The sequence below is a fragment of the Novipirellula herctigrandis genome (genome assembly GCA_007859835.1).
Classification (GTDB): domain Bacteria; phylum Planctomycetota; class Planctomycetia; order Pirellulales; family Pirellulaceae; genus Novipirellula_A; species Novipirellula_A herctigrandis.
This window is the reverse complement of the sequence record SJPJ01000001.1, coordinates 7,042,175-7,099,845: the sequence shown is the minus strand read 5'-3', so window position 1 is coordinate 7,099,845 and position 57,671 is coordinate 7,042,175. Positions and strand designations below refer to the sequence as shown.

General features: G+C 53.6%; 44 protein-coding genes and 2 pseudogenes (2 of these 46 running past the window's edge). 41 read left to right on the top strand and 5 right to left on the bottom strand.

Going from position 1 to position 57,671, the window contains the following annotated elements:
• Positions 1-641: the 5' end (the start) of an IS1380 family transposase gene (locus CA13_RS25910; RefSeq protein ID WP_146393721.1), read on the bottom strand. The gene continues 811 nt to the left of window position 1, outside the view; 641 of the gene's 1,452 nt are visible here — the first part of the coding sequence; it begins with the start codon at positions 639-641; the stop codon falls past the left edge of the window.
• Positions 642-878: 237 nt separating this feature from the next.
• Here CA13_RS25910 and CA13_RS35680 point away from each other — a divergent pair.
• The 28 genes and pseudogenes from CA13_RS35680 to CA13_RS25760 form a co-directional block, all read left to right on the top strand.
• Positions 879-1,892: pseudogene (locus CA13_RS35680) on the top strand (alpha-L-fucosidase); the annotation flags it as partial.
• A gap of 6 nt (positions 1,893-1,898) precedes the next feature.
• Positions 1,899-2,288 (top strand): alpha-L-fucosidase C-terminal domain-containing protein, encoded by a 390-nt coding sequence (locus CA13_RS25895; protein WP_146401630.1) that lies wholly within the window; start codon positions 1,899-1,901, stop codon positions 2,286-2,288.
• A 6-nt stretch (positions 2,289-2,294) separates the two neighbouring features.
• Positions 2,295-3,902, top strand: coding sequence for a sulfatase family protein (locus CA13_RS25890; protein WP_146401628.1), 1,608 nt, complete (start codon positions 2,295-2,297; stop codon positions 3,900-3,902).
• A gap of 413 nt (positions 3,903-4,315) precedes the next feature.
• Positions 4,316-7,039: an HzsA-related protein gene (locus tag CA13_RS25885; RefSeq protein WP_146401626.1), complete on the top strand. Its 2,724-nt coding sequence runs from the start codon at positions 4,316-4,318 to the stop codon at positions 7,037-7,039.
• Positions 7,040-7,287: 248 nt separating this feature from the next.
• Positions 7,288-7,824: a sulfatase-like hydrolase/transferase gene (locus CA13_RS25880; RefSeq protein ID WP_146401624.1), complete on the top strand. Its 537-nt coding sequence runs from the start codon at positions 7,288-7,290 to the stop codon at positions 7,822-7,824.
• Positions 7,825-8,027: 203 nt separating this feature from the next.
• Positions 8,028-9,284, top strand: a complete 1,257-nt coding sequence (locus CA13_RS25875; protein WP_146401622.1) for a hypothetical protein — start codon at positions 8,028-8,030, stop codon at positions 9,282-9,284.
• Entirely contained in the window at positions 9,281-10,558 is a 1,278-nt protein-coding gene (locus CA13_RS25870) for an ABC transporter permease (protein ID WP_146401620.1), read from the top strand. The genes CA13_RS25875 and CA13_RS25870 overlap by 4 nt, the downstream gene beginning before the upstream one ends.
• Complete coding sequence (locus CA13_RS25865; RefSeq protein ID WP_419194827.1) at positions 10,551-11,228, top strand: ABC transporter ATP-binding protein; 678 nt, start codon at positions 10,551-10,553, stop codon at positions 11,226-11,228. Before CA13_RS25870 ends, CA13_RS25865 begins: the two co-directional genes overlap by 8 nt.
• A 61-nt stretch (positions 11,229-11,289) precedes the next feature.
• The gene (gene modA, locus CA13_RS25860) at positions 11,290-12,834 is read left to right on the top strand and encodes a molybdate ABC transporter substrate-binding protein (protein WP_146401618.1); all 1,545 of its coding nucleotides are present in this window, start codon (positions 11,290-11,292) and stop codon (positions 12,832-12,834) included.
• Positions 12,831-13,691, top strand: coding sequence for an ABC transporter permease (locus CA13_RS25855; RefSeq protein WP_419194826.1), 861 nt, complete (start codon positions 12,831-12,833; stop codon positions 13,689-13,691). The genes modA and CA13_RS25855 overlap by 4 nt, the downstream gene beginning before the upstream one ends.
• Positions 13,688-14,332: an ABC transporter ATP-binding protein gene (locus CA13_RS25850; RefSeq protein ID WP_146401616.1), complete on the top strand. Its 645-nt coding sequence runs from the start codon at positions 13,688-13,690 to the stop codon at positions 14,330-14,332. The genes CA13_RS25855 and CA13_RS25850 overlap by 4 nt, the downstream gene beginning before the upstream one ends.
• Positions 14,332-14,748: a sulfite exporter TauE/SafE family protein gene (locus tag CA13_RS25845; RefSeq protein ID WP_419195158.1), complete on the top strand. Its 417-nt coding sequence runs from the start codon at positions 14,332-14,334 to the stop codon at positions 14,746-14,748. Before CA13_RS25850 ends, CA13_RS25845 begins: the two co-directional genes overlap by 1 nt.
• Positions 14,726-15,532, top strand: coding sequence for a sulfur carrier protein ThiS adenylyltransferase ThiF (thiF, locus tag CA13_RS25840; protein ID WP_419194825.1), 807 nt, complete (start codon positions 14,726-14,728; stop codon positions 15,530-15,532). The genes CA13_RS25845 and thiF overlap by 23 nt, the downstream gene beginning before the upstream one ends.
• Entirely contained in the window at positions 15,529-15,798 is a 270-nt protein-coding gene (locus CA13_RS25835) for a MoaD/ThiS family protein (protein WP_146401612.1), read from the top strand. Before thiF ends, CA13_RS25835 begins: the two co-directional genes overlap by 4 nt.
• 1 nt (position 15,799) lies before the next feature.
• Complete coding sequence (locus CA13_RS25830; protein ID WP_419194824.1) at positions 15,800-16,549, top strand: HesA/MoeB/ThiF family protein; 750 nt, start codon at positions 15,800-15,802, stop codon at positions 16,547-16,549.
• A gap of 296 nt (positions 16,550-16,845) precedes the next feature.
• Complete coding sequence (locus tag CA13_RS25825; RefSeq protein WP_146401608.1) at positions 16,846-17,217, top strand: hypothetical protein; 372 nt, start codon at positions 16,846-16,848, stop codon at positions 17,215-17,217.
• A 79-nt stretch (positions 17,218-17,296) separates the two neighbouring features.
• Positions 17,297-18,424 carry a LysR family transcriptional regulator gene (locus tag CA13_RS25820; protein ID WP_146401606.1) on the top strand — a complete coding sequence of 376 codons (1,128 nt, stop codon included), beginning with the start codon at positions 17,297-17,299 and terminating at the stop codon, positions 18,422-18,424.
• A gap of 89 nt (positions 18,425-18,513) precedes the next feature.
• Positions 18,514-20,280 (top strand): hypothetical protein, encoded by a 1,767-nt coding sequence (locus tag CA13_RS25815; RefSeq protein WP_146401604.1) that lies wholly within the window; start codon positions 18,514-18,516, stop codon positions 20,278-20,280.
• 608 nt (positions 20,281-20,888) lie between these two features.
• On the top strand, positions 20,889-21,077 hold the full coding sequence (locus CA13_RS25810) for a hypothetical protein (protein ID WP_146401602.1): 189 nt from the start codon (positions 20,889-20,891) through the stop codon (positions 21,075-21,077).
• Between the two features lie 208 nt (positions 21,078-21,285).
• Positions 21,286-22,857, top strand: a complete 1,572-nt coding sequence (locus tag CA13_RS25805; RefSeq protein WP_146401600.1) for an IS110 family transposase — start codon at positions 21,286-21,288, stop codon at positions 22,855-22,857.
• 783 nt (positions 22,858-23,640) lie between these two features.
• Positions 23,641-24,192, top strand: a complete 552-nt coding sequence (locus tag CA13_RS25800; RefSeq protein WP_146401598.1) for a hypothetical protein — start codon at positions 23,641-23,643, stop codon at positions 24,190-24,192.
• Between the two features lie 466 nt (positions 24,193-24,658).
• On the top strand, positions 24,659-24,820 hold the full coding sequence (locus CA13_RS25795) for a hypothetical protein (RefSeq protein WP_419194823.1): 162 nt from the start codon (positions 24,659-24,661) through the stop codon (positions 24,818-24,820).
• A complete protein-coding gene (locus CA13_RS25790; RefSeq protein ID WP_146401594.1) occupies positions 24,817-25,368 on the top strand; it encodes a nucleotidyltransferase in 552 nt (183 codons plus the stop codon). Before CA13_RS25795 ends, CA13_RS25790 begins: the two co-directional genes overlap by 4 nt.
• A 300-nt stretch (positions 25,369-25,668) precedes the next feature.
• Positions 25,669-25,797: pseudogene (locus CA13_RS25780) on the top strand (helix-turn-helix domain-containing protein); the annotation flags it as partial.
• Positions 25,798-26,177: 380 nt separating this feature from the next.
• On the top strand, positions 26,178-29,162 hold the full coding sequence (locus CA13_RS25775; RefSeq protein ID WP_146401590.1) for a glycoside hydrolase family 2 protein: 2,985 nt from the start codon (positions 26,178-26,180) through the stop codon (positions 29,160-29,162).
• Between the two features lie 424 nt (positions 29,163-29,586).
• Positions 29,587-29,892, top strand: coding sequence for a Dabb family protein (locus CA13_RS25770; RefSeq protein ID WP_146401588.1), 306 nt, complete (start codon positions 29,587-29,589; stop codon positions 29,890-29,892).
• Positions 29,893-30,167: 275 nt separating this feature from the next.
• Positions 30,168-33,092, top strand: coding sequence for a glycoside hydrolase family 2 protein (locus tag CA13_RS25765; protein ID WP_419194822.1), 2,925 nt, complete (start codon positions 30,168-30,170; stop codon positions 33,090-33,092).
• A gap of 80 nt (positions 33,093-33,172) precedes the next feature.
• Complete coding sequence (locus CA13_RS25760) at positions 33,173-36,022, top strand: glycoside hydrolase family 2 protein (RefSeq protein WP_146401584.1); 2,850 nt, start codon at positions 33,173-33,175, stop codon at positions 36,020-36,022.
• 550 nt (positions 36,023-36,572) lie between these two features.
• On the opposite strand, the gene CA13_RS25755 is transcribed toward CA13_RS25760, so the two are convergent.
• Positions 36,573-37,361, bottom strand: coding sequence for a transposase (locus CA13_RS25755; RefSeq protein WP_146401583.1), 789 nt, complete (start codon positions 37,359-37,361; stop codon positions 36,573-36,575).
• 542 nt (positions 37,362-37,903) lie between these two features.
• Here CA13_RS25755 and CA13_RS25750 point away from each other — a divergent pair.
• From CA13_RS25750 to CA13_RS25695, 13 genes are all read left to right on the top strand, one after another.
• Complete coding sequence (locus CA13_RS25750) at positions 37,904-39,724, top strand: LamG domain-containing protein (RefSeq protein WP_146401581.1); 1,821 nt, start codon at positions 37,904-37,906, stop codon at positions 39,722-39,724.
• A 1-nt stretch (position 39,725) separates the two neighbouring features.
• Positions 39,726-41,561: a hypothetical protein gene (locus tag CA13_RS25745; RefSeq protein WP_146401579.1), complete on the top strand. Its 1,836-nt coding sequence runs from the start codon at positions 39,726-39,728 to the stop codon at positions 41,559-41,561.
• 97 nt (positions 41,562-41,658) lie between these two features.
• Positions 41,659-44,121 (top strand): beta-galactosidase GalB, encoded by a 2,463-nt coding sequence (galB, locus tag CA13_RS25740; protein ID WP_146401577.1) that lies wholly within the window; start codon positions 41,659-41,661, stop codon positions 44,119-44,121.
• 6 nt (positions 44,122-44,127) lie between these two features.
• Positions 44,128-45,525: a sulfatase-like hydrolase/transferase gene (locus CA13_RS25735; RefSeq protein ID WP_146401575.1), complete on the top strand. Its 1,398-nt coding sequence runs from the start codon at positions 44,128-44,130 to the stop codon at positions 45,523-45,525.
• A gap of 96 nt (positions 45,526-45,621) precedes the next feature.
• Complete coding sequence (locus CA13_RS25730; RefSeq protein ID WP_146401573.1) at positions 45,622-47,250, top strand: sulfatase-like hydrolase/transferase; 1,629 nt, start codon at positions 45,622-45,624, stop codon at positions 47,248-47,250.
• A gap of 10 nt (positions 47,251-47,260) precedes the next feature.
• Complete coding sequence (locus CA13_RS25725; RefSeq protein WP_146401571.1) at positions 47,261-49,075, top strand: sulfatase-like hydrolase/transferase; 1,815 nt, start codon at positions 47,261-47,263, stop codon at positions 49,073-49,075.
• On the top strand, positions 49,075-49,578 hold the full coding sequence (locus tag CA13_RS25720; protein ID WP_146401569.1) for a hypothetical protein: 504 nt from the start codon (positions 49,075-49,077) through the stop codon (positions 49,576-49,578). The genes CA13_RS25725 and CA13_RS25720 overlap by 1 nt, the downstream gene beginning before the upstream one ends.
• 60 nt (positions 49,579-49,638) lie before the next feature.
• Complete coding sequence (locus tag CA13_RS25715) at positions 49,639-49,956, top strand: hypothetical protein (protein WP_146401567.1); 318 nt, start codon at positions 49,639-49,641, stop codon at positions 49,954-49,956.
• Positions 49,953-50,318: a hypothetical protein gene (locus CA13_RS25710; RefSeq protein ID WP_146401565.1), complete on the top strand. Its 366-nt coding sequence runs from the start codon at positions 49,953-49,955 to the stop codon at positions 50,316-50,318. The genes CA13_RS25715 and CA13_RS25710 overlap by 4 nt, the downstream gene beginning before the upstream one ends.
• 1,334 nt (positions 50,319-51,652) lie before the next feature.
• Positions 51,653-51,997, top strand: coding sequence for a hypothetical protein (locus CA13_RS25705; protein ID WP_146401563.1), 345 nt, complete (start codon positions 51,653-51,655; stop codon positions 51,995-51,997).
• Between the two features lie 277 nt (positions 51,998-52,274).
• Positions 52,275-52,799 carry a hypothetical protein gene (locus CA13_RS25700; protein ID WP_146401561.1) on the top strand — a complete coding sequence of 175 codons (525 nt, stop codon included), beginning with the start codon at positions 52,275-52,277 and terminating at the stop codon, positions 52,797-52,799.
• On the top strand, positions 52,705-52,935 hold the full coding sequence (locus tag CA13_RS35675; protein WP_419195157.1) for a DUF6884 domain-containing protein: 231 nt from the start codon (positions 52,705-52,707) through the stop codon (positions 52,933-52,935). Before CA13_RS25700 ends, CA13_RS35675 begins: the two co-directional genes overlap by 95 nt.
• 277 nt (positions 52,936-53,212) lie before the next feature.
• Positions 53,213-53,485, top strand: coding sequence for a hypothetical protein (locus CA13_RS25695; RefSeq protein WP_146401559.1), 273 nt, complete (start codon positions 53,213-53,215; stop codon positions 53,483-53,485).
• A 656-nt stretch (positions 53,486-54,141) separates the two neighbouring features.
• On the opposite strand, the gene CA13_RS25690 is transcribed toward CA13_RS25695, so the two are convergent.
• The 3 genes from CA13_RS25690 to CA13_RS25680 all read right to left on the bottom strand — a co-directional run.
• Entirely contained in the window at positions 54,142-55,014 is an 873-nt protein-coding gene (locus CA13_RS25690; RefSeq protein WP_419194821.1) for an RHS repeat-associated core domain-containing protein, read from the bottom strand.
• A 500-nt stretch (positions 55,015-55,514) separates the two neighbouring features.
• Positions 55,515-57,206: a hypothetical protein gene (locus CA13_RS25685; RefSeq protein ID WP_419194820.1), complete on the bottom strand. Its 1,692-nt coding sequence runs from the start codon at positions 57,204-57,206 to the stop codon at positions 55,515-55,517.
• A 436-nt stretch (positions 57,207-57,642) separates the two neighbouring features.
• On the bottom strand, positions 57,643-57,671 hold the 3' portion of the coding sequence (locus CA13_RS25680) for a CHAT domain-containing protein (protein WP_419194819.1). It continues 3,679 nt past the right edge of the window; the window shows 29 of its 3,708 coding nt (coding positions 3,680-3,708); its start codon lies off the right edge, out of view; its stop codon occupies positions 57,643-57,645.

Sequence of the window (57,671 nt, the reverse complement as noted above, 5' to 3'; positions counted from 1 at the left end):
ATCTTTCGAAAGCCCGCCTGTGTGCATTGTTGGATCGCCAAGTCATAGAAAAATGCGGAGTCTTCCTCGCTGGTACGATTGCCGCTACGATTGTGCAGGTAAAGCAGCTCCTGAGTTTCCGCGAGCGTGACGACCAGCGGATGGTAGCCCCATTGGCCTTTGTAGTTGATGCCGATGCCGGATTTCTTTTCACCGCTTGTTTCCACCATCGTTCCGTCTGCTTCGATCGTGGCGCAATCGAGAAAGCTGTCCTCTTGCTGCTTCCAAACGGTTTGCCGAACGCGATTGACTGCCTGCATGACCATGAGCAGCTTGAGGTGACTGAATCTCCGGCAGAAATCTCCAGCAGTAGTCGGGTCGGGTATGCGCTCCGCACCGAGTGCATCGAGATAGGCTTCGTCGTTGCGTCGTTGTTCGATGTGATCCAAGCACGTTCCACCGGCGAGCAGGTTCAGGGCAATGTTGAGAATGTGGTCAGTTTCGTCGTAGGGCAGGTGGAGCTTGAATACCTTTGCCGAACGATTGAGTTCCTTCCGCAGACCAAGCTTCTTGATCAGTTCGAGGATCACTGCGATACCGCCGCAGGAGACCGCCTGCTGTTTCTCGGCGAGTTCGAGTTTCGTGGTGGAAGGACGAATCATGGGCGATTTCCACGCTCCATGCTGGACTGAAATTCTGCGTAATAATCTCCGTTTGCGTTTTCGCAGTTGTTGACGTACCCTGATGTTCACTCGAAACCCCTTGTAGCGTGCGTGGATTGAAGTCTTAGTAACCTCCAATAGACGCGTAAAACGCCAAGGGTTTTCGAGTTTTATAAAATATTCGCGACTTAGCAGTCGCTTGATTGAGGACTAGCGGAAGGTTTTCGCTACCAAGCAGACGGGGACTCGATTCGTAGCCACTATCAGTGTCCCGAGTGGTTCCGCGATGCCAAGTTCGGCATCTTTCTGCACTGGGGGCCGTATACCGTTCCAGCCGACGCAACAACGAAGTACGGCAAATACAAGTACTACATGGGGTGGGAACGAAACGGGAAGTCGGCGTATATACATCACCTCGCGACCTACGGAGAGCATTCGGAATTCGGCTACAAAGATTTTATACCGATGTTCAAAGCCGAGAAATTTGACGCCGAGGCATGGGGGGAACTGTTCAAGGAGGCAGGAGCGAGATATGTGGTCCCTGTTGCCGAACATCACGATGCCTTTGCCATGTACAATTCCAACCATACGTGATGGAATGTTGTGAACATGGGACCCAAGAAAGACACGATGCGGATGCTGGCCGATGCAACTCGGGCGGCGGGCCTAAAGTTTGCAGCCTCATCACACTTTGCCACCGCCCGCGGTTTCTACAGCAAGAAGGACCGTGCCTTTGATACGAACAATCCTGAGTTTCAGGATCTCTATATGAAGCCCAAGAAAAGCAAGGACGAGTTGCCAAGTCAGGATTTTCTCGACCTTTGGTGGACTCGCACAACGGACATCATTGATCAATCTGCACCCGACCTTCTGTGGTTTGATTTCGGCATCGACAAACCAGGTTACGAAGAGATGCATCCCAAAATTCTCGCCTATTTCTACAACAAGGGACTTGAATGGAAAAAAGAGGTGGTTTTCCAAGACAAGAACATGAACCGCGAGTCGGTCCCGGAAGGTCTGATGGTGCTCGACATCGAACGTGGGCGTATGGACAAGATCAATAAGTATCCCTGGCAAACGGATACTGCCACTGGAAAGAATGCGTGGAGCTATATTGAGAGAGTGGAATTCAAGACGTCCGGAAGCCTGCTGGATGAACTGATCGATACAGTCAGCAAAAATGGCTGCTTGCTGCTGAATGTCGGTCCAAAATCAGACGGTACGATCCGCGAAGAGGAAACCGCGATTTAAAAAGAAATGGGTGAGAGGTTGAAACTCAATGGTGAGGCGGTTCATGAGACTCGGCCATGGGGAATTTACGGTGAAGGTCCGACAAAAGTTGTCGCCGGGCATTACGCTGAAAGTGAGAACGCGGAAAATATCGCGGCGGATATTCGCTTTACCACCAAAGGCGACACACTTTACGCCACGTCGCTCGGTTGGCCCCAAGACGGTGTCTTTACCATCAAGTCGCTGGCGAAGGGAAACCCGCAAGAATCTCGTGCAATCCGATCAGTGGGCTTCGTTAGTGGCAATACAAAGGTGAGATGGAGACAGACAAACGAAGGCTTGGTGATCCAAACCAATGGCAATAAGCCCAACGAAGCGGCTTATGCCTTTCGAATTTTTTTTCAAAAACAGTGGTGAGTAAATATGCAACCGATTCGATTATTTCACACACCTGCACGTTTGCAGGTCACATTGATAATGGCCCTGGTCATCTCAAGCACTGCGTTTGCTGCTGGTGAGAAGGTTGCCGCAGGAATTTCAGACCCCAGCGGTAATCGGCCGAACGTCATCGTGATTCTTGCCGATGATCTTGGTTACGCTGATGTTGGTTTTCATGATGTGGTTGCTGATGGAGTCAACACGCCTCACCTCGACCGATTGGCCGCATCAGGTGTTGTCTTCCGAAATGCTTACGCATCGGCGCCGGTTTGCAGCAATTCACGTCTAGCGCTTTCCACCGGGCGATATCAGCATCGTTGGGGAGCCTACTACTACGGCCAGGGGGGATTGCCGTCCAACGAGCACACCATTGCCGAGATGATGCGTGATGGGGGTTATCGAACCATGAAAATTGGGAAGACCCATCTGAATAACGGCCCCAAGAGCGACCCGATGAAACACGGGTTCGACCATTACTTGGGTTTCAAACACCATTCTTGGGATTTCAATCTGATCAGTGAAAAGGACGTTGCCGCTTATGAAAAAAAACAGAAAGGCAGCATCGCGAAGGCACGGATGGCACCGATCGGTCCACTGACACGCGACAATGGGGAACTTGAATCGTATGAGAACACGACCACCACGGAGGTGTTTGGTCGAGAGTCACTCCATTTCATTTCGGCCGAGGGTGACAAGCCGTTTTACTTGCAGTTGGAATTCAATGCGGTGCATACTCCGTTGACGCGAGGGCCGGAACAATTGAGAAAGAAGTTTGGAATTCCCGCCAGACCGTTTGATCGCGATGCCGCCGTTTGGGAATACCCTTACTGGGACCCTGTTGCTCAGCCCGACTATGGTCAGTGGTACGACCAAACGTGTCATCTCGGTATCCCCGATCCTTATGGCAGAAAAATCTATTTGGCGCATCTTGAGTTAATGGACACGATGATTGGTGACCTATTGGACGCACTTGAAGCACAAGGCGTGCGTGAGAACACCTTCATCTTTTTCTCGTCCGACAATGGTGGTTCGGACCAGTCTTATGCGAACAATGGACCGATCAATGCCTACAAATATTGCCTGATGGACGGCGGAATCAAAGTGCCGATGATCGTTTCGTGGCCATCCGCTTTTGCGAACAAACATATCGATGCCACCGTCACACATCGTGACCTATTTCCAACTTTGTCAGAAATTACCGGCATGACGCCGCAAAAACAGCTTGACGGTAAGAGTTTGCTTCCGTTGATTCATGGCGATGTGGACCAACTGCATGCGTCGGAGCCTATGTTTTGGGACTCGGGACCGAGACAGAACAATTGGGTCGCTCGGTTGGGCGACTGGAAGCTTGTCTACAGAGAAGTCGGGAAAACGTATCAATCTTACGACCTAGACGAAAACGGATTGGTCAAACCCACACTTTCCGATGTCAATATACGAAGCGGATTGCAGCTCTATGATTTGGCGAATGATTCTGGTGAAACGAAGAATCTCAGTTTAGAATTCCCTGAACGTGTCGCCAAAATGAAACAACTCTACACTGATTGGCGAGCGCAGATGGCCGATCCAATCAGCGGAAAGAAAGCCAAGTAATCGGAGAGACGCCATTGCGATCCAATAGAATGAAATACGTTTGGATGGTGGCTGCGATGGCAATCCGCGCGGGAAATTCGTGGTGTGAGGGCATGCCGAGCTGAGAAGTGGGGATTTGAAGGCGGCCTGACGCGTGCCAGCGCGTCCGCAACGAGACGGAATTCGATCGTTGGGAATCTTATGGTTATATTCGTAAGTGAACTAACCGATGGGATTGTTCCAAGTTGCCATGGCGGGGGGCGTCAGACTTACAGGCGAATTACGAGTAGACTGGTGATTCCGAAATGTTGCAACGGCGGCAAAAGGGGGCAATCGCCGTTCGCTTCAATGTTCGTTTGGCCGCAAATGATGTTGGGGGGCCGCCCAGTTCAGTTGCTTAGCTTAGTATTCGACGAAGACGTATTGCGATGGATATGAACAGTTACAGAAAATGGTTACCAGCGATTTGCGTCGTGTTGCTTGGATTGGCCTTCGGAATCGCGAAGCAATCCAGAGAGACAAAGGCGTCGGAGTCGACGCGGGTGGATGCGTCCCAGACGCGGGTGGATACGTCCCAGACGCGGGGGGTGAACACAATTGAATCGCTGCGGGACGCGATTGTTTTCTTGAAAGATACGTTTGGGACGCAATATCCTAGCGGGACGGACTACCTGAAGCGGCTTGAAAGCATCTCGGACGCGACATCAGAGAGTTACGATCAGTTGCAGCGAGAGGCTTTGCTGAGCCATCCGCATATCAAAGGGCACGACTGGCTGATTGAAGTACGTGACCAATATTGGGGTAATCACGGTCCGATCAACACCATGTTCCAGAACGGTGACATTCATCGGGCCGCCGGCAGTGGAGGAATCCAAAGCTGGCACAGTCTGGGGGGGCGATTGGATGTCATCTCAATCGAAGATTCGGGGGTTGTGACGCGAAAGCAGGTGCTGGCGGAAGAGCCGGACGGGATTTTCAGGGACGCGGATGTCAGTTTTGACGGGCAGAAAATTCTGTTCAGCATGCGCAGGAACAAAGCGGATGATTATCACCTTTATGAAGTCGATGTGGACGGTCGCAATTTGAAACAGCTAACTTTCGGAAGCATGATTTCGGATGTGGATCCCATCTATCTTCCGGATGGAAAAATTTTGTTCAGTTCCACGCGTGATCCAAAGTATTGCCAATGTAACCGTCACATTTCATTGAACTTGTTTACGATGGAATCGGACGGGGCAAATATTGTACAGGTCAGCAAAAATGATCTAGCCGATTTCCATGCAAGCTTAAGACCCGATGGAACGGTTCTCTATAGCCGCTGGGAATATGTGGACCGCCAATTTGGACCGTCGCTTGGGCTTTGGACCAGCAATCCAGACGGCACACGGCATCAGCTCTTTATGGGTAACAATGCTTGGAGTCCTGGCGCGATGCTCGATGCTCGGACCATTCCGGGAACGGATAGTGTGGTGTGTGTGTATGGTGCCACGCATGATCTGCCGTGGGGCGCAATGGCCGTGGTGGATCGATCCAAGGGCATGGATGGACTCGAGCCGATTATCGAGATGTGGCCAGAATCGGGACGCAAGTTGGTGACTCCCAGCGATGATGCAATCAATCGATCAATGAAATTTAGAGGTTCTATCGACAATTTTAAGAAGCTGCCGACCCGCTATGAAGATCCTTATCCTGTGCATGACTTGGAAGCAGGTACCGGTGGCGGTCAGTTCTTTTTAGTGTCCAAACGGGTTGGGAAACGCGAGAACCGCAGCTCGAAAATGAACGGGAAGATGGCAATCATGCTCGCTGATATCTTCGGGAACGAAATTGTCGTTTATGAAACCGGCGACGAGGTGTTAGGCGCTTACGGTGCCGTCCCATTGGCGGCACGCAAGCGTGCTCCTGCGATTCCTGATGCGGTCGACTATACGATGGATCACGGTTTTTTGTATGTAAACGACGTTTATATCGGTGATCGAGATGAAATGACAAACGTCTCGCGGGGCTCGATCAAGTATTTACGCATCATCGAGGCGCCACCGCGTCAGACCTATGATGAACGTGGCTATTGGAATACGGATGCTCAGCAGGTCGGTGCCATGAATTGGAACCTGACCAATAACAAACGTATCTTGGGCGATGTGCCTGTCGAGGAAGATGGATCGGCCTATTTTGAATTGCCAGCTGATACCTTCGTTCAAATTCACGCGTTGGATGAAAACAAGCAGATGATTCAAGCGATGCGATCAGCAACCATCGTACGACCCGGCGAAACACAGGGTTGCATTGGTTGCCACGAGAATCGTGTTTCCACGCCGATGCCCAATAACGCATTGCCAATGGCCATGCGCCGGCCAACGAGTCGGCTAGAGCCTTGGCTGGACACGCCGAGCGTCGAAGAAGCCAAACCGTTCAACTATCTCACCGACGTGCAGCCGGTTTTCGATCGGCACTGTGTCGCCTGTCACGATTACGACCAAGAAGCCGGAAAAGAGCTGAACCTGTGTGGCGACCTGAGCTATCCGTTCAATGTTTCCTATACCGAACTGATGTCGAAATCCGGTCAACGCTACGAAGGCTCCGAAGAGAAAATGGTCAACTTTGTCGGCGACGGTCCTCCCGGTGTTCTGCCTGCGTATGCTTGGGGGTCGCATCGCAGCAAACTGGTTCGCGTTCTAAAGGAGGGGCATTATGATGTGAAGCTCTCCGACAAAGAGATGCAGCGGATTACCAGTTGGATCGATATCAATGCAGTTTATTACGGACGCTATGAGTCGTATTATCCAGGGCGTAGTCCATTGTTGGCTTTGGAAGACGGCGCACGAAAACGCGAGCTTGTCTACGGCAAGTATACGAAGCGGGGGAGCCTCTTACCGTATCTGCTTGAGAACGGGCATCTCGTGAATTTCACTCGTCCGGAAAAAAGTCCAGCGTTGGCGTTGATGGAAGATGACCAGCATCGCGCATTGGCATTGTCATACCTAAAGGACGCCGGTGCGTTGTTAAAGAAGCGTCCACGCGAGGATCAAAGCAATGAGGGCATTGCGGAGTCGGAGATGGACCTTCACAACTCAGAACGTTTGAAAACAACTCAAAGAGAGAATGCAAAGGCGGTCAAAGCACTGATCAAAAACAAGAAATACTATCAGTTCAAATAGCGGCAATTTTTCAATCAGCACGAACTGTTCATTCTATTTTTCCAAACAGCGGGCGGAATCTCTTCGGATTTATGCGCAGCGCAGAAGATTGCTATCGAATGTCGTTTCATCGATCCAATACGCTGCGGATGGCCTCTCTCCTAGTGGCAACATCCCCGTGATCGCAACATCCCCGTGATCGCAACATCCCCGTGATCGCAACATCCCCGTATTAGCAACAACCCCGTAACCGCGAAGAAGTCGAGTCAATGAAAGCCAGGCGAATCGGAATGATCTTTGGGCTAATGCTATTGTCCTTTGCATTATCTCGGGCAGATGAACCCGCGCCGCGTCCTAACATTGTCTGCTATTTTGCGGACGTTATGGGCTGGGGCACGATCAGGGCCAACCAGACACTGGCGGCCGCCAACGGGGTGGATACCACCGAGATTAAAAAGCTGATTACGCCCAACATTGACGCATTGGCAGAACGAGGAACCAATTTCTCGCATGCATATGGCAAACCGGTTTGTTCGCCTTCCCGTTCCTGCCAACAGACCGGATTTCAACTCTGGCATACTTGGGCGGACCGGAATGGTCGCAGCCATGATCAGTCGACGAGCGGCACCCTCGAGTTGGAACTTGGGAAACATCTCCCACTAACGGTCAAAGGAGCGGTCACGCTCAATGGAACCTTGAAGTGCAGTTCGTCGGATGGAGCCGCCATCCCGATGGGCAAGCGGACTACGATCCTTGCGGGGGCTTCCGTCACGGGAACTTTCAAAAATCCTGGCGGGCTTGTTTGATGTAGCGGACAGACGTTCCGAATTCACTATGGAACTGACCGAGTGCAACTGGAAAAAATCGAGCGTTGAAGGGTCCGGGATTTGTGGAGAGGAATTCCACAATCCAGGCACCTGCTGGAAACGCCCAAAACCAGTAAACTGTGCATAATTGAATTGCCGACCGAGATCCTCAAGAAGCAATCACATTGCAATCTTGGAGAACCATGAATAGATATCGAAATCGAAAGTTATTTGTTGCGTTTGCGGGCCTTTTGGCTTGGGGTTTAACAACGAACCTCTATGCTTGCAGTGTGCCAGTGTTCCGCTATGCATTGGAACGCTGGGAACGCGATGAATATCGGCTGATTGTAGCAGTCAGCGGCGAATTGTCCGAAGAACATCAAAAATGGGTGGAAGATCTTCGCCAACAATGCGTTCGGGAAGAAGGGTTTTGTAACCTGATGGTGCATGTGCTAGACATCACCGATGAAGAAAATAGCGATGTGTTGGAGGCTTATCCGGCGGTGGCGGAAATTACCGAGCCAACCGCTTTTCTGCTCTATCCGCTTGGTTCTTATCTACCGACCGTCATTCTCCACGAACCGTTTACCGATCAGACGGTTCAGAAATTGACTTCAAGTGCCTTTGTAAAAGAGCTGACGCTGGAAATCCTGAAGGGGACGTCCGCCGTATGGGTGCTGGTGGATTCCGGCAACCCCGAACGAGATGACAAGGCCTACGATGTGTTGCTCGAAAAATTGGAGTGGTTGTCCGATGAAGTTCCACTCCCGGCCGGTGTGATCGAAACTTCAGGCGAGATTACCGGAGGGATGACCCAATCCGAAGTGATGGCGAATTATGATCCCGCCAATTTTCTGCGTTCGGTCATACCACTGAAGATTGGTTTCGCTGTCAAGCGTTTGACGAAAGCGCAGGCTGAACCGGTGTTTCGCGCGATTTTGATGAGCAGTGAAGAGGATTTGGTGGAATACAAAGATGAGCCTATGGCGTTTCCCGTTTTCGGACGCGGTCGCTTTCTATTGCCATTGGTGGGCGAGGGGATCAGTGCTGACAATGTCGAGATGGCGACCATGTATGTCTGCGGCATCTGTTCATGCCAGATCAAGTCGGGGAATCCAGGCGTTGACCTGCTGAGTCACGTGGATTGGTACAGCTATCTTGAAGGAAGTGAAATAGTGCATGACCGGGAACTTCCACCGTTAACGGGAACAGCTGACTTGGTCGACGTGGAGGCAGATGCACCGGAGATGTATGTTTCGGCGGATGATGCGCCGGCGGACGACGCGCTAATGGCTAATGCAACCGAGGCGGATGCGCCACAGTCGAGTCTCACAGAGCAGGTGGTGCCAAAACCGTCCTCCCTACTCCGGCGAAACATGATCATCCTACTTGGTACAGTCCTCTGTTTAATTGTCGGTGCAAGTCTCATCATTGCTAAAAAGAAAAAGGGGCCACTGTGAATGTTTTCACTCTGATCCGAAAGGAGATCGGACATCGAAAGCTTAACTTTGCGCTTTCGATTTTGGCGGCAGCGGTCGCCGCGGCAACCTTTCTCGTATCAATATCGCTACTGCGCAGTACGGATTTGGAAACCAGCCGGTTGATTAATGAGAAAGTGGCAGAGACCGAAGCAGAGATGGCCAAGCTAGAGGACGAGCTTCGCGTATCGATGAAAGGGCTTGGCTTCAATATCCATATTTTCCCGGAGGGACAGGATTTGAGCGAAGTCTACGAACAAGGCTACGCATCAAAGACAATGCCAGAAGAATATGTTACTCGTTTGGCTCAATCGGAAATTGTGACAGTGAACCATCTGTTGCCGACATTGACGCAAGTCACGGATTGGCCGGAATACAAACGAAAAATTGTCTTGATTGGGATTCGTGGTGAAGTTCCGAAACTGCATGGAAGCAACAAAAAGCCACTGTTGGATCCGGTCCCCGAAGGCGAGTTAATCGTCGGATATGAGTTGCAAAACAGTTTGGAACTCGAGGTCGGCGATCAGGTGACGCTGAAAGGGCGAGAGTTCAAGATTCGTGAGTGTTATGGCGAACGCGGTTCGAAAGATGACATTACAGTTTGGATGAGTCTGAAGCAGACGCAGGAAATTTTTGACAAAGAGGGGCAGATCAATTCCATCTTGGCACTGGAATGCAACTGTGCAACGATCGATCGTCTGAGTGAGATTCGTGCAGAGCTCGGCGAGATTTTGCCAGGGACGAAAATCATTGAGCAAGAGAGTAAGGCGTTGGCGAGAGCCGAGGCACGAAAGTCGGGCCAGACCACAGCGCGGCAACAGATCGAATCCATGAAAGAGAGTCGGAGTCGATTGAAAGAAAAGCGGGAGGCTTTGGCATCGATATTGATTCCACTGATCGGCATCTTCTGTATGGCGGGCATTGGTTTGTTGGTGTTTCTAAATGCAAAAGAACGCGTCTACGAGGTAGGCTTGCTGCTGGCCCTGGGAGTGAATTCGTTTAAGATTCTGACAGCGTTTCTGCTTAAGGCTGCCGTTGGCGGATGGGTTGGAGGCATGATCGGCATCGGGGCATCATTGCTATTCATCGAAAAAGGAGGCTCGCTGTTTGCGGGCTATCCAGCCAACGAACTAACATCTGCTGTAGAGCTTGGCCTGGTTTTGGTCTGCATGCCATTGTTCGCAGCCATCGCATCTTGGATCCCTGCTTTTGCCGCCGCGCAATGTGATCCTGCGGAGGTGTTGAGAAATGAGTGAGTCCGTGTTGGAAATGAATGGCGTTAAAAAACGCTATCCCGGCAAAGGGAGTCGCGGTGAAGTTCATGCTCTTCGTGGTGTGTCGTTGTCGGTTGGCAAAGGCGAGTTTGTGGCGCTGCACGGACCGAGCGGATGCGGAAAGTCCACGTTGTTGTTGGCCGCTGGTGGATTGCTCCGGCCTGATGTTGGAACGATTGCGATTAATGGCCAGGATCTCTATTCGCTGAACAATTCAAACCGAGCGAGGTTTCGTGCCGCCAACCTTGGCTTTGTATTCCAACAATTCCATTTGATACCCTATCTCGATGTGTTGGGTAATTTGATGGTCACTGAGGTAGCGACGGGGCAATCGGCAAATGCGAAAAAGCGTGCCGAAGCCATTCTCGAACAGTTTGGCATGGCCGCTCGTGCCGGGCACCATCCTTCGGAACTGAGTGTCGGTGAGCAACAGCGGTTGGCCTTGGCGCGAGCTGTCTTTGCCAATGCATCCATCCTTTTCGCGGATGAGCCGACGGGCAACTTGGATCGGGATAACGCGACCATCGTGCTTGACTATATGAAAGAGTTTGCCGGCAATGGCGGTGTCGTGGTCATGGTGACCCACGATGACCGGGCTCTCGAACATGCCTCGCAAAAAGTGTCACTCGTCGATGGACGAATTAAAGAATGATCGAGATAAAGATGATGAATTACTGGATTTACAGCGTGCTGTTGGGATTTGATATAAGAAAATGAATAAGGGAATAATTGCTTTCGTTGGTATTGCATTGCTTCTTGTCGCTTCGTTGTATTTGCTGTCCACGAAGGACCAGTCGACGGGAGCGGCCCAAGCCGATCTGGTGCTGTACTGCGCGGCTGGTGTTAAGCCCGCAGTTGTTCCGCTTGCACAGCAGTTCGAACGCGAATACGGTCAGAAAGTGCAGTTGATGTATGGTGGCTCAGGCACACTGCTTAGCAACATCCAGGTAGCCCCCCAAGGTGACCTCTACATTGCGGCGGACCAGAGTTATATTGAAATGGCCGCACAGAAGGAACTGATTGCGGAAACACTACCGCTGGCTTGGCTGCGTCCCGTGATCGTTGTGGCGAAGGGGAATCCAAAAAACATTCGAAGCCTGGAAGATCTAAAACGATCGGATGTTCGAATTGCATTAGGAAACCCAGGGACTGCTTCCATTGGGCGGCAGACTCAAAAGCTGCTTGAGAGTGCGGGAGTTTGGGGCCAGGTGAAAAAGCAGGTCGAACAAAACGGCGTCTTTAAACCGACGGTGTCGGAGGTGGCTAATGATGTCAAGCTTGGTGCCGTGGCCGCCGGAATCGTTTGGGACGCCACCGTGGCGCAGTATCCAGAGCTTGAAGCGGTGAAAGTGGAGTTGTTCGAGGAAGCACGCCAGCAAATTAGTGTGGCAGTACTCGCTTCAAGCAAACAGCCGACCGCCGCACTGCGTTTTGCCCGCTATCTCAACAGTCGAGTTGGCAATGCCGTATTCGCAGAGCGTGGGTTTGAAGCCGTTGAAGGTGACCAGTGGGCATGGCATCCGGAGCTCACGTTCTTTTGCGGATCCGTGAATCGTCGTGCGGTGGACGATGTGATCAAAGCGTTTGAATGTCGCGAGGGAGCCACGGTCAACACGATCTATAACGGGTGCGGAATTTTGACCGGCCAAATGCGCACGATCAACCAGGAAACCGGCTCAGGGTTTCCGGATGTTTACATGGCCTGCGATCGATATTATTTGGAGAACGTTCGCGACTGGTTCCAGGAAGACGTCGACATTTCCGAGGCTGATATCGTGATTGCGGTTCCAAAAGGCAACCCGAAAAATATTCAGGGTATCGCGGATCTAGCGAAAGACGGAATGCGAATTTCCGTCGGTCAGCCTGAACAATGCACCATCGGAGCGCTGACCCGCATCATGCTGGAAAAGATGGGCGTTTATGACCAAGTTATGAAAAATGTTGTGATGCAAACAGCCTCATCATCCATGCTCGTGCCGACCGTATCGACTAACTCCGTTGATGCAACCATTTCGTACATCACCGACACGAAGGCGGAAAGTGACAAGGTCGATTCTGTTCGCATCGACTCGCTATACGCCAAAGCGATCCAACCGTTTAGCATTGCATGTTCAAGCGACTATAAGTTTCTCGGTCGTCGATTATTCAAAGATATTTCGGCAGCCGAAGAACGCTTTGTCAAAGCTGGCTTTCGCTTTCGATTGGGAAGCCAAGGCACAATAGTTCCAAGTGAAAGCGTCATTGAAAATACGGAATGAAAGATATATCCACGAAACGCGTGGGACTAACGGATTCCGTGTTTTTTCTGAGCATGGGAATCATCGGCGGATCCTATGTCTTGCTGATTCTGCTTCTTCTTGTTGCCGATATCGCCTATATGGTTCAGGGCGCTAGCTGGGGCGAGGTTGTTTTTGAAAACCCGATGGTGTTGGCCCTTGCTAAGCCAGAAATCCGCTACTCCATCATGCTCAGCCTCATTTCGTGTACGCTCTCGGCAATTCTTTCTCTGTTGGTCGCTGTTCCCATTGGTTGGTTGCTTTCTCGATTCCGATTTCGCGGTCGCAACTTGTTGGATGCGATCCTCGACATTCCGATTGTTCTGCCGCCGTTGGTTGTCGGTTTGAGTCTGTTGATTCTATTTCAATTCTGGCCGCTCACTGCGAGATTACCGTTTGTTGGAATGTCGTTGAACGAGTTTGTCGTGTATCAGATACCGGCTGTTATTCTTGCACAGTTCGCCGTTGCGGCTGCGTTCGCGGTGCGAACCATGAAAGCGACTTTTGACGAGATCAATCCACGCTGCGAACAGGTTGCACTTACCCTCGGGTGTTCTCGCATGCAATCGTTTATGCGAGTAACTCTCCCTGAAGCGGGACGCGGTATGCTTACGGCCTTCACGTTGGCGTGGGCTCGAGCCCTTGGCGAGTTTGGGCCGTTGTTGATCTTCGCAGGAGCGACACGCAATAAGACCGAAGTGCTTTCGACGACCGTTTATCTTGAACTTAGCATTGGCGACCTTGAAGCAGCAGTCGCCGTTTCGCTGATTATGGTTTTCGCTGCTGTATCGGTATTGCTCATCACTCGCGTCTGGGGCGCAAGGGATGTGATGGTATGATCGTGGTCGATAACATAACGGTTCATGCCGGCGACTTTGTGCTACGCGATGTTTCATTCAAGCTGAATGCTGGCGAGTATGGTGCGCTGATGGGACGCACGGGGTGCGGCAAGACGACACTGCTCGAAGCAATCATTGGGCTGAAGCAAGTTCAAGGTGGGGCCATCCAGATCGGAGAGAGAGATGTGACGCATGAACGCCCGGCGGCACGAGGAATCGGTTACGTTCCGCAGGATGGAGCACTCTTTTCGACCATGACGGTTCGCGATCATCTAGCCTTCGCCCTTGAGATTCGCCGGCTTCCTAAAGATCAGATTCAAAATCGTGTAGATGAGTTGGCCCAGTGGCTTGGGATTGAACATTTGCTAACGCGTCGCCCCTTCGGGCTGAGCGGTGGGGAACGCCAACGTGTTGCTATGGGGCGTGCCTTGTCGTTCTATCCAGCAATCTTACTACTCGATGAACCACTCAGTGCAGTGGATGAGGAGACACGCGGCGAAATGTATGAACTACTCCGCCGAGTGCAGAAACAATCGGGAGTCACGGTGCTGCATGTTACGCATAATGCAGAGGAAGCCCGAGAGATGGCCGATGTCGTTTTCGTTTTGCGAGACGGGAAAATACAAAAGGAAGGAGCGTGATGGATATGTGGGTTTGGTATGTATTGGGCGGCATCGCGGCCGGACTTCTAAGTTCCATGTTCGGTGTCGGGGCAGGAATCCTGCTAGTGCCATTATTGAGCATCGCGTTCGGGTTTGGCCAAAAAGACTCGCAGGGGATGGCGCTTGCGGTCATGGTGCCAATGGCATTTGCTGGGGCGATGCGCTATCACTTTAATCCCGACATTCACCTCGATTTGTCCGTAGCGGCGATTGTCGCCGTCGGCGGGGTGTTGGGTGCGATTGTCGGTTCCCAAATTGTCTTCGGCATTCCCGATATAGTGCTTAAGCGAATGTTTGCCTGCTTTATAATCGTGGTGGGAATCAACATCCTTGTGAATTCATGTCGGAATCGTCCGGAAGGGGAGACGCCGAGTGCTGAACATCAAGCTGAATGAACGAACCTTTGAAGCAGAGGACGGCGCAACCCTGTTTGGCCTGCGCGATGCGGTTAGACCAGAGGCTGACATTGTGATCCTCAATGGTGCAGCAATGAGTCAGGATGTGCGGTTGTCCAACGGCGATGAGGTCTGCCTTATTCAACGTGGTGTGGTGCCGTCCGAAGATGAACTCGAATCGCTTATCGCCGCGCGTCACACGCCTGGTGTTCATGAAAAAGTCAAATCCGCTACGGTCGGCATTGCGGGGCTTGGTGGACTTGGTTCGGTCATCGCGGTCGCTCTTGCTCGTGTCGGAATTGGCAAATTGGTTCTCGCCGATTTCGATGTGGTGGAACCAAGTAACCTAAACCGCCAACAATACTTTGTGGATCAAATTGGGTTGCTCAAAACCGATGCCCTTGTTACCAATGTGCGTCGAATTAACCCGTATGTTCAGCTCGAAGCTCATCCCGTCCGACTGACGCCCGAGAATCTCTTTCCAATCTTTGGAGAAATCGATGTGATGGTCGAGGCATTTGATCGCGCCGATCAGAAGGTGATGCTAATGCAAAACTTCTCCGCAGGCCGTCCCAATATTCCGCTGATCGCCGCTTCCGGACTTGCTGGTTTGGGGCCGGAAGAAACCATTGGCGTTCAGAAAATGGGCAAGAACATTTTTGTGGTGGGTGATCTCGAAACCGGTGCGAGACCGGGGTGTGGACTGATGGCGCCGCGAGTTGGAATTGCCGCCTCCATGCAAGCCAATTTGGCTTTGCGCTTAATTGTAGAAGGAACCGTATGACAAAAATAACACTTCGCTATTACGCTCAAATCCGACAGAAGGCAGGCACCGAGTCCGAAACGGTTGAGGTTCCAAACGGCGCGACCGCACTGCAATCCCTTCAAGCTGTTGACCATGGAGAAGATTTCAATGCGATGCTGTTTGATGATTCGGGGGCACTGCGTCCGGTTATCATGTTTGTGATCAATGATGTGCCCGCACCGCAGGATGCTGTTCTAAGTGATGGTGACCAGGTGCAAGTCTTCAGCCCCGTGGCAGGAGGTTGATGTGAATCCGCTTGCTTTGAATGAAGAAGAAAAAGCTGTCTACGAATGGCAGATGTGGATTGATGGCTTTGGGGAAACGGGGCAGCAGAAATTGAAGGGTGCGACTGCGCTTGTGAGTCGCTGCGGCGGGCTCGGCAGTCCGCTTAGCTACCATCTTGCTTCGGCAGGAATTGGCCGACTAATTATCGCCCACGCCGGGAACGTCAAACCCAGCGACCTCAATCGTCAGATTCTTATGACGCACGATTGGCTCGGCAAGCCGCGGGTCGAAAGTGCTCGGCGCCGTCTGCTGGAACTGAATCCTCGGATGGATGTTGTCGCGATCCCAGAAAATATCTCCGATGAGAATGCCTGTTCGCTGGTTTCTCAGGCGGACATCGTCTTTGACTGTGCGCCACTTTTTCCCGAACGGTTTGCGATGAACCGGGCCTGCGTTGAGCTGAGAAAGCCGATGATCGAAGCTGCGATGTTTGATATGGAGGGTCAGGTAACCACAATTGTTCCAGGAGAAACGCCTTGTTTGGCGTGTCTCTATCCCAAAAATCCTCCACAATGGAAACGGCAATTCCCGGTGCTTGGTGCGGTGTCAGCCATGGCCGCCTCGATTGCGGCGGTGGAAGGCGTGAAGGTGATCACCGGATTGGGAAAAACACTGGCGGGAACGCTCCTGTATTACGACTCACGTAACATGACTTTTCAACGCATCCCGGCAGTTCGCCGCCCCGATTGTCCTGTTTGCGGAACACTCTGAATAGAACGAAACACTCGCAGCGAGTGAGGCCGGTTGCGACCGGCATTGGTCATCCCCGACGTGGCCAATTCCTATGTATAGACCTGGGACATAGGTAACAGGGGTGCCGGGACATGGGGAACACTTTTCAGGTCCATCTCCTTTTAAGCCGACACGATCATGTATTGGCTTGAGGGGTGCGTGTCAGCTTTTGCAGTGCCCCGGGATCGTGCAAAATTTGCAATAGGAGTTTTCCAGGTTCTTCGGTTAAACTGCGTGAGTTGACAGGGACCAGGTAACCATTGGGAGACAATCGCATGGACGCGAACGAAGCACGGCTGAAGGAAAAACTCGACCACCACCTCAAAGAAGCCACCCGGGTTGCGGCGGAAATCCAAGCCCTTGAGCAAGGCGACGAAGTCCCACACTTTGATCAGATCGAGCTGCCCGCTCACGCACTCGGGCAACGTTTCAGCCGCGCCATTCAAGAAGAACGTGCCCGTGAAGTCGCCTTGCAGGAACTCGGCCGGGTGTACTGCCCCGACTGCAAGAAACAGTGCAAGGTCGAGATCGAACCTCGCCCGGTCAGTTCGATGGACGGCCCCATCGAACTGACCGAACCGGTTGCCCACTGCCGTCGCTGTCGACGGTCTATTTTTCCCTCAGCGGACAAAAATGGGCTTCGATAGCCGCCACTCCACCCCGGGATTCAAGCGCCAACTCATCTTCACCAACGGCGAAACCCGATCGTTCAAACGGGCCTCGCTCTTGCTCGAGCGTGTCAATGGATTGAAAGTTTCGGCCAACACCATCGAGCGGATCTGCATGGAAGTCGGCGATGAATTGGCCTCCGCCGCCGAGCACGACTGGCAAGGCATTCTCGATGGCGAAGCGGTGCTGCCGCAAGTCGCGGTCGTCAGCTGTGATGGGGGACGCATCCGGACTCGCAAAGCCAATTGTGGTCCCGGCATTCATCTCGAATGCACCGGCTGGAACGAAACCAAGAACGCGATCTTCGTCAGCGCATCGAGCGACACGTCCAGTAGCGATCCTCAGCCACGTCCGCCCTCATGCTTTCTCAATCGCAATCACGTCGCGGGACTGACTGAGACTGCAAAAACCAAGGAAAACGCCGGTCGAGACAGCCCGTTGCTTGGAAGTCAGAAATCACCGCCGAAGCAACCCGGCAAACGCAGGCAGCCCAAACACAAACCCAAGAAGATTCACAGGACGTTGATCTCAAGCATGCGAAACTCGAGAGTGTTCGGCGTGCAAATGGACCGGGAAGCGAGGCGTCGCAAGTTCGACCAAGCGTCACGCCGTGTGTTCGTCGCGGACGGTTTGAGTTGTAACTGGACGATCCACGCCGAGCACTTCCGTGGCGACGTTGCGATTCTCGATTTCACTCACGCGGTGAGTTACCTCCACCGTGGTTCGATCGCCTGTTTTGGACAAGGCGTCGAGGCTTGGGAGAACTATAAGCGTTGGATGATTCTAACTTGGCAGGGTAAGGTCGCCGAGGTGATCGAGGAACGGTTGGTTCATCAATCTCGACTGGGAGAGGCTCCGGCCGATGCGGGCGAGGATGATCCGCGCGCGCAGCTTCGGCAGATCATCGGCTACTTGAAAAACAACCTCGATCGGATGCACTACGCTCGATATCGCTGCGAGGGTCTACCGACGACGAGTGCGTGGATGGAGTCGGCGGTAAAGGAAATCAACTACCGAACGAAGGGGACGGAGATGTTTTGGAACCATCCGGCCGGTGCCGAAGCGATCCTGCAAATCCGAGCGGCTTCGCTGAGCGACGACGATCGCCTGGCCCGCTTCCTGGCCCGCCGCCCCGGCTCCGCAAGAATCCGCAAGGCAAATCAAATTGCCACTATCGCCGCCTGAAATTTCAATCCCTGACTTGCACCCTCCGTTCGGTTACACTTGTGGTGCGATCCGAAGCAGATCTGGGCCCAAGTTCGAGGAATGATTCGATGTTACGTTTTGTCTTACCCCTGACCGGATGCTTGTTTGCGGTTTTTGCCTTGGCAGACGATGCGTTTGACGGTATTCGGGCACAGCTCAGCGGAGGTCAACTTTTCAAAAACTTTGAGGTCTTGATCCATGACAGTGATGAACAGCCGATCAAAAACGTGACGGTTACACCGTGGGCGCTTCGATCTTCTCAAGGCCACGGACGTTGGAACGACGGTGACGAGTTCGCTGAAATGTCACCGGTGGCGGTGACGACTGACGCGAAAGGCGTTGCGACAATTCGCTATCCTTTTTATCGCAACGTGAAAGAGGAGACGCGAACGTTTAGTGTTTCAGTGAATTTGAGTCACCCCGATTTCACGATCGCCGATTCGATTCACATTGACGTGCCGCTTCTGGACGACGAGCCGAAAAAGATTGAAATGGTACGGGCGGCTCAGCTAGAGTTCATTCCCGAATCCAGTGCACAGGATTTTGAAACAGCTCAAATTCATGTTGTTTCTTCCGATCGATCGACTGCTTTGAGCAAATCAATCAAGCGGACTACGGATCGGGTACGACTCGAAACGCTCAGCCCCGGTCCTTTTCGCGCAATGCTAGTCCGTCTCGTTGATGGGCAGGCCACCGCGTTTAGTGAACCAATTGAATTGAAATTGAAGTCCGGTCAAAACAAAGCGATCAAGGCAGTCATGCACCCGGCAATCGATATCCGCGGACGACTCGGCGACGAGGTGCCGCGTCCGGTGATCGCCGGTCGTGTCTGTGCGATTGCATCGCCAAGGAAGCATCCTCTGCCGAACTTTGATTGGGCTCAATGGGCACCGGTTGACGAAGATGGCGAGTTCGTGATCAAGGGTTATCCAAGATCGGAACCATTGCAAGTCATTGCTCTGTGTGACCATTTCATCGCTCGAAACGGTCGCGACCCGAATGCAAAACCAAAACCGGATGATCCGTCGAAGCCGGATTTTTTCGGCGGGCTGAAGGCAGTGGCCGAAATAGCAGAGGAGTTGACGCGACCTTCGCATCGGCCATGCAGCCGTCCTCAAACGTTTGCGTCGAATCCGCAGCAACCCATTTTGATCCGCATGTCACCATTGGTTCGGTGCCAAATTACCGTGGTCAATCCCGATAATGATCCGTTGTCGAATGTTTTGGTCGGTGCCAGCCCAAATGTATTTTGGTGGGATTGGGGGTCACAGGTTTATGGCGATTCGCTGATGCGATCCACCGAATGGCTGACGGGAACAACCGTGGAGGAACCATGGTATTCTGATTCGGTTCGCGGCTACGACATGCCGTTCTTTGAGTATAGCGATGCAAAAGGCGAATCGATTATCTATTTGCCGCCGGGTAAGCAATCCCTTTTCGTTTACGACAAAGCCGACGGGTATCAACTGCCGATCTTCATGGGGAGGAGAGACTGCGACGTGACCGTGGTGGCCGGCGAAAAGCTTTCGATTACTTTGCAGTTGGAACCGCCTGGTGTCGAATCACTCGGCGAGTATGACAAACTTGCGGGTGTCGTCTTCGGTTGTTCCACTCGCGAGGGCAAGCAAATCTGTGCACTACCCGAGGTTCGCGAAAGAATGAACGATTTCGCAAGGCGGCTTCGTGAGGCTGACGATCCTCGGGATCCTGTGGTACTTGCCGAGGCTTATACCGTCGTTGCCGAGGCTTTCGACCGAGCTGGCGATAAAGCCGAGGCCGACAGATGGCGGTCAAAAGCAGAAGCACAAAAAGCGAAGCTCGAAAAACTTCCTTGATGGCGATGATGTAGCGGTTCGGATGTCCTGCGAGATAGGACCGCAACAGCTCAATGGAAGCCGAGGTCCGCCATGATGACGAGCTCTTGCATGTTGTAGCGATTGACGGTTTTGGTCCATGTGAAACGGCACTTGAATACGCCGGCGTCAGTCACCGCACGTCGGCCGCGTCTCGCGAGTTGTCGCCCGCGCGCGTCAAAGACAACTCTGGCGTTTGTGTACGGCTGGCTACGAACTCGCGGCCAAGGTTAACCGTTCTCGCGATCGCGGTCTCTACGACGCCGCGATCGAACACTTCGGCACATGGCGATCCGCTCTGACCGAAGCTGGCATCAACTTGCAAAACGTCTCACGCCGCCGCCCCAAATACCTCGTCCGCGAACCATGATCCTCTGGCTCAAACAACACCAAGCCGCCGGCCAGTCGTTGGTTTGGACCGAGGTATGTTTGGAGAACCGAGACTATGCCTTTGCCATCCGTCGCACGTTTGGCAGTTGGTAAGTGGCGAAGTACAGAGCGTTGAGCTCTGGTTTCGTCAGATAGTGCCGGCCAGCGACATCCCGTTGCGGTTTCGGACTCGGGAATCGGGGTAGCTTTGCAACGTAATCTTGCTCCCAGGCCCACGACATGATGGCTCGGAGATTATCTCGAGCCTTGTTCGCAGTGCGTCCTGGATTGGAACCGCCATCCGCGGCAGCTTTGTCATGTACCAAATCCAAGAAGTCGCGAATGTGCGCTCGATTGATCTTGTCGACATCGACGCCATTGCCCCAGGCAATCCATTTGGTGACGGTTGATTTGTATTCCTTGCGTGTCCCGCCGGAGAATTTCTTCGCAGTGAGGTACTGGGCTGAGATCGTTTCAACGTTGTTGGATATGGTGACGACTCCAAGGCCGGCGACATACCACCTGGTATGTCCCCAGGATTGAGCAAATCAATGAAAAGGGCCATCCGAGCACTTCGACTGAAGGAATTTGCGACACCTTCAAACAGGAGACACTTGGATGGTCACAAAAGCAAAACAACGGAAATCTGCTGGCACCAAGAAACGCTTTATTGGCAAGCCCAACGGACAGATTCAGGAGCGTGTCAAACAGTGCGGTCCAGAACACTTTGGCATTGTATCAGTCGATTGTGCCAAGCGTCGAAGCAAGTGGATGCTGTGCGACTTTTTCGGGCGCGTCATCATCGAACCCACCACGGTGGAACATCGCCGTGGCGACTTCGCGGCCATGATCGCGTACATCAATGATGCTTGTCAAGCTGAAGGGCTGACCGACACGATCGCGGCCGTCGAGATGACAGGCATTTATCATCGACCGGTCCAACGTGCTTTCCGCAAAGCCGGATTCGATACGCGAATCGTTCATCCCTTCGCGTCGAGCCACTACCGAACGCCATTGCACCCTGATGCCAAAACGGACGACAACGATCTCGAAGCGATTTTTCATGCTGCAGTCAACGGGTATGACTTGGCATCACTTCCCGTCAGCGAAGTGTACCAATCGCTTCAGTCGCTTTCGAGACACCGACACAACCTTGTCAAACAACAGGCTCGCGTCAAAGTTCAGATCCGCAGAATCATGCATGAAGCCATGCCCGGCTATGCTGACCCTTGGGAAGATGACAAGCTCTATCATCAATCGGTGGCACTCCCGATTGTGATCCGGTTCAGCTCTTCCGAAGCCATCATCAAAGCCGGTGTCGATGGGATCTCTAAACATCTGAATAAAAGCAAGATCCGTTTTCAAATGCGAACGCTTGAGCGAATCGTGGGTTGGGCACGCACCGCAGCGGAGCCAAGCGAATTGGCAGCGATGCACACGCGGCAATGGCAAGACCTAAACCGATTGCGAGAATCGTTCTACACGCAAGTGCGTGCATCGGAGCAGGAAATGGCGGGTTTTCTGGTTAAAACACCGTACGCTCTGCTTTTGTCAGTGACCGGCATCAATGTCGTTTCGGCATCTCGATTGGTCGGTGAATCCGGGCCGATCGAGCACTATGCTTCGGCTCGTGCAATCAACGGACGCGCAGGCCCGTACCCATCGCGTTACCAGAGTGATGAAGTTGATCATGCCGACGGGTCTTTGATTCGGCAGTGCAATCGCAAACTGCGTGGCGCTGCAATGCGGGTCGCCGAAAACCTGATCAAGTGCCATCCGTACTATCGCGGTTTATCGGGATCGTGGGCGCAGCAAAAAGTGGACCCGCGTGATCGTCGCTGTCGGATTGCCAACCGCGCGATGCGGATGTTGTTTCAGATCGTCAGCGGTCGCCAGCTTTGGCGAGGCAAGGGAGTTGACCGAGAGTACTTGCTATGGAAGCTGCAAGAGTTCCATCGGACTCATGGTACGCCCATCGAACAGTCGATCGTTAACATGCAAGAAGCGTTCGTATGGCTTCCCAAGTCGGCCTACGCTGAGGAAGCCAAACCGCTGTCCGAATTGGCTCGCAAGAAACATCGTGGTGCCAAACCGATCGCCGACTTGCTCACACCGCTATTAATTCAACTTGGAGTTGAAGCCCCCGATGAGTTAAACCTAAAGACGTCCGAAGCTCGAAGTTCCCGCTGACTTGATGGACGTCGAGAGCACAAGAACAACGTCGTCTTGACCCCGAGGGTATCGGCTGATGCGGAAGCATCTTGGCTGAGCATGCCCGTGGCAAAAGCGTGATGCTCTGTTCGCGGTTCAAACGCCGGATGAGACAGTGTGGAGCCTTCGAGCTTCGGATATCTACCAGGGTGGCGAGACTGAACCACTGACGCGACAGAAACGTGCTCTGACGCCGCAAGCCATTGGAAAACCGAGTTCGCAAAAACTACCCTTATGGGTAGAGCTGCTAAACGTCTGCGCTCACCACAAAAAGCAAATTCGGCAATGACAGTGCTTTTCTTCTTCCAAACCGATTCGCATCGTTTGGTCGCTTCCCTGCCGGCTCACGATTCCCTCGGTGATGGGCCGGCGGCTCCCTACGGTCGGCTTCCGCTCCGGGCATCGGTCATTGGTTGGTGATTCAAAACGTGATCGCTTCGGCCCGCATACGTTGGCGGTTCGACGTCCACGTGTATTGGTCCGCTTCCATGCCCTGCGCTACGGCTGCATCCATGCCCCGGCGGCCCATTCCACGGCGATCATCCGTGCTCGCCGTGCCTTCGGCGAATCCCGAGTGGTTCCGACGGCGTGGAGACCTATTTCGCTTCGGTTGAGCTGAATGCGCCGTCGGCTTTAGTGCTCAATCAAGATATCGTAAGATGACGATAAGCGTAGGGAAGTCTTATGCTGCCCTCTTGTAAGACCACATGCGAGTTTTTTCTGTGTTTACAAATTTTGAACCCGCTAACGAGCTTCGACTCGATGTCTCAAAAAGTCTCGCTTCCCGCTGACACAAATCAAGAGCACATGGCGTTGGTGCTAAATCTTGCTGCAGTCTTTTCAATCGGACTTGCGGCCTGTTCTGGAACGGTGTTTCAGCGGCAGCTTCATCCTCAGTCGGAGCTTGAGCTCTCAGATGGTCTAAAGGTGATTATTTGGGGCGGAAAAGAACAATACCGATTCTGCTCTGATCTACGCGCCCAACTATTGGAAGCTAAAGGACACCCAACCAAAGATTCTGACAACCTTTCGTTGCCACAATGGTCTAGGTTCGTCCAGTTGACCAGGAAGTCCCTTGAGAACCCCAAGGCAGCCTTTCAGGTTCCGCATTTACTGCAACTCGCTTCGATTGATGTGTGCTGTGATAGAGAGGTTCTTCCACACGTCAACCGGCAAGCAGAACAGCCGCTAATGCTCGCAATGGCAGTTGTTGATTACGTGATTCGCGCGACAGGCATGCCGGAAGAAGTCCGAAAGACGGCAGAGAATCGCTTTGTGAAGCGAATCTCTAAGGCGGTTCACGCGTCCGAATGACTGTTACAAAAGATAGTTATCATCTTCCCGCAGATTGGCAGTCTCTTGCCGGGCGAGTTCCTACCGTTTGCGGATTGGCGCCGTCGGCTCGAAGAGTATGCCATTGATTTTGTCTCTTAGCGTGTCAACTCGCCTCTCAGGCGGAAAAGCTCAGCGAAATCGCTCCAGCTCAATTTTCTCGACAGTGTCGAGAAAATCTGTTCCCCGTAGTCCGCCCTCTTGTTGTCAATGTTTCGGTGCGAATTCTTGTCCCGAGCCACCAATACTGTTTGACAATCGCGACATTGACCGCCTTAGCGACTCTCGTCCATTGATCTTTCGGATACAATTGACTTCAGCCTCCTTAAGCGGCGATCTAGCTCATTTAATTCGTTTCAGCTACGCCAGTAAAATGATTTCCCCGCAACCACTCGATCCAATTCGCTCTCGGGTTGCTCAGGCCTCAAACACGTCGCCGGAGCAGCGAATGCTTGCTGGACTGGAGCATTCGGAGCTTGCCATTCGCGTGGTCGAGGATGGAATTCGCGATCAGAATCCGCTTGCTGATGATGCGACGATCACACGGTTGCTGGCCGAGCGGATTGAGCTGATGCGTCGCATCCAAGATCGTACGTTGGCGAAAAAGTGAAGCTGCAAGAAGCGGTATCGCGAATCATCGCCGCACTGAATGACGCGGGGCTCGAATTCATGCTCGTGGGATCGTTCTCCAGCATGTACTACTCGTTCCCCCGTTCAACGACGGATGCCGACTTTGTCATCGGGAAGTCCGACTGGGATGCACAAGCACTCGCGAAATCGCTCGGCAACGAATTTAAGTTCGATCCGCAACTCTCGTTCGAGACGTTTGGCGGTTCAGTGAAGAACGAGATTCAGATCGAGGGTACTCCGTTTCGGATCGAGTTGTTTCGGTTGACCGACCAGCCCTTCGATCGAGCACGCTTCGATCGTCGTCGAAAGGTCGCACTGGGCGGTGACGAGGTTTGGATCCCAACACCGGAAGACGTGATCTTGCAAAAGCTGACTTTGTCCCGCCCCAAAGACCAGGAAGACATCTTGGGCGTGATCGCCGTCAATCACGGAACTCTCGATCGAGAGTATCTCGATCAGTGGGCTGAGCAACTTGGTCTCACCGAGGAGCTTGCAGCAGCCTGGCAATTGGCGACGGAACGCTCTTAACGCAGAGCGTAACAAGCGATGTCAACTCGTCCTGCTCTGTCGGACGATCGTAAGAATCGCTTGCCGAATATCGGGTGATACCTCATCCCAAATTGCGATCAATTCCCGCAGTAACTCATCGCTTTCGTTTGCTGCACCCAAGACTGCACCCACCGCGGAGGAAACGTCCGTTTCTTCCGCGTTTTCGAGGGTCGTGCTATTCCTGCCGGGGGAGCTTCTGGCCTCAATCCGAATCATAAACCCTCGGTCACACTGTAGTGGCCGAGGGTTTTGTCGTTTACGCTCGCATGAGAAGTATGGTTGACTGAGGTCCTCGATTTAGCCAAGCAACTCGGCAATGTTTCGGAAGCCTACAAGATCATGGGGTACTCGCGAGACACCTTGTACCGCCACAAGGAACCCTTCGACGCTGGCGGGGAAGAGGCACTTTAGGACGTCTCCAGGCGAAAGCCAATCACCAAGAACCGCGTGTTTCTGATTGTTTGATTTGGCTTCTTCGCGAGCCTTTCTACGCGCTTCGCGTTCCGCTTTTCTTTTCGCTTTGTCGTCATCTCAGAAAAAAACTCCGTTCCCCTTTTCTTCTCCGTTCCCCTTTTCTTCTCCGTTCCCCTTTTCTTCTCTTCGAACCTTCGCCACCAAGCCAACCGATCTACTAAAACTCTTATCCAGATTCAAAAACTGATTCGCCCTGCCAAATCGGCCCGGTGCATGGACCTCGCACTTGTGTTATTGTAGTATTGCAAAACAGCTTAAGCTGAAGTCCCACCTAGCCAAGCCCCCACCGATCGCAGTGAGCAGGAGCGCGCACCATGATCTTTCTCCGATATTCCACCTCATTGGCATTAGTGTGCAGCCTTGTTAGTCACTCTGCTCTGGCGGAACGAACCGCAGCCGCAAGGCAACCGGTATCGTTGGACGGAACGTGGGACATCGTCTTTGATGCGGACAACGAAGGTCGGGCTGCGGATTGGCACTTGGATGGCGTGTTTTCATCATTGGCTGAGAAACAGGAGATTCGCGTACCGAGCTGTTGGGAGGAGTTTGAGAAAGACTACGAGGGAGTGGCCTATTACAGACGCAAGTTCACCGTTCCGAAGGAGTGGGATGGGAAGGTAGTTCGCTTGCAGTTTGATGCGGTGAATTTCATCAGCGAGGTGTGGCTGAACGACCAAGCGGTCGGCTTTCACGAAGGTGGGTTCACGCCGTTTACATTTCAGGTGCAGCAGATGCTCAAACCGGGTGAGGAGAACACCCTGACCGTGCGCGTGGCCGGGCCGATTCTGATGACGGACAAGACGATCGAGGGGATCGGCAAGATGGAGACGCCGCAGTGGCGAGGTGCCATCACGGGCGGGATCTGGCAGCCAGTTCGGCTGATCGCGACCGGAGATTCCTATGTCGAAGATGTGTTCATCGAGCCGAAGATCGCCGACGATACAGCGACCTTTCACCTCACACTCCAACACGCCCGTGAGAAGGCTGAAACTGTGGAGGTTGAGATCCGAGTCCTTTCCGGTAAGGAGGCGGATTCCGTTGTGAGTCAGCGGAAGTCGATAACGCTGATACCCGGCGTGACTCAAGAGAGTTGGAAGCTGAATATCCCGGACGCGAAGTATTGGTCGCCGGACAACCCACATCTGTACCGGGTCGAAGTCAGCGTGGTGTCAGGCGATGCGGTCTCGGACAATTGGACGACGCGATTCGGGATGCGCGAGTTTACCATCCGCGACAAAAAGTTCTATCTGAACGGGGAGCCGCTCTACCTGAAAGCGACGTTCTTCGAGGGTCTGTACCCGAACGGTGTGGCCTATCCGGACAGCCGTGAGATGGCGGTGCGAGAGATCCAGTTGGCGAAGGATGCAGGTTTCAACATGATTCGCCCCTGGCGGAAACCACCACCGCCGATGTGGCTTGATCTGGCCGACGAGATGGGCGTACTGACCGTTGGCTCGCTGGCGATCGAGTGCATGGATTTTCCGGTTGAATCGGCGCGGCTACCGGGATGGGTGGCCAACGAAGTTCGCCAAAGCATTCTGCGCGACCGGAATCGCGCGTGCGTGGTGCAATGGGAGCTGTTCAACGAAATCAAGCGGCCTGTGCTGATGCAGCTCTTGCGTCCGATGGCGATGTTGGCGCGGCAACTCGATCCGACGCGGCTGATCCTCGATGAATCAGGCGGATGGGCCCAAGGTGCGAACATGTATCTACCTTACGAATCGGAGCCGATGAAGTTTAACGATGTCCACTTCTACCCAGGGGGACAGGTCAATCAGACGCAGTACGACCGTCTCCTGCTGATCGGCAAGACCGAGGAAGAGCAGAAAGCCATGGGCTTAGCGGGCCTGGAAATACCTGGCAAGAACGTACAACCGAATCTGATGTCTTATCTGTCGGAACTCGGCTACGCCAGTTGGCCCGACATCGTGGGAAACAACGCGATGTTTCGGGAGCGTGGAAACCCAATCCTGCCAGCGACGGTGACGACCACGAACTTGGAGAAACAGCTCAATCACGCCTTCCAACGCACTGGATTCGACAAGGCATTCCCCGACCTGCAAGCTTACTGCATGGAAGAGCAACGAATACACGGCATCGCCAACAAACGCATGATCGAAGCCACGCGAGCGAATCGCGAGATCAGCGGTTACTGTATTCACGCCCTGACCGACGGCGATTGGATTCTAGGAGCGGCGATTCTCGATCTGTGGCGCTACCCCAAGACCTTGGCCTACGAGATGACCAAGCAGGCCAACCAGCAACAAATCGTTTCCGTTCGTGTCCTGCCACGGAATCTGTATGCGGGACAACAAGCCAAGGTTTCGGTTACGGGAATCAACGAACTGCAGTCCACCCAAGCGGTAGTGGCCGTCCGCGTTGAATCACTCGATGGCGACACGGTCTTCACCGAGACGCTCACAAAGGAATTCCCCTGCGGGATCTCGGACCTCTACACAGATCTGCTCAAGACTGACTCGATGAGCGGTAGCTACCGTGTTCGAGTCGATGTCAAGGATCCGTCTGGCCGGCTGATCACCAGCAACGAACGGGCATTTGATGTCTTTACGAGAGAACGGATCGGCACGCCGACAGGACAGGTTAGCGTCGTCGAAATCGGCAATACGGTGAGTTCTCATCTAAAGAGAAACGGTATCGAAACAATTCCTTTCTCTACGGAAATGGACCTGTCATGCCCAGTGGTTATCGGAGCGATCACCAAGGCGACTCCCGACTTCCGAAAGACCGTTGGTGAGGTCAAAGAGTTTGTTAGGCGCGGTGGATACGCGATATGCCTTGATGTCGCGGGGCCAAGCCTCACTTGGGGTGCTCCCAATCCCGAGCCAAAGCCGAAAGATGACGACGGCAGTTGGAGTTGGGTCGTACCACGAGTATTGGCCGACAGTGACGTGGACCAACTCCCGCTGAGCGGGAAACTGTACACAACGCAAGGGAACTATACTTCCCGAAATCATATTGTGACCGATCATCCCGTGTTCGACGGTCTGCCGACAAACGTGCTGATGAGTGGCGTCTACGAAAACGTTTGCGCAAGCGAATCGATCTGTCGCCCTGACAGAGGCCAATACATCAGCGGCGTCATTACGTACGACCAACAGAAGAACATGGATAGTTCGCTACGGCATTACAACGGCATCGGCGATGTGCTTTGGGCAGCCAACGTGCTACTCGTGACTGAGGGCGACGGCAAGATTCTCTACTCGACCCTCAGGATCCTGGAGAACCTGGGCAAGGACCCGGTTGCGGACAAGCTGCTCTACAACATGATCAGTCTCTGAGAGGCCCCTGATGAAGAGTGCCTCAGATGCCAGAATTCTCGATCCGGCAGGAACTTAGAGGGCACGAGTCGAGTGCGGTCTCCATCGCATTCACATACTAATAGACAAAAAATCCGGCAGGTTAGCGCGGTGACGCGAATAGGTAGGTGTATGTCGAACTTCAGCCATCACTCCCGGCAGCTTTCCGAAGGCGAGTTTATGCGGCTCTTCGTCAAGAATGAGCACGCCCTGCGCGCCTTTGCCGGTCGCTTCTTTCTGAATGGAATGGTGTCGACGACGCGATCCAGGAAGCCATTGTCACCATGTGGGAGAAGCTCGGACAGCTGCGTGACGTGGAGCAAAGACCTTGTGGAAAACGTAGACTGGGAACAACTTGCCGCTGGCGCGGTGGAAGTCAAACAACTAACCGATACAGGAGTCAGTGATGTATAAGCATGTGGTCCTTTGGAAATTGAAGAATACGGTCGAAGGAGCTTCAAAATCAGAACTCGCGACCGAGGTGAAGAGTCGTTTGGAGACCCTGCCGAGCATCATCTCGGAGATTGAGGAGTATGAGATCGGCGTAAATATCGGGGCCTATGGCGCGTCTTTCTTCGACGTGAGCTTGATCTCGACCTTTCCCGATGAAGAATCTTTCAAACGTTACTGCGTCTATCCTGAGCACGATGCGGTGGTCGCGTACATTCAATCCGTTACCGAGGCTGAAGAGATTGTGGACTACCAGACATGAAAACAGTAGTCACGTTCGGGGAAATCATGTGCCGGCTGACGTCACTGGGAAATCTGCGTCTGCAACAGACGCGGGAGTTGAAAGTAACAAACAGCCTGTTTCTCTCATCGATCTCTATCCGACACTGATTTGACCCAGTCCCCGCCAAGGCGGTCGCCCGGTAGGCCTTCTTCAAAGAACAACTCCTGTAGCCAAGCTTCCCAAAACACAAGTTCGTCCGCACGACGCGGTCGCCGACAAGTCGAACTAGAAAAGAGGAAATCATGCCCCAAGAAATGAGAATATCTTTGCCGATCAACCGCAGGATCGCTTTGTTCATAGCGACGACCGCCGTTGCAGTCTTGTCATTTTTCAGTGAGGTTCATGCCGAATCACGAGAATTGCTGTCGCTTGATGGGACCTGGGAGATCGTCTTTGACTCCGAGAACGAAGGCCGAGAAGCGAATTGGCATCACGACGATATCTTCTCCCAACGCTCAAACACTCGCCCGATTCACGTGCCGAGTTGCTGGGAACTCATCGAGCAAGATTATGAAGGCGTCGCCTTCTATCGACGGAAGTTTGAAGTTCCCTCGAGTTGGGCCGGCAAGACGGTACGACTGCGGTTCGATGCCGTGAACTACCTGACCGAAGTCTGGTTGAACGGCGAAGTCGTTGGTTTTCACGAAGGCGGATTCACGCCTTTCGAGTTTCGCGTCGACAGCCTTCTCAAGCCAGGCAAACAAAACACGCTGATTCTGCGAGTCGTCGGCCCCATCATCCTCCAGAACAAGAACATTGATGGCGTGGGACCGTTGGAAACACCTCAATGGCGAGGAGGAATCACTGGCGGAGTATGGCAGTCCGTCCAATTGATCGCAACCGAAGAGGCCCTGGTCAAAGATGTCTTCATCGTTCCGAAAATCGAGAACGACACCGCGACGTTTCATTTGGAATTGCAGAACACCGGCTCGGGAAGCAAGTCCGTCCAATTGGTCACAACGATTCGGTCGGCGAATGATCCCGATCATATCGTGGGCACGTCCGTTCGGGAAGTTATCCTGCGGCCCGGCGTGAGCATGCATACCGAAACGATCCAAGTCCCCGGCGCACGCTACTGGTCTCCCGACGATCCTCACTTGTACCAAGCCGACGTCGAGCTTGAGGGATCAGACCAATGGACTTCACGATTCGGTATGCGCGAGTTCACGATCCGCGACAAACAGTTCTACTTGAACGGGGAGCCGATCTACCTGAAAGCGACGTTCTTCGAGGGCCTCTACCCGAATGGAATCGCCTATCCCGACAGCCGCGAGATGGCGATCCGAGAGATTCAGTTGGCCAAGGAGGCGGGCTTCAACATGATCCGCCCGTGGCGCCGCCCCCCAGCGCCGATGTGGCTGGACTTGGCGGATGAGTTGGGCGTGCTGGTCGTTGGCAGCCCGGCGCTCGAATGCATGCGGTTGCCGCTGTCGACGCCTTATTTACCGGCCCGCGTCGAGAGGGAGGTCCGGGAAGCCGTGCTTCGTGACCGCAATCGGGCGTGCGTGGTGCAGTGGGAACTGTTTAATGAACTCCATCGGCCGATCCTCAAGCAGATGATGCGTCCCATGGCTTTGCTGACTCGGGAATTGGATCCGACTCGACTGATTTTGGATGAATCGGGCGGTTGGGCGTACGGAGCTCGGATGTATCTGCCAAACGAGCATGAACCGATTCGTTTCAACGATATACACAACTACCCCGGCCCGTTCATTAACAAGCGGCTACACGACGGTTTTCTCTCCATCGGTTTGACCAAGGAGCAGAAGGAGGCCCGAGGCATAAATGCGAGGACTCCCGGAAGGAACGTCGTTCCCGGTCTGATGTCCTTTGTTTCCGAACTCGGCTACGGAAGCCTGCCGAATCTGGTCGACAACAACGAGCGTTTCCGCCAGGAAGGCAATCCGCTGACGCCTGCGTACCGTTACCATCATCGTTTGGCGGAAGGTCAGCGACGCGTGCTCGAAGAGAGCGGTTTCGGTGAATTCTATCCGAACCTTGAACAATTCTGCCTCGACCAGCAGTCAATTCACGGAGGGGCCAACAAGCGGATGATCGAAGCCGTGCGCTCGAATCCGCTCGTGAGCGGTTACTGCATTCACGCTCTCTCCGCCGGCGATTGGATTATGGGCGCCGGACTCATCGATCTTTGGCGGCGTCCCAAATCTCACGCATACGAAGCCACGAAGGCGGCCAACCAACCGCGAATCCTGGTGATTCGCATGTCGCCTCGCAATGTTTACGCGTCGCGAGGGAGCGAGCTGCAAGTGGTCGGCGTCAATGAACAGGCGTCGCTGAACGGTATTTTGACCGTTCAAATGACGTCGAAGTCCGGCGAAACAGTCTTCAGTAACGAGACAAGAACGCATTGGAACGAGGGCGTCTCGACGCTCTTCACCGAGCAGCTTGATACTCAGAGCTTGCGCGGCGGTTACACGATCACGGCGACGTTGTCGGCAGAGGACGGATCGATTGTAACGGAGAACTCCGGCGCCTTCGACGTGTTCGCCGAGCAGGACTTGGCGATTCCCAAAGAACAGATCGCCGTATTGGATTTGGATGGACGCTTGACTCGTTGGCTGAGGCTCCAGGGCGTCGACGCGATGGAATTCGATGCCTCGACGCCACGATCGATTCCCGTGTTCGTAACCCGCGTTGCAGCCGGAACGTCGGCTGAGCAACAACGCTTCGCCGACCTGATGCGTTTCATTAGAGCCGGCGGGACGGCAGTCTACGTCCAAGGGGTTGGAAAGTTTTACAAACGAGGCGATTCGAATCAGGTCCAATCATCGACCGTACCCGTTGCAGCGCGAGTCCAGGCGGCCCAAGGTCTCTGGTCCTGCATTCCGCATTTGGTTCGCGAGCATCCGATTTTCAAGGGTCTGCCCTCGGGCGGTATGATGCGCGACATTTACGAAAACGTGTGGGCCGCACAGTCCTTGCGTGATATGGAAGTCGAACCGATTGTCGCCTCGATCGGATTCAAGTGGTTTTCCGAGAACCACAAATTGCACTATTCCGGCCCCGGCGAATCGTGGTGGGGTTCGGACCTCGCGATAGTGCCTCACGGCGAAGGCCGAGTGATCATTTCGCAACTGCGAATCGTTGAAAACCTTGGTAGCGAGCCGGTAGCTGACAAGCTCCTGTTCAATCTCATCGAATTCACTGCGGATAACTGAAAACGAGTCTATTGAAGAGCGTCTCGACGGCGTAGCCAGGCGCAAAGTCAACTCAAAAATATCGACGAGCTAACCTAGGCTTGAATACCATCAAGAGAATCCTATTTTCATTTGCACTGCTGTTCACGTTCACTCTGTCTGGCGTTGCGCAAGAACGGCGCCTCCAGTCGCTCGATGGCCCGTGGCAGATCGTGTTCGATTCCGGCAACGAAGGTCGGGCAGCGAAGTGGCACACCAGAGACGTGTTCCAGGGATTGGAAAGACGAGCGATCCAGGTGCCGAGCTGCTGGGAGGAGATTGAAAAGGATTACGAGGGGCTTGCCACCTATGGCAAAACGTTTGAAGTTTCCAAGGATTGGAAAGGTAAAACCATCCGGCTTCAGTTTGATGCGGTGAACTACATTGCCGAAGTGTGGCTGAACGATCATTGCATCGGCCGGCACGAAGGCGGATATGGTCCTTTTGAATTCCGCGTGGATGATTTATTGAATTTCGAAGGAGACAATTTTCTCGGCCTCCGAGTGCTTGGGCCGATTGTTCATACAGATCAAGTGATCGATGGCGTTGGTCCGAACGACATGCCACACTGGCGCGGCGCCATTGCCGGCGGCATCTGGCAGTCGGCGCGTTTGGTCGCCACCGGCCAAGTGGTGGTTGACGATGTGTTTGTGATTCCGCAGCTCGAAGACGATACGGCGCACGTTCAGCTGCGGCTGGACAATACGAACACGAAGAGCGGTATGCAGGACGTTGCCCTTTCGATTTCGCATGAAGGCGAGGTAGTCGCCAAACATGATGAGACCATCAACCTAAAGCCCGGAAAGAACCTTGCTCAGTGGGTGCTGAAGATTCCTGATGCCAAACGGTGGTCGCCGGGTGAGCCAAACCTTTACACACTCGCGGTCAAGATTGCCGGATCGGATGAGGAACAGGTTCGTTTCGGGATGCGGGAACTAACGATCCGCAACAATCGCTTCGAGCTGAACGGGAAACCAACCTATATCAAGGCTGCGTTTTTCGAGGGGCTCTACCCTCACAAGCTGGCATTACCGGACAACCTTGAAATGGCGAAGCGTGAAATTCGGTTGGCCAAAGAGGCCGGGTTCAACATGATCCGGCCCTGGCGAAAACCGCCTCCGCCTGCTTGGCTTGATCTGTGCGATGAGATGGGTGTGATGGTGGTCGGCGGCTTTCCGATTGAATGCATGAAACGCTGGCCGACCGTGACGCCGCATCTAAGGGAACGGATTGAAAACGAGGTCCGTTCAGGCATGATGCGCGACCGCAATCGTGCCTGTATCGTGCAGTGGGAAATCTTCAATGAAATCTATCGCGAAGATCTGGGGCGGTTTAAGCACGATGTTTCACTGCTGGCCCGTGAGCTGGATCCCTCGCGTCTCATTCTTGATGAGTCAGGCGGATTTGCGGGTGGCTCGAATATCTACCTGCCTTATCAGCTGCAACCGGTAGTTTTCAACGATGTTCACATCTATCCGGGTGCTCCATTGAGCCGGCAAGACTATGAAGGTTTTTTGACGCTGGCCAAAACGGAAGATCAAATTCGTGAGCTGGGATTGGACGTACCTGCCGTTGATTCAAGGAGCGTTATCAAGCCGGGACGGTTGACTTATGTTTCGGAGATAGGCTATGGCAGCCTTCCGGACTTAGTAGACAACAACAAGCGTTTTGAACGGGATGGCAATCCGCTGGCGCCGGCTTATCGCTATCATCGCGAATTAGCAGACACCTACCGCACGGCGCTACAGGAGAGCGGCTTGGATGCGGTCTATCCCGATCTCCGCGACTTCTGCCTGGACCAGCAGACAATCCACGGCGAAGGCAATAAACGGATGATCGAAGGCATCCGTTCCAATAGCAGCACTTGCGGCTATGCCGTCCATGCCCTGACCGATGGCGATTGGGTCGTCGGGGCCGGTCTGTTGGATCTGTTCAGGAATTCCAAACCTGAGTTGTATGAGGCAACCAAAGAAGCCAATGCCGAGCAGTATATTGTTGTGAATGTACTGCCTAGAAATGCCTATGCCGAACAGGGAGCAACGCTACAGTTAAACGGGATCAATGAGTTGTCGGCAACGGAAGGTCAACTTCGTGTTGAAGTGCTCGCAACGGATGACGCGATCGTTTTTGAGAAAGAACAGGATGTTGTCCTGAAGCAGGGCATTGAACCGTTGGTGGAACTCAGGCTTGATACGCAGGACTGGTCGGGCAGCTATTCGGTGAAGGTTCGGTTGGTAGATCGTTCGGGCAAAATGATTGCTCGGAATTCGGTCGGCCTCGAGGTGTTTACGAAAAAACAACTGCTCGTACCCTCCGTAAAGATTGCTTTGGTTGATTCTGCTGGCGCCCTTCGTTTTTTCCTCGGGCAGAAGGGAGTCGACTGTTCCGAATTCAGTAACGAAACCGAAGTCTCTACACCGGTACTGGTTGCTGGTGCGGCACCTGCAAAAACACAAACCGAACTAAAGGCGTTTGCTGAAAAGGGCGGCTCCGTAGTCGTTCTTGAGTGCGGGGATAACCGCTTACCTGTTCGCGGAGGAAAACGTCCTGTCAAAGGACTGTGGGTCGGAGTTGGGCATGTGGTTAAAGAACATCCGATCTTCGCGGGACTTCCTTCCAATGGACTGATGGGGCAGGCCTATGAAAACGTCTGGGCTAGGACAACGTTGGTTGGACTGGACACCAAGCCCATCGTTGGCTCGGTAACCCATGGCCATTGGCCAGCCAAACGGGGCCTGCCGAGTTACCTTGGCCCTGATCCTGCCTGGTGGGGAACCGACTTGGGCGTTGTAAAACAGGGAGAGGGGCGATTTGTCCTGTCGACTTTGCGGCTTGTGGATCATCTTGGTCAGGACCCCGTAGCAGACCTTATCCTGCTGAACCTGATCCGGTTCGCAAGTTCAAACGAATAACAAATTTTAAAGGCTTCCGCACTTGGAATACTGCTCTCGACCGGGCTTGCCCCGGTGAAAGCAAGACTGAAAAGCTACACGAGCACTGTTCTCCACCGGGCTGGTGTTTGAGTCCTTTGTCCACTGGCACAAGGCCAGTGGGGGGCGGTGAAAGTACATTATCGGTATTTACTGGAACTCTTGTAGCCCAGTCAGTCTATGCTCCACCGGGGCAAGCCCGGTGGAGGCTTCCGCACTCGGGAATGCTGCTCTCCACCGGGCTTGCCCCGGTGAAAGCAAGACTGAAAAGCTACGAGCAAAGTGTCAATCAATGCCACGTCCCCACTGGGCTTGTCCCGAATGGCGTGGACTTAAGGCCCCCGCCGACCTTGCGTCGGTGGAAGCCACGACTTGATAGCTACCATGCATGACACACCCACCCTCACATTTTCCCAGTCACTGCTCCGCTGGCACGAGGCCAGCGGGGGCAGGTCGAATCACAAGTGGTTAAGTCCACGCCATTCGGGCTTGTCCCAGTGGAAACCGAACATAGACGACTAAAGACAAACGACTACAACCTGCGTCTCACCGCATCCATGTCGTACCGACCGATTGTTCCAGCATAGAAACTATCCATCCATATCCGCAGCATTCCATGGCGAAACGCGACATTATTCATATACGACAAAGCAATCGTTTCCGGCGAACTGAGGTAGTCGATCGCCAGAGTGAAATGCACATGATCCGGCAACAGCGCGAGCCGAGACACTCGATGCCCTTTCTTGTGTGCCGCGTTGAGAATCGCATCTCGAGTTGTGCGAAGAAAGGTCGGCTCTGCGGTGCGCCAGCGTTCAGCATGAACCAGCACGATATGCAGAGCCAACGCGTACTGCCCATGAGCACTGTTGACGACCTTGGTCACATCGACATCGAAGCTCAGCTGAAACTCCTCGAGCGAAGCCGTCGTGTGCGGATCAGCCAACGGATGATGCGAGAGTTGATCGGCGACGTAGTTCTCAACCGTATTGACAGTCGAGTCGCCAACACTCGTCAGCCGAAAGTTCCGCTGCCACCGAACGGGATGATCGATTGTGAGCAAGTGTTGCAGTCGCCCTTTCACCACTCGAACGATATCCGGCGGCGCTACCGATGGTGTGGTGCTCACCAGAATAAGTTCCGTGCCGTTGGTTTGCCGCGCATGTTCGAGGACTCGAATGTGGTCCGGCTTGGCAGCTTCGTTCAGCCGATCAATCCACACGTCTGCTGGCGGAAGAGCCTGCCCCGGAAACAATGCCAACGACCAACGAAGCTGATATGCTGCACGACAGAGCTCGGGTGTGTAGATCGGTTTCAGAGACATGGGAGTGAAGAAAAGCTGCCTAGCTGGTGTTTGAGTCCTTTGTCCACTGGCACAAGGCCAGTGGGGGGCAGGGAAAGTACATTATCGGTATTCACTGGAGCTCTTGTAGCCCAGTCAGTCTATTCTCCACCGGGACAAGCCCGGTGGAGGCTTTCACGCTCGGAAAAGCTGCTCTGCACCGGGCTTGCTCCGGTGAAAGCAAGACTGAAAAGCTACATGAGTACGACGTCCCCACTGGGCTTGTCCCAGTGGGGAACGAGATTGACAAGCTAACACGGCGACAAGCACTACTTTCCCACCTTTCCCTTTCGCCCGCCTCCGGCGGGCGAAAGGGAAAGGGAGGAGGGTTGAGAAGGCATATACTGTTAGCTCAGAAATTTGATTCACCATCCGGGCAAGCCGGATGGAATCCTTGAACCTACATGATTTCGAATCTGCAAGCAGCGTGCCACTTCTGGAGAATGATATGAGAGGGATAGCAGGATTAGTAATTGGACATTTATTGTGAAACTCAAAGTCAAGCGGATGTTGGAGAACACACCATGAGAACGTTTCTTATTTTTTTGTTAACGACAACCCTGTCCGTTCAGGCGGAAGAGCCCTGGCGTTTCATCAATCTGGCAGACTGGCATTCAGCCGAAAAGTTCGTCATGCGTGATGCGAGTTGGTATGACGAAGCTGTTCAGAAAGAAATTCAAACGATTAAGCGGATAAAAAACGAGTATGGCGGGGAGCTGATGACATTGCCTGGGGACAGCAATAGTGGGCATTGGGACACACCTGATTTTATTCAGAAGTTCAGTCCGGGTTCTAAACCGGAAGACGTCATCCTGCGGGCCGGCAAACTCTGTTATGAGGGAATGATCGACACCTTTGCACAAGGTGGTTACTCAACGCTATTGATGGCGGTTGGCGATCATGAGTTAGGGGATAATCCATGGCCGGCGGGTTCAGATGTTGCGAGATGTCAGCCACAGTTCAGAGAGTCTTTTGCCCGTGCCTTTAACTATTCACAAGACGGCAAGGTTTTTAGATACTCAGGAAGAATCGGAGCGGCAGATGCGCGTCCACTTGGCACAATCTATGAAGACACCTCTTTTGCCTGTGTCCACAAAAACGTCCTGTTTGTGACGATAGATGCTTTTCACCAAGAGCATTACACAAAGACCATTGGAGAAGAGGGCAGCGTTACCGGAGCGGTTGAGGGAAAGCATCTTGAGTGGCTTGAATCGGTGTTGAGCGAGGCACGAAAAGATGCGGCTATCAAACATATTATCGTGCAGTCTCACCTCCCTGTGCTCTATCCCGTCCGTAAAGTCAACAGCAGCGGAATGGTTTTTGATGATGATGCAGAGTGCGATTTTTGGAAGGTATTGAGAAAGCATGATGTCGACATGTACCTTGCCGGTGAAGTGCATGCGAATACCGTGACAAAAGACCCGGAGTCATCGTTGCTTCAGGTTGTCACACGAGGAAACAGCTTTTCCAATTTTCAGACCGTCGATATCAGCGATGATAAGATTGAAATGACACTCTACGCTCATTCCGGTGAAAGTTTACCTAAAGGGAGCTACCGGGAAACAGGCAAGTTGATCATCGATAAATCAGAATCAGAAACAACCTTTCATGCAGAAGGTGGATTGGCACTTTTTGACACTACATCGCGACTCTTGCATTTTAATTTTGAAGAAAATTTCGACCTTAAACAGAGGACGATTCTGGGACTTGGGGAAGCAGAAAAGCACCGGGCCTTAGATGGTGCTTATTGCACGCGATCGTTCGCTAATTGCGGAACGTTTGGCCCTCAGTATGATGCCCTTCACTACAATGTTGAACTGGTTCCCGGCAAGAATGGCATGGCAGGAAAGTTTACGGATGATTCTCGCATGGGCGTATTTGGCATGGGGCCTATGCAGGGTGGGTTGGCGGTAGCTTATGAATTGTCCTTCAATACTCAATCAGAAGAAAATCAAATTCTGATCAACACGGCCAGCATATGGAGCAAAGCGAGCAAGAACTTTTTGAACCTCTATCTGGATAACGGCATTCCCGTGGTCGCCATATCCGATAAGCAGTTTCTTATCGCCCAACCAGAAAAGCTCAACGATGGCCAGTGGCACTCGGTTCAAGTTCGCATGCCACACCATGGTTGTATGCTCTCCGAAGTGATCATTGAGGTCGATGGCCAGAGGGTCGAGGTCGCGTTACAAGGTCAAGATGAACCGGTTAATGTCTTGAAGTCCTTCCGTCTCAATGTGGGAGGCCGGAGTTACGGTCACCGCATCATGACAAAACTGCCCGTGAGCAACTTCATCGGGTTGATTGATGATGTCTCGGTATGGTCGTTACAAGAGAATGAATAACATGAACCATTTTGCTGTTAATCTTTTGGTTATCTTGTGCGCAGCCGTCTTTACACTGGCCAGTGCAGTTGCGGAAACACAGAGTCAACATTCGCCGACGCTGGTGGCCGTAGGGCAGGCCAGTGTCGATCTGGTAGACCTTGCTAATAAGCAGATCGCGATCGAGCCGGTAAACGCGAGAGCATCGATTGATCAAGGTCTTCAGGTGCAATTCTTGGAAACTGGATCCGGGGTAAAGGTTCCGTTTAACCAAGACCTCAGCTCCTTTGTTGCCGTGGCGATCGATGTCCAAAACATCGGAAAGAAAGCGGTGACGATTGTAGCGGACCTGGACGGTCAATATCCAAGCCGGGGATTCTTACACCTGCCACCAGGAGAATCTGACACCATGGTGCTGCATATTCTCAGAAACAGATGGAATCAGAAAAACCCCAACGCGAATCTATTTACAGGAATGCATGGAACCCCAGGGGGATACCTTTCTCATTATCAAGGCATTGACCCTGCCAGTGTTAAAGCCGTGTGTATTCGTGATCTGGATGGTGCTTCCGTTGGTCAATCTGTCTCCGTCAGCAAAATTCGTGCGGTGGGAGAATATGGCACGATTCCTGCGCCCGGTGTTGAGAACTATTTTCCTTTTGTCGATACCTTCGGGCAATTCAAGCATGAAGACTGGCCGGGAAAAGTGTCTTCTGAAAAAGAATTAACGCTTCGGTTGGAAAAAGAAAAAAAGGATCTGGCGGCTAATCCTGGCCCCAAAAGTTTCGGCAAGTATGGTGGCTGGAAGCAGGGCCCCAAACTGAATGCGACCGGTCATTTCAGGACCGAGAAGCACGAAGGCAAGTGGTGGCTGGTGGATCCCGAGGGGTGTCTATTCTGGTCTCATGGCATCACAGGGGTTCATGAGAAGGACGCCACATCAGCCAAGGACCGTGAGCATTACTTTGAAAAGATTCCGGCAGCCTGGACAAAATCTAAAACGGTGAGTTTTCTTAAAGTAAATCTTGAAATGAAATATGGGACGAACTGGAAGAAGACCGTTAAAAACTTGTCTCATACAAGGCTGAAAAGCTGGGGTATGAATACCATTGGTAACTGGTCCGATGCTGAGACTTACCAGATGAAGAAAACGCCCTATACCGTGGCTGTCCATTACGGGAATCAAGAACAGTTGAAGCAATTGCTGCAGGACCCAGAGACATTCCGGTCTGTTGTTCGTGAGCGTCTTGAGCGGGAAAAGGGAAGGACCACGGAGGACCCATGGTGCATCGGTTACTTCGTCGATAACGAAATCAATTGGAAAGGCTTGGATAGCGAACTCTATTACAAAATTGTCAGCGAAGAGGTCCGGCGTGCTGCTCCCAGCAAGCTATACCTGGGCAGTCGTCTGCATGGGCATAGCGAGCCGTATGGAGGTGCAAGGAAGAGCGTCGTAAAGTCAGCAGCAAAATACTGCGATGTGCTCAGCATTAACCGCTATCGCTTTTCACCGGCTGACCTCCAAATGGTGGAAGGTGCTGATCTGCCTATCCTTATTGGCGAGTTCCACTTCGGTGCACTGGATCGGGGCATGTTTTATACTGGCTTACGGGGCGTTTCAAATCAACGGCAGCGTGCTTATGCCTATGAGCACTACCTGACAGAGGCTCTAAAGCATCCTCACATCGTTGGCACACACTGGTTCCAGTTCCGCGGGCAGGCCATCACCGGTCGCCAGGATGGGGAAAACAGTCAGATTGGGTTTCTGGATATAACGGATACTCCTTACGCTGAGACCGTTGAGGCAGCTCGTCGGGTTGGGAATAAACTCTACGAGTTTAGAAGATTTTATAAATAGATGTCATTTGCGTGGGTGTCCCCATCGTGTTGGTTACCCTCTGAAGGCAACCCAAGGGGTTGCATGCGGATACCAAATTCAGGAAAGGAAATTATTGATGCAACGCGTTCTCGTTTTCTGTGTCCTATTGACCTTGCTGTGTACAGACTCGGTCCGTTTGGAAGCTCGTTCGCGAGAGTCCTTAAATTCCGGGTGGCGATTCGCCCGCTTCGGCGCGATGCCTGACGGCACAACCCGAGCCGAACCCGAGGGCTTGGAGAACGGTACGCTCGACGACAGTGATTGGCGTCCGTTGTACTTGCCTCACGACTGGGCGATCGAGGGACCTTTTCGCGACGATCTGCCGAATCGCACGGGCAAGCTGCCCTATGAAGGCATTGGTTGGTACCGCAAGACTTTCACGGTCCCCATGTCCGATCGAGGCAAGAGGATCTTCATCGACATCGACGGCGCGATGAGTCGGGCTCAGGTCTATATCAATGGCCAGTACGCAGGGCAGTGGCCCTATGGGTACGCGTCCTTCCGCATCGAACTGACCGAGCATATCCGGTTTGGGGAAGAAAACACGATCGCCGTGCGACTCGACAACCCAGGCGAGTCATCGCGATGGTATCCGGGCGGCGGCATCTATCGCAACGTCTGGCTGGTCAAGACGGCTCCCGTGCACGTTGCTCACTGGGGCGTGTGCATCACCACGCCGGAGGTGCGGGAAGATCTTGGGAACGTGCGAGCCCAGGTCGAGTTGGAAGGGGCGACCGCCGCGACCACAGTGCGCCACGAAATACGTCCGTCAGGTTCGGGCGATGTCGTGACTCGCGGCGAGGGTGAAGACTGCACGCTGCTCGTTCCGTCGCCCAGGCTCTGGGATATCGAGTCGCCCCATCTGTATACACTGAGAACGACCGTTCTCGAGGAAGGCAACGTCGTCGATGTTGTAGAAAACGATTTCGGCATTCGCACGATCGAGTTTACTGCGGATCGCGGCTTTCTGCTCAATGGCCGCGCTGTCAAGATGAACGGCGTCTGCATGCATCACGACCTCGGGCCGCTGGGCGCTGCGTTCAATACGCGCGCCGCCGAGCGTCAGATCGAACTGCTCAAAGAGATGGGCTGCAATGCCATCCGCACGGCGCACAATCCTCCCGCCCCGGAATACGTCGACCTCTGCAGTCGGATGGGGATGCTCGTGCAGGTTGAATCGTTCGATTGTTGGAAGGCTGGCAAAACGGAAAACGACTACTCCTCGCTCTTTCCCGAATGGCACAAGCGGGATATCGAAGCGATGATCCGCCGTGATCGCAATCAGCCGTCCGTCGTCATGTGGAGCACGGGCAACGAAGTGCGCGAGCAAAACAAGCCGGAAGGTCACGCGGTTTCACAGATGCTTAGCGACCTTGTTCGCTCCATTGATCCGACGCGACCAACCACGGTTGGCTGCAATAACCAGAACTCGGGAAAAAACGGCTTTCAAAAGACCGTGGATGTGTTCGGATATAACTACAAGCCGCATCTGTACGAGAGTTTTCAAAAGAACAATCCGGAGCAACCACTATACGGCAGCGAAACCGCATCGACCGTCAGTTCACGCGGCGAGTACTTCTTTCCTGTCTCCGATGAAAAACACATGGGGCAGGGCGGGTACTTCCAAGTGAGTTCGTACGACCTGACCGCGCCGCCGTGGGCCAACAATCCGGACATCGAGTTCGAGGCGCAAGACAGGTGCCCCTACGTTATTGGTGAGTTCGTATGGACCGGCTTCGATTACATTGGTGAGCCAACTCCGTACAACAAGGACAGCACCAACCTGCTCAACTTTGCCGACCCGGAAGAGCGCCAGCGCATGGAGAAAGAGTTGGAACGCCTGGGCAGTAAGATCCCGCCGCGCAGCTCCTACTTCGGCATCCTGGACCTGTGCGGTTTCAAAAAAGACCGGTTCTACATCTACAAAGCACGCTGGCGTCCGGATCTGCCGATGGCGCACATCCTGCCTCACTGGAACTGGCCGGAACGCATCGGGAAGGTCACGCCGGTGCACGTCTACACCTCCGGCGACGAAGCGGAACTGTTTTTGAACGGAAGATCTCTCGGTCGGAAGAAGAAGGGCGATCTCGAATATCGCCTCCGTTGGGATGACGTGGTCTATCAGCCCGGCGAATTGAAGGTCGTCGCCTACAAGGACGCAGCACGTTGGGCCGAGGATACCATGAAGACGACCGGCGCCCCGGCGAAGATCGACCTTCGCGCCGACCGTTCGCTGATCGATTCCGATGGACGGGATCTCTCCTTCATCACGGTCCAAATTTCCGACGCCCAGGGGCTGCTCGTCCCGCGTTCCAATAATGAAGTGCAATTCGAACTCGAGGGGCCGGGCGAAATTCTCGCGGTCGGCAGCGGCGATCCAACCAGTCACGAATCCTTTCAAGCGAGCAAACGCAAGGCGTTCAACGGCCTCTGTCTCGTCATCGTCCGTTCCCGCGCGGGCGAATCCGGCGAAATCCGTCTGTCGGCAACGTCGGATGGCCTGGGTAAGGCCCGCCTCCAGATCGAGAGCAAGGAGTAACTTAAAATGAAGAACACTTTGTGGATAACATTATTAGGCCTCTGCGCCGTCTGTTCACACGCAGCGGCCGAAAGACAACCCAACATCGTACTGCTGTATGCGGATGACGCGGGGTACAACGATTTCGGCTTCCAAGGCAGCCGCCACTTCAAGACGCCGCACTTGGATCAGTTGGCGGCATCAGGTGTGGTGCTTAAGCAGTTCTACATGAGCGCGAGTGTATGCGGGCCATCACGCGCCGGGATGCTGACGGGGCAGTACCAGCAACGCTTCGGCTTCGAGGAAAACAATGTGCCGGGGATCATGAGCGCAAGTGGCGCCCTCGGCGAAGAGATGGGCTTGCCCCTGCACTTGTCCACCATGGGCGACCACTTGAAAAAACTCGGCTACCGCACGGCGATCTTCGGCAAATGGCACTTGGGCGTCGCCGCCCGCTATCACCCCACGAAGCGGGGCTTCGATGAATTTGTTGGCTTTCGAGGCGGCGCACGCAGCTATTTCGCCTACGCACCCGGCGAAGCGCCCAGCCGAGGGCATCAATTGGAGCGAGGCTTCGGCCATTTCCAGGAGCATGAAGGCTATCTGACCAATGTGCTGGCAGACGAGGCTTGCGCTTTCATCCAGCGCAATCGAGACCAACCCTTCTTCGCGTACGTGTCGTTCAATGCGGTGCACTCGCCCATGCATACGGATCCCGCGGACAAGGATGCCTTTCCCGAGTTGCAAGGAAGACGCCAGCAAGTGGCACAGATGGCACTGTCCCTCGACCGGGCCTGCGGCCGCATCCTCGATAAGTTGGAAACGCTGGGGCTGCGTGAAAACACGCTGGTCGTGTTCACCAACGACAACGGCGGCCCTACGTTTGGCAATCGTTCCAGCAACTATCCCTTGAGCGGCGTGAAGGCGACACATTTGGAAGGTGGAATTCGCGTACCGTGCATCGTCTCATGGCCGGCTAGATTCAAGGCGGGGACCACCTACGAGCCGCCGGCAAGCTCGCTGGATTTGCTGCCGACGTTCTTTGCAGCGGCCCAGGGAGACACATCGACGCTTGATGACCTGGACGGCGTGGACTTGGAGCCGTACTTGTCGGGAAGCAAATCGGGAATGCCACACCAGACGCTCTATTGGAAGATGGAACTACGTGGCACGATCCGCGATGGGGATTGGAAACTACTCCGATCTCCCGACCGACCTGCCGAACTTTTCAATCTCGCGGAAGATCCGGCAGAACAGCGCAACCTTGCCCAATCGCACCCCGAACGTGTGCGAACGATGTTCAAGAAGCTGCACGATTGGGAGCTTGGATTGGAACGTCCTCTCTTTCAACTTCGCCGCCAAGAAGGAGCGCTGTGGCAGCGTCTCTACGACGAGTATCGCAAACCACCGCCGGCCTCTTTCTAGATGTCAGACTTGCTCCCATCGCCAGCGTCTTCTAACCCCCAAGGGATTAAAAATATGATTAAGCCAATATCAGGTAAGTGTGGATGCCGAATGCACATGAGAAAGTTTGGATTTGTTTGCGCATGGCTCACGATCGGAGCTATGCCGGTTTTCGGCGCCGAGAAGCCTAATCTGCCCGACAAGCCTAATCTGGTCGTGATCATGTGCGACGACCTGGGCTATGCGGATGTGGGCTTTAACGGGTGCCGGGACATCCCGACGCCGAACATTGACCGCATTGCAGAGAGCGGAGTGCGATGCACCAGCGGCTATACGGCCTATTCCGTCTGCGGACCGAGCCGCGCGGGTTTCATCACGGGAAGATATGGTCAGCGTTTTGGTTTTGAGCGAAATCCGCAGTATCGAACTCAAGATCCAAACATGGGGCTGCCCAAGGAGGAAAAGACATTCGGTGAGGTACTAAAGCAGGTCGGTTATAAATCGGGTGTCGTCGGTAAATGGCATCAGGGTGCACATCCGAGCAACCATCCGCTTAACCGCGGCTTCGACTTTTTCTACGGTCATCTTGGCGGAGGACACCAGTATTTTCCCGAAGAACTCAAGATCAAGGATAGCTATGTCGCGACGAACGAGAGTGAGAGTTACCGCACCTGGATCATGCGTAACCACGAGGCTGTGCCACCACGCAAATATCTGACCGAAGAGTTTTCGGATGCAGCGGTGGAATTCGTTGAAGTTCACAAGAACGATCCGTTCTTCCTGTTCCTCTCCTACAACGCGCCGCACGGCCCATTACAGGCGACGGAAAAATACCTATCCCGTTTCCCAAAACTTGAAGGCAAGCGACAGACTTATGCTGCCATGGTGAGCTGTGTCGATGATGGTGTCGGCCAGTTGCTCAGCAAACTGGATGAATTGAACCTGACCGAAGAGACCCTTGTGTTTTTCCTATCCGACAACGGCGGGCCTGAGTCAAAGAATGGTTCAGATAACGGGCATTTGCGAGGTGGAAAGGGCGATTCCTGGGAGGGCGGTTTCCGTGTCCCGTTTGCCGTGCAGTGGAAAGGTACGCTTCCCTCCGGTGCAGTCTACGATCTTCCCGTTAGTTCGCTCGATATCATGGGCACAATCGTGGATCTTGCTGGCGCACCGGTTGATCCAAGGCGGCCTCTCGATGGAGTTAACCTGATTCCATATTTGACGGGCCAGAACAACGATGCGCCGCACGAAGCGATTTACCTGCGAAAATTTGACAGCCAAAAATACACGGTGCGCCGCGGCGATTACAAGCTGCACTCCGAGTGGCGCGGGGACAATCCGCAGCTCTATAACCTGGAAGAGGACATTGGCGAGCAGAACAACATTGCCAGCCTGCATCCTGAGAAAATTCAGCAGTTGGAGAAGCTTCGCAGGCAGTGGGATTCCGAGCTGATCGAACCGCGCTTCCTCGGCCTGATACATACGCCCGAGTGGCAGGCGAAGCTCAAGAGGCAGAGAGCCGCCAAGGAGAAAGGGGCGAGCGAGTGGGACTGGTTTAAATCACTTGATAAAAACAAGGATGGCGAAGTTACCAAGGATGAATGGCTGTCATGGCACAAAGGGTCCGCAGCGAGAAAAGGGGAGCTTTATCGAGAAGAGGTTACTAGAAAGTATTTTGCACAGCTCGATGGAAACAGCGACGAAATTATCACGCGTGATGAATTGGAAACGCGCGAAAAGAAATAGGAAACAATAGATGACACGAATACTGATCATTTTGGTAATCGCAGTGGGGGCTTCAAGTGCCTTTGCCAAAACCCAGCCCAATGTTGTGCTGATCGTCTGCGATGATCTCAATGACTATATCACCGGCATTCCCGGCGGAGCAGGGCATCCGCAGGCGATCACGCCTCACATGGATCGCCTGGCATTGTCGGGTGTAGCCTTCCGACGTGCCTATTCGAACCACCCGGTCTGTGCACCGTCACGATCGAGTTTCCTGACGGGCATCTACGGCCATACGTCCGGCAACCTTTTCTGGAGCAAGTGGTTTCAGAACCCGGTGCTGAAGAATTCGCGAAGTCTGATGGATCATTTCAAGCAGAACGGGTATTTCGTGGCCGGTTCCGGCAAGCTGATGCATCACGGTAAACCCGATGAGTGGAGCACGTTCAAATACAAAGCCGACTATGGGCCGCAGGTCTACGACGGTGAAAACCGCGTGGCGCATCCTTCCGTGCCTAAACCTTATGGGGACATCGGTGCTGTCGATGGATCTTGGGGCGCACTGGAGGATGTGCCCTATGCCGACGACGGCAATTCCGAGTCGGGTTGGATCTATGGCGACTGGAGCAAGCTCACGCCTTTCAATCCTGAAACCGATCCGACCCCGGATGAACGCAATGCTGCTTGGGCGGCGGAAATGATCGAGGGATTTGCAAAGAAGAAAGCCGGGCAGCCATTTTTCCTTGGCGTTGGTTTTATCCGTCCTCATACACCGTTGCACGTTTCACAAAAATATTTCGAGATGTATCCGTTGGATGAACTCGAACTGCCGACGATCAAGCCCGGCGATGCGGACGACACCCATTATCGCGAAGTCTTCGATCCGAGCCACAAGGGACTGCGCTACTACCGTACGCTTGTTGAAACGTATAACGGCGACGAGGAGAAGGCTCTTAAGGTGTTCACGCAGGCTTATCTGGCATGCGTTACGGCGGTTGATGAATGCATCGGCACAGTAGTCGACGCCATCGACAACAGCCCGCTGAAGGACAACACCATTGTCGTTGTGACCTCCGACCACGGATGGCAGATGGGGCAGAAGGACTACCTATTCAAGAACTCGCCGTGGGAGGAAAGCTGTCGCATTCCATTTGTGGTACGCGCTCCGGGCGTGGCAAAACCTGGCACTGTTGCAGAGCATCCAGTGTCTTTGATTGACCTCTATCCGACCCTTGTGGATCTTTGCGGACTTCCCTCGGAAACGCGAAAGAATGGAAGCGGCGCTCCGCTTGACGGTCACAGCGTGCGACCTTTCCTGGAAAATCCGCAGACCGGCGAATGGGACGGCCCTGAAGGCGCGCTTTCCATGATTTACTTTGGTGAGAAGCACAAAGGCGGAGGAAAGAACCTAGTGGATCACCAGCATTGGTCCTACCGCACCCAACGTTGGCGTTACATTCGCTACAACGATGGCGTGGAGGAACTCTACGATCATGATAGTGATCCACGTGAATGGAATAATCTGGCCGGTTCGCCTGAACTCGCCGCCGTCAAACAGGAGTTGAAGAGGCAGATGTTCGCGATGATTGATTCCACAAAGATAAGAACGGTATCAGCTGAAGCAGCACCGGAAGCCCAGAACAACAACTGGGATTGGTTTAATACACTGGATGCGAATCGTAATAAACAGGTCACTAAAGACGAATGGCTGGCATGGCACAAAAAGTCGGCCGCGAGAAAAGGGAAGCCTTATGAAGAAGATGTCCCTAGCGAATATTTTGAAGAGCTCGATGGAAACAACGATGGGATCATGACGCGAGAAGAGCTTGAAGCGGGGAAGAGATAATGTGTATTTGTTTTGAGCCAATCCTGCGTGCACCTTCTTTCCTTTCGGCTCTACTGTTGATTTCCGTACTGATCGTCTCGCAGGGAACGGTTCGGTCGGACGATGTCCTCTACGACTTCGATCAAGGATCCGATCCCACGTCCATTATCCACCAGAACGCCGATACGGAACTCGTCCAAGGCGAGACCGGTCGCGCGCTGCAGGTGACGCTGCACGGCAAGGGCAAGCCGTCCCGCATTCGACTTACTTCACCCGGTTGGGACCTGTCATCCTATCGCGGCGTAGCGATCGACGTGACGAATCGAGACTCGCAGCCAATCGCTGTCCTAGCTCAAATTACGGTCGGTCAAGAAAAAACAGCTTCCCGAAGCGTCGTCTGCCTAGAACCTGGCGAGACCGATACGATGCTTCTGACGTTCTTTCGTCGTGAGCCGCCGGAGTACATGCAGAAGTTCTTTCAGGATATGCGAGGTTTGCCCGGCGGAGTGCTTGCACATTGGTAGGCGCCGGACCTGACCAGGCTCGACACGATCGAGATCAGCAAGTCGCGTCCGAACCAGTCGATGCGTTTCTCGATCGATAACATCCGCGCCACCGATCGATTTGCGCCGCCGAGTGAGCAGCAACTACGGTCCGAGTTCTTTCCGTTCGTCGACCGGTACGGCCAATACATGCACGGGACGTGGCCGGGCAAGACGCGATCGGCCGGAGCGATTGCCGCCCAGCATCAGGCGGAGCTCGTGGACCTGGACGCCCACCCCGGCCCGGTCGACTGGGACCGATATGGAGGCTGGGCCGCGGGGAAGAAACTCGAAGCGACGGGCCACTTTCGCACGGAGAAGTATCGTTGGAAGTGGTGGCTGGTCGATCCCGAAGGTTGACTCTTCTGGTCACATGGGATCACGGGCATGTGGTTAAAGAACATCCGATCTTCGCGGGACTTCCTTCGGGCGGACTGATGGGGCAGACCTATGAAAACGTGTGGGCCAAGAGAACGTTGACTGGGTTGGATACCAAGCCCATCGTGGGTTCGGTGACCCACGACTTTTATCCGCTGAAACGGAACAAGCCGAATTACCTTGGCCCTGAATCCGCCTGGTGGGGAACCGACCTGGGCGTTGTGAAACAGGGAGAGGGGCGGTTTGTCCTATCGGCTTTGCGGCTTGTCGAAAATCTGGCGAAAGACCCGGTTGCTGACAAGACACTGTTAAACCTGACCAAGTTTTCCGCTGCATCAGAGTGATAGACTATAACGCAATTGCGCTTACCCCCGATCTGCTACGAGAGATCTGCCGAGCCTTTCGGGGTCAGGCCTGTATCTGGGGGGGCAAAAGGGGAAAGGGTGCGCCGGGATGAAACCGGTTTTGGATAGAGAATGAAAGTTTCTTACAAAGAACGACGAGCCATCAACTTTGGACTCCGGCAGAGGTGCGATGAAGGTAACCTCTATATGGCCCTTGGTTGCATTGGGGCGTAACGGTTTTATTGGCAGAAGTTTTTTGGCTTCTTCCTCGAGGTAGAGTTGAAGCGGTTTGCTTCGTGGTCTCGGATGCAGCGATTGGTTCGCCGCGTGTTTCCGACACCGAAGATCATTCACCCCTATCCAGACCAACGATTTCGCGATCGACTCAAGGCGAGAGCCGTATGAGGTAATTCTTCAAGTACGGATCTGTGCCGGGGGGCGGCTGGCAACAGCCGTTCCTACCGCGATGGTCAATTCGTCAAAGGTTTCCTCGGTCCATTCTTCGCTGCCGAAAAGACGGTTACGAACAACACACTCTCGAACCGCGTCCTATTCTCGTTTGGACAGTGCTTCGTTGACCCGTTTCGTCCAACCCCGTGGACAGGGAATCAGCCATGACGTGAGCAGTTAAGTAGGAACCGGCCCTACTTAACTCCACAAGAAAATAAAGTGGAAATACAGCGTCAATCAAGGTCACTGCCGGTAACCAAGCCGACCGCCGTGTCTGCCGTGTCTGCCGTGTCTGCCGGCACACAAGAAAAGTGTGAGCAGTGCACAAGTCACACTCGGCAACGTGCGCTCACCGCCACAAGCAGCACAAGCTGAGCAGCCAAAAAGAAAGCGTCAGACAAGAATCCTGTCTCACGCTATGGAGTGATCGAACGAGGTTACTTAAGGGTCGAGCCTAAAGGCTACCGTTTCAATGTCGCTTCGCTCAGGTGCAGTAACTAGTTGCCTCCGGAAACGACCCCTTACCCCTTCGAATTCCGCGAGAAGATGTCCCGCGACGATTCTTTGCAGGCTTCCTCTCCACGGTCTGTCACCTCGCCGCAGTTGCCCTCGGCTCGTACTTTTCTTTACGAGCTATTCATTTGGTATCATGGCTCCCATAAAGAAACCGGAACTAAGTACACGGGACTTCCATTCCAGAAGATCATGGCCATGCTGGGCGTACGACATTACGGGCCTCCTGCCCTAGGACCGCTAGTTGGCGGATTCGGAAAGCAAAAAAATCCCATTCTTTGTAGGGAAAACGCTCTGGTCACGCTTCCAGCGTGCATGGATATCGTAGTTATCGCTGGTGTATTCGCTGTTTCCTGTGATACAACGGGGGCATGAAGTACGAAATCGATCTTCCCGCCGACATTCAACATTGCCTTAGCGCTCGCGCCAGCGAGACCGGTCAAGACGTTGTGCATTTGATTCAACTTGCCGTGACACGGTTTGTGGCCGATGAAGTCGGGGCGAATGGAGATGATGTGCAGTGGACGCAGGCCAAAGACGATCGCCGATGTGAATTGATCGATCACGAAATTGAGGGCACGATCAGTGTGCCTGAACGTGCTGAACTAGCAGTCTTGCAAAAGATGGCGGAACAGCATTTCGACGAGATTGCATCACCACCGATGGAAGAAGCTCTCAAGCTCCACAAGCGGCTGCTGTCTCAGCCGGATGCGTAGCGTGACGTGACTTGCGTTTACATACCCTGGTGGGCCGCTTGTTCGTCGACACGGCCCCAGTGGCTATTCAGACGTTCAATCGTTTCGGCCATGGTTGCGTGACGAGTTTTCGTTTCGCTGCGTCTACTGTTTAATTCGAGAGCAGTGGGGGAAGCGGCTCGGTGAATTCGACCTCGATCATTTCGAGCCGGTAGCCAATTCGCCGGACGCGAGACTGGAATACGACAACTTGGTGTATTCGTGCCATGCCTGGAATCTCCGCAAAGGAAAACGTCGGGTGCCAGACCCAACGCAGGTTCTATTGGAACCGTCCATTCGTGTGCATCTCGACGGGCGACTTTCGGGTTTAACAGACGATGCTCGACGCACCGTTGCGGTGCTGGGTTTGAATTCGCCGAATTTGGTTCGATGGCGGCTCACTTGGATGAGAATAATCGATATATGCCAAAAGAATGATCCGGAGTTGTTCGCTTCGTTGATGGGTTACCCAGACGAAATGCCAGACCTATCGATACTCACGCCTCCAGGCAACACGCACCCAGAGGGTATTGAGCGTTCCTATTACGCCCAGCGTGCTGGTGGAAGGTTATCCGACGGGTTCATCGTTTCGGTAACGACGGACTTTCACGCTTTTCATATCAAGCAAACCATTGCCCCTGATCGGCTGCGGAAAAGAGAAAGCCAACCTTGCTGCGCCGCCGTGCGCACTGTACCCGGGGCAGCTGCTTCAGGCATCAATCGTTTTGGCCGAGCGAAACGCAGACGGCTACTTCATTGTGTCGGCAAAACACCTTGTCATTGACCCGAACACGGTCATTGACCCGAACACGGTCATTGACCCGTACGATCTGGCGATAACCGACTTGCCGAGCGATGAGCAACGATGGCGATCCCGGCAAATCGAAAGCCAGTTTCACTCGCGTTGGTTGGAGTACTGAAAATTCGATCGGAACGCTGATGGATTCAAATTTGCTGTTGATAAGACGCGGGTGTCTTGCTGGCGAGCCAGCTCGATCTACGCGGTTTCTACGATCGGATCTTGATGGGACGTGACAAGCACCGTTTTGGAAATCCGCTTCGTGGACTTGGCATCGGCGATCGACCTGCTTGGTTCAAGGCACAATCACGATCTACTGTAAATGCTCAGCTGAGATTGTTCTTAACGCGCGTGTGCGCAAACGAGTTTTTGCAGGCACTTGATTTTCGCTTCTGTCCATGCTGGACGGTCGAGTTCGCAGCCGATCACCGCCGGTCTCGACACGGCCCGCAGTTGGTTGCAGTTGGTTGCAGTTGCTTGCCCGAGTCGTCCGGGATCAGACGCGGCGTGGAACGAGTAACCCGTTGATCCAATTGCTCTATCAAGGCTGGACCAGTCCCCACGACCCGGTGATGGACGCCGTCCGCATCCGCTATGCCGAACTGATCGCCCACGACGACGCCGCTGCTTCGCCACGCGGCCCACCGCCAAATCAGCGGGAGGCCGCATGATGTTGATTCTACTCTGGCACGAAGTCTTGCAACCGAACCAGCGAAGCGTCAAAGCACCGCTGCGGCTGGCGCTATGCCTGGCGTGCAAAAACCCTCCCAAAACGACCCGCAATCGCCTCAAAACACTCGCCACTCGAAGCGACAATCCAGTCAACGCACCGCGAGCCGCTTGCAAGGATCTCATCAACACCGAGCGTTACCCAAGTCACATTGGGGTATTCTCCCCGGCAGTGGAAAGCTACCAGATCTAGGCAGCTAAAAAGAAAGCGTGAGACAAGAATCCCGCCTAACGCTATGGAGTGGTCGAATGAGGTTACTTAAGGGTCAAGCCTAACCATGACAGTCCTTAGTTTTGTCCACTTTAGATTTCATCCTGCTTGTCTCTTTCATCGTTTCGATTTTTTCGTGTGTAAAACTGAATAACCTTAAACCCAAACAGAAGCAACGCAACGAGTCCGAGAAGCACTCCAAGTCGTTCTAGCAAAACTGGAACTCGAAGGGCATCGGACAATTTATGCGGAAGCTCTCCGGGATGCCCTTCTAACGAACGAAATTTTTGAATTGCCAAATGATTACTGAACAAAATGAGCGTCACAGAAGCACCCAACAAGAAAAGAACAGCTAAACCAGTTCGGCTCAGCCATGGTTGTTCTTCATCATTTGTTCGGGATGGATCGTAAGGATTCAGCTGTCGATTCATTCGCAGCCCCCACAGTCAAATGGTCCTGATGAAAACATAATTTTACCAGCATAGCGTGCAATGTTCCGCCAACGCCAATAGATAGACCACCAGCATCACCGAGCGCAACATCTATATCCATCCCCGCCGTATGTTTTAGGACGGCAGTAACATACCCTGTATGCGACACGATCAAACGACCGTTGACACAATCTGAATAGCTCTGAAACTCCACAGAGGGGTCATGTAACTCTATTCCAACAAAAGCTTTCGTCACGCCGCTGGTCCATACAGAAGTTACGACCACTCCACCACAATCAGCTGTAATTGCTGCATTGAAATTAAATTCATGATGAGGACTTTCTACGAGTGTTCTTACCCCGTCTCCGGGGTCGGTAGGCGTGGATGGGTTGATAGATGGTGATACCGGCTCAATGTCCCCAGGATAAGGCATAAGCGGGGGAGATGTACCAATATCAAGCCCCTGTCCTATGGGTCCGTCGGGAAATGGATCATTATCGAGCGGAGAACCGTCACCGCGTGGAAGACCTAGGATATCGAGATCAATAGTCGTAACAATTGCCCGACCAAAAGGATCGACTCCAAATGGCACAAAGTACCCACCATAAAGACTAAGCCCATCAACATACCCGATTGGATCTCTGGAGCAAAACCTACCGGCAACCGGGTCGTACATGCGGGCGCGGTAGTGGTACAGGCCTAACGCCACGTCGTACTCGCGGCCGGTGTAGGTGTAGCGATTGTTTTCAGCACTCGCCGTAAGTGCAGTTCCGGCGGCATCGAGGATCGTAGGCGTTCCGTACGCATCGTACGCGTAGCGTTCTTTCACCAATCCACCGCCATCGGTTAGTGCGATGATGCTGTACTGTTGGTTTCGATCGAAAGCTCGGTGGCGGTTTTGTCTTCTTGTTTGCGATTGAGGCGGTGTTTTGCGGCAATCGCTTGATGCCGAACGACGACAAGACGCTGACGATCTTTGATCGTCTCGCCTTGCGCCCTTTTGAGTTCCCGCGCGCTGGTACGCGTGAGGGTGGGTTCGGTCGTCGAGGGTCACTGACATGCTGTCCAGTTTAACCGATCCGATTTGCACGGTGTTCGCTTTTGGGTCTGCGGTTGAGCGGACGCCATTTGCTCATCCTCACTCCACATCTATCGGCTCGGAGGAATGCGTGGAGTCGGCCTCGTGCCGAAAGCCATGGCGGGCATCTTGACCGCCGACGAAAAACGGCAGCCAAAACAATAGTGGGTGGGTGACACCATGCGTCCATCATCTTGCATTTCATGGATGGCACCGATTTACTGATTTCCTATGGATGGCACCGATTTACTTCATTTCGTCTCGTTAACTCCCTCGCCTTGGAGTCTTGGCCACGCATCAAACCGGCGATCGACCGGCATGCCATCAATCCGCTCAATCACCCACCGGTTGCATGATGCACCGGTATCGTAATCGATCCGACTTCCACCTGGCTGGTGAAACGAATGTCTCAACGCGTCGTTGTCGGAGTTCGCTTTCTCCACGGCCTCAAGCACAGCTTGCGGATTTGAAGAACGCGTTAGATGAACAACACCTAAATGGGTGCTCGAATGAACGGCGACACATTGATCTTTGCCTCGGCGATACACCTTCCAAGTCTTGCCCTTCGCGTCTGGAAACCAATTTTGGGGAATCGAAACGGGACCGCCGGTGACGGCAAAGTCACGCCAAACACCCGTGTTGTTCCACTGGCGGTAGTCGTCGCCAGGCCCCGAAAGATGCAGTACCTGCGAAAGATCGGTGGCGTCGTCATCATCAAGGATCAGCGTGATGGGCCGTGCTACCAATAAGGAACGCGTGCGCCGGTATACTCCGCCGGCGGTGAGCAGATAGCCGGGACCTCCGGAATAGATTTCAGGTGAACTTCTGGATCCGTGCCCGATTTGCACATAGTATTCGTTTGGTTTTTCGAGGATCCACTGCGCGACTTTATCCGGTAACCGATAGGGTGACCAACAGGCCCAGAGCCCGACGTGATGGCTTTCAGTCACCTCAATGTTGCCGGGGGCGCTGGGCAATAGACTGACCCACGACTTGATCAGCGCCGCGTGCCGATCACCGGTCAGCCCCGTATCGTCGGCATGCTTCGGTTGACGACGAAACGGTGGAAAGCGACGAAAGCCTAAACTGCCCAAAGCGTAGTTCCAATTCAGTTGATCGAGCAAATCGCGTGCGGCTTGCTGAACCGCTTCAGAGCCAAACGCCTCCAGATTCAACACCGCTGTCAGCGTATAACCCTCATAGGGAATCGAATTGAATTCGTAGAGTCCCGCGGTTCGCAGTTCTTCAAGCAGATTCAGCAACCAAGCCTCCAATGAGTTGGCGACGTTGTCGTGCACCGGTCGTTGGCTGCCGTGGAGTGCTAACCAGCGGTTCTTTAGGTAGCGTGAGCCTTCGGTCATCAGAAGATGGTTCTCGGTATCTCGTACCAGCCCGAGCGTGCGTGGCACCATCACCAACGGTTCGCCGCCTTCGAGCGGTAACAATACCTTCAGTAAATGCTCTCGCGTTTTCGGATAGAGCACGTCGGGCTGATCACCGAAAAGAAACAGAATTGGCGTGAGTCCCGCCAATGTGAAGTCATAATCGCCCTCGGGATGGCGTTCCCAAGTCGAGCCTGCCTTGCCCCACGGCGTAACACTCAAAAGATAGGCGTTCGCCGCTTCCAAATCACGCTTGAGCAAGAATCGCCCCATCAGGGCGCGAGGTGCCCCAACCTTGCCATCGGTCTTCCATTCGCCCAGCGAATGTTTGGCCCAATGCTCAAGCAGACGATCGGTCGTCTCCGAACGATCCTGCCATTCTAAAGTGCGCGCTGTCGGGACCTCGATATTGCCGCTCTCAAGCGGCACGTGCGAAAACGGCGTCGCGCCGACATGGTAGACGGCCATGCGACCTAGAACCGCCAAGACGATCAACAGGATCACGCCAATCAACAGGATGAACCAGCGTCGATTCGTTCGGCTATTCTTCCTGTTCGTCACTTCAGTGGATGTCTCCACATTGAATCCTTCATTCGTTAGTTGACTGGTCCGCAAGCAGGGTAAGAAGGAATGCAATCCACGGTCAATCTAAGATGGTTGTGTTCAAGATTCAGGGCCATTCTAAAAGCAATTTGGTTCGTTCGGTTGGTGCGTCCCGACCTCAGCATTGATCAATGCTATCTCAGGAAGAGCTATCTCAGTAAGATGCGGCTTCTCCGCAAAACTTGTGGGTAACTTCACTAAGGATCTGCAGCAAGTTTCCGGAGCGGCAGCAACGCTATTGGCGTCCCCCCTGTTGAAGAGGTCGTGCAGTTTTTAACTTGTTTTTGAGTAGAAGCTTAGCAACGATTGGATTCTGTAGAAACGCCTTGATTTGTCGAGCCTGCCTTACTTGCATAGAAATTCGACCCACCGATTCTGAGGACGAGACGTGTTTTTAGTGCGATGAAGAGGCAAACTCTCGGT

Coding starts and splice junctions, on each gene's coding strand:
- CA13_RS25770 (WP_146401588.1), top strand. CDS start 29,587: ATGTATAAGCATGTGGTCCTTTGGAAATTGAAGAATACGGTCGAAGGA.
- galB (WP_146401577.1), top strand. CDS start 41,659: ATGCAACGCGTTCTCGTTTTCTGTGTCCTATTGACCTTGCTGTGTACA.
- CA13_RS25895 (WP_146401630.1), top strand. CDS start 1,899: ATGGGTGAGAGGTTGAAACTCAATGGTGAGGCGGTTCATGAGACTCGG.
- CA13_RS25875 (WP_146401622.1), top strand. CDS start 8,028: ATGAATAGATATCGAAATCGAAAGTTATTTGTTGCGTTTGCGGGCCTT.
- CA13_RS25715 (WP_146401567.1), top strand. CDS start 49,639: ATGCGTTTCTCGATCGATAACATCCGCGCCACCGATCGATTTGCGCCG.
- CA13_RS25750 (WP_146401581.1), top strand. CDS start 37,904: ATGAGAACGTTTCTTATTTTTTTGTTAACGACAACCCTGTCCGTTCAG.
- CA13_RS25845 (WP_419195158.1), top strand. CDS start 14,332: ATGGATATGTGGGTTTGGTATGTATTGGGCGGCATCGCGGCCGGACTT.
- CA13_RS25720 (WP_146401569.1), top strand. CDS start 49,075: ATGTGTATTTGTTTTGAGCCAATCCTGCGTGCACCTTCTTTCCTTTCG.
- CA13_RS25775 (WP_146401590.1), top strand. CDS start 26,178: ATGATCTTTCTCCGATATTCCACCTCATTGGCATTAGTGTGCAGCCTT.
- CA13_RS25805 (WP_146401600.1), top strand. CDS start 21,286: ATGGTCACAAAAGCAAAACAACGGAAATCTGCTGGCACCAAGAAACGC.
- CA13_RS25735 (WP_146401575.1), top strand. CDS start 44,128: ATGAAGAACACTTTGTGGATAACATTATTAGGCCTCTGCGCCGTCTGT.
- CA13_RS25745 (WP_146401579.1), top strand. CDS start 39,726: ATGAACCATTTTGCTGTTAATCTTTTGGTTATCTTGTGCGCAGCCGTC.
- modA (WP_146401618.1), top strand. CDS start 11,290: ATGAATAAGGGAATAATTGCTTTCGTTGGTATTGCATTGCTTCTTGTC.
- CA13_RS25795 (WP_419194823.1), top strand. CDS start 24,659: ATGCTTGCTGGACTGGAGCATTCGGAGCTTGCCATTCGCGTGGTCGAG.
- CA13_RS25695 (WP_146401559.1), top strand. CDS start 53,213: ATGCTGGACGGTCGAGTTCGCAGCCGATCACCGCCGGTCTCGACACGG.
- CA13_RS25855 (WP_419194826.1), top strand. CDS start 12,831: ATGAAAGATATATCCACGAAACGCGTGGGACTAACGGATTCCGTGTTT.
- CA13_RS25725 (WP_146401571.1), top strand. CDS start 47,261: ATGACACGAATACTGATCATTTTGGTAATCGCAGTGGGGGCTTCAAGT.
- CA13_RS25890 (WP_146401628.1), top strand. CDS start 2,295: ATGCAACCGATTCGATTATTTCACACACCTGCACGTTTGCAGGTCACA.
- CA13_RS25765 (WP_419194822.1), top strand. CDS start 30,168: ATGAGAATATCTTTGCCGATCAACCGCAGGATCGCTTTGTTCATAGCG.
- CA13_RS25880 (WP_146401624.1), top strand. CDS start 7,288: ATGAAAGCCAGGCGAATCGGAATGATCTTTGGGCTAATGCTATTGTCC.
- CA13_RS25815 (WP_146401604.1), top strand. CDS start 18,514: ATGTTACGTTTTGTCTTACCCCTGACCGGATGCTTGTTTGCGGTTTTT.
- CA13_RS25705 (WP_146401563.1), top strand. CDS start 51,653: ATGAAGTACGAAATCGATCTTCCCGCCGACATTCAACATTGCCTTAGC.
- CA13_RS25825 (WP_146401608.1), top strand. CDS start 16,846: ATGGACGCGAACGAAGCACGGCTGAAGGAAAAACTCGACCACCACCTC.
- CA13_RS25835 (WP_146401612.1), top strand. CDS start 15,529: ATGACAAAAATAACACTTCGCTATTACGCTCAAATCCGACAGAAGGCA.
- CA13_RS25865 (WP_419194827.1), top strand. CDS start 10,551: ATGAGTGAGTCCGTGTTGGAAATGAATGGCGTTAAAAAACGCTATCCC.
- CA13_RS25800 (WP_146401598.1), top strand. CDS start 23,641: ATGTCTCAAAAAGTCTCGCTTCCCGCTGACACAAATCAAGAGCACATG.
- CA13_RS25885 (WP_146401626.1), top strand. CDS start 4,316: ATGAACAGTTACAGAAAATGGTTACCAGCGATTTGCGTCGTGTTGCTT.
- CA13_RS25730 (WP_146401573.1), top strand. CDS start 45,622: ATGAGAAAGTTTGGATTTGTTTGCGCATGGCTCACGATCGGAGCTATG.
- CA13_RS25755 (WP_146401583.1), bottom strand. CDS start 37,361: ATGTCTCTGAAACCGATCTACACACCCGAGCTCTGTCGTGCAGCATAT.
- CA13_RS25850 (WP_146401616.1), top strand. CDS start 13,688: ATGATCGTGGTCGATAACATAACGGTTCATGCCGGCGACTTTGTGCTA.